The following is a 57,671-nucleotide window of genomic DNA, read 5'->3' as shown; positions in this document are numbered from 1 at the left end:
GCCGGCCGATCTCCTCGATGTCACCGGCGGTGAGGTGACCGATCGGGTTGTCGGCCTTCTTCTGCAGAACAGTCATATTCTCTTCCTCAACAGTCGATGTCGCAGGCACCGGCCGCGGCCGAGATGCAGGTCTGGATGAGTACGCCGTCGCCAGGCGCGGCGGTGGTGACGTCGCCGGAGCGCAGGTCGCGCACCGACCCGGAGCGCAGGGGCAGCACGCACGAGAAGCAGATCCCCATCCGGCAACCGGAGGGCATCAGCACCCCGTTCTGCTCGCCCGCGTCGAGAATCGGGGTCTTGCCGTCAAGCTCGAGCACGGTTCCCGTCCCGGTGAAGCGGACGGTCCCGCCATCGCCAGGCTCGGCGAGAGCGGTCCGGAACCGCTCGGTATGCAGCTCGCCGACCAGCTCCAGCGCGGCCCACTGCTCTTCAAGCGCGTCAAGCAGACCAGCCGGCCCACAGGCCCAGGTCTCCCGCTCGGCCAGATCCGGTACGACGTCCGCCAGCGCCGCGACGTCGAGCCGGCCCTGGGTGTCGGTGTGCTGCTCGACCAGCCGGAGCCGGCCGTCACGAGCGAACTCACGCAGCTCGGCACCGAAGATCACGTCATCGGCCGAGGCCTCGGAGTGCACGAGAACCACGTCGCCGAGCCGGTCGAGACCGGACCGCAGCATGCCCATCACCGGGGTGATGCCGCTGCCGCCGGTGATGAAGAGGACCTTCCTGGGTGCCGAGGCCGGGAGCACGAAGTCCCCGACCGCCTGGTCGAGGTGCGCCAACTGGCCCGGTCGCAGCTCCTGCGCGAGGTGGGCGCTGACCACGCCGTCGGGAACTGCCTTCGCCGTGATGGTGAGGAGTTCGCTCCCGGGAGCAGAGGTCAACGAGTAGGAACGCCACAACCGAACGCCGTCGACCTCGAGGCCGATGCGGACGTACTGGCCCGGCTGGTGCCCGCGCCAGGCCGCGCCGGGGCGCAGTACGACGGTCACTGCGTCAGCGGTCTCGGGACGGACCTCGACGACGCGGGCCCGCAGGTCGGCGCCAGGCCGCAGCGGCCGGAACATGTCGAGGTAGTCGGCCGGGTCGAGCGGATGCGTCGCGGCGGCGGCGACTCGCCAGAGCCGGTCACGCAACCGTCCGCGCAGGCTCGCCGGAGCTTCGGCATCGGACGCAAACGTGGTCATGTCTTCAGCATCCTTCACCCGAGGTGTAGTTTCATGACCACCAGCGGTGAATCTGTCCAGAGAATTTGTTCGGAGGGAACAAGAGGTGGTTGACGCCGATCCCGCCCGGCACGCCAGCAGGACCGCCCGCGGCGCTGCCGAGCTCAAGCTGGGTGACCCGGCAATCGATCTCCTCCGCTCCCGGCTGCCGGACATCGCCGCGCTGACCGTGACGGCGATCATCGTCGAGGTGCCCGCCTACACCAATGCGCTGGCGGGACCGATGGGCGCCAAGATCGAAGGCGCCGTGCGGCTCGCCCTCGGCGGATTCCTCAGCCTGGCCAGCAGCGGCGACCCCGGTACGCCGCTCGCTCCCGCTCTCGAAGGCGCCTATGTCCTGGGCCGCGGCGAGGCGCGCAGCGGCCGGACCATGGACGCGCTGCTCGCCGCCTACCGGGTCGGCGCCCGGGTGTCGTGGCGCGAACTGTCCCGCACGGCTGTCGAGGCTGGTCTCCCGGCCGACACGCTGGCCAAGTTCGCCGAACTGGTCTTCGCCTACATCGACGAACTGTCTGCGGCCAGCGTCTCCGGTCACACCGACGAACTGGCGACCACCGGCCGGGTGAGAGAGCGCTATCTGCGGGATCTGGGCCGAGGCCTCTTGCAGGGTGAGTCCGCGGAGCAGCTGACCGGCCGGGCCGAACTCGCCGACTGGGAGCCACCGCGCACCCTGACGGCGGTGATCCTGCCGAGCGCCCACGTCCGCGGAATCCTCGGCGCTCTCGACCCGCGGACCATCCGGCCCGAAGCCGACCTCGGCGATCTCGGTGATGACGATGCCGATGCGCCGGAGGTCGCCGTGTTGCTGGTTCCCGATGCCGACGGCTCGGCGCGCATGGCTCTGCTGCGAAACCTTCGCAGCTATCAAGGGTGGGTCGGCCCGACCCAACCTTGGACGACCGTGCGTACGTCGTACCTGCGCGCGTTGCGGGCGCGGCAACTGAAGCTGACCGCGGAGCCGGACGCACCGGTCGACACCGAGCGCCATCTGACCACCTTCGTGGTGACCTCCGACGCTGCCGCGCTCGACGATCTGCGCCGGCAGGTCCTCGCACCCTTCGACACACTCCGCCCAGGCACGGCCGAGCGGCTGACCGAAACCCTGCGCGAATGGCTGCTCCACCTGGGCCGCCGCGACGAGGTCGCCGCGGCCCTGCACGTCCATCCCCAAACGGTGCGCTACCGGATGGGTCAGATCCGCGAGCTTTTCGGCCAGCGCCTGGATGATCCCCAGACAGTCCTGGACCTCACCATCGCCCTAGCCGTCAAGCCGTCCGCGGGAGAGGCCGGATTCCAGGGCGGCGATTAGTTGGGGGCGGAGTTCTTCGGGGCGGATGACGGCGTCTACTGAGCCGACGGCGACGGCTCGGTGGATGCTGTGGACCCGGTCGAATTCGGCCGCGACCTCGCCGAGCTTCTCCGCGCGGACCGCCGACCGGACCTCGGCCAGTTCGTTGGTCAGTGCGGCGCGCTCGGCGCCCTCGGCCTCGGCCAGCCGGGCCGACATCTCGGTCACCCGCGGATCGGCCGACGTGCGGTTGTTCACCTCGCCCGAGAACACCACCGCGGCCGCCGGAGCGCCACCGATCACCGAGGCGAACGAGCCCTCCACCGCGAGCACCGTCATGCCCGGGTTCAGCGCCTTGGAGAACACCACGAACGCACCACCGTGGTACCGCGAGACGACGCAGAACACGATCGGGCCGACGAAGTTCACGATCGCCCGGCCGATCTCGGCGCCGTACTCGAGTTGCAGGTTGCGCATCGAGTCCGGTGAGCCGTCGAAGCCGGACAGGTTCGCCAGCACCACGAGCGGACGGTTGCCGCTGGCAACGTTGATTGCGCGGGCCGCCTTCTTCGACGACCGCGGGAACAGCGTCCCGGCGGTGTAGGTGTCCGGTCCGTCGGTGGGCGGGAAGCCGCGCCGCGGTACCGGCTTGGACTCGATCCCGAGCAGGCAGACCGACAAGCCGCCGAGCCGGGTGTCCGCGACGACCGCGGTCTCCGCGTCGGCCATCCCGGCCCAGCGCTCCAGCATCGGGTGGTCCTGGTCGGCGACCGCGCGCATCAGCGTGCGGATGTCGAACGCCTTCTTGCGATCCGGGTTCGTCGCGGCCGCGAAGATCTCGCCGACCGTGGTGAACCCGCCGTCGACCGGGTCGTGCGGGTAAGTCGTGACATCGCGGTCATGCGGGTCGGCGCTCGGTGCACGCCGCGGCCCGCTCTCCCCCGGTACGACGTACGTGTGGTCGTAATGCGCCATCAGGATGTCCCGCGCGCCGGCCAGATCGGGCGCCCAGTACTGCGCCTGCCCGTTCGGACCCATCACCCGGTCGTAGCCGCCGATGCCGTAGTTGTCCTCGGCCGAGACACCACCGGAGAAGTCCAGCGACTGCTTGCCGGTCAGCACCATCGCGGAGTCCGGCGTCATCACCAGGATGCCCTTGGTGTGCATCAGCATCGTCGCCTCGGCGTTCCAGTACGGCTGGGCGCCGACGTTGATGCCCGCGACCACGACGTTGATCTCGCCGCCGGACTGGGTGAACTCGACGATCCGCTTCAGCGCCTTCGCGACCCAGTCCATGTTCTCGGTCCCGGAGTCCATCGAGATCCGGGCCCCGGCCGACACCGCGAACCACTCGACCGGTGCACCCAGCTTCTCGGCCAGGTCGAGGGCCCCGATGATCCGTGCGCACTCCGCCTCGGCGACCGCACCGAGCGCCTTCGTCGGGTCGCCGCTCAGCACGACCCGGGTGACGCCTTCGGGGTGCCGGCGGGTCGGCGTACTGATCACGCCGGCGATCAGGCCGGCCTTGTTCAGCCCGCGGGGTCGCTGGACCGGGACCAGGTCGCCGGCATCGTTCAGGTCGTGCTCGACGAAGCTGCCGCCCGCGCCAACGACCATGCCCGCGACTTCATACGGATAGACGGTGTTGCGGCGACGGGCCCGCAGTACCTTCTGGGCGTAGTCGTCGAGCGGCTTGAGCGGCTCGGTCGCAGGCCTCTCGACCGCCACCACGACACCGGCGCCGGGCTGGTAGTAGAACCGGCCGACCACCGGGAAGGGCAGACCGTTCCCGGAGCCGATCACGCGGCCGGTGACGACGACCTCCTCGATGCCCGCACCGGCCGTCAGCGGCGCGATGTTGCGCTGCAGCGCCGTGAGCTCAGGGACCTGGCCGTCGATGACCGGCCAGACCGTCACCCAGACGTGGTTCATCTCCAGCCGCGCCCCGGCCGCGCCGCGCGCAGTACGGGCTCGGCGGATGCCTTCGAGACAGTTCGCGATCGCCCGCTCGACGTGCGGCAGCGACGTGACCTTGCCGGCCTCGTCCCGTACTACGGCGAACTGGCGAACCTGGGCCAGCGCCACCAGACGCTCGTCGGCCTCGTTGTCGCGCGCGACGCAGTGGTAGAGCAGCACGTCTTCAGGCGCATCGAGCCGGGTGATCCGGAAGTCGCGGAGTCGCCAGAGGTTGAGCCGCCGGCCGACCATCGGGTGCACGCCGCGGACGTTGTCGTCCTCGACGATGCCCCCGGAGGACGGGCGGTAGGTGAAGTACCAGACCTCGCGGCCACCCCCGGGAACCACCGCGACCGCGACTCGGCGTACCTGGTCGGTGAACGGCAGCGCGGCGACGATCTCGCACAGCCGGTCGGAGGCTTCCTGCTGGGTTTCCGGCGTATCGGGCCAGGACAGGTAAAGGTCGGTGACCGCTTCGTGCCCGGCCGGGCGCGCCTCGATCTCGGCCGTCAGGTCGCGGACCAGCGCGCTGCCGGGATCGGCCAGCTCGTCGACGGTGCCGATCGTGCTGACCAGGTGCGTGGGTCGCTCGTCCAGCGTGTAGTCGGCTGTGGTCATGGCGCGATCGTTGACGCTGGCGTTGCGCAGGTCGTGCAGCTCGTACTCGAGGTAGTGCCGGCGTACCAGCACCTCCAGCATCGGCTCGTTGCCGTTGACCCCGCGCTCGAGCCGCTCGGCGAGGAACCGGACGATCTGCTCGGGGATCGTCGCCAGCGCCTCCACGCGCTCGGCGTGCCCGGGCGCATCCGGGTCCAGCGCGAGTGCCTCCAGCTCGTCGCCGACGACCGACAGCACCTCAGCGCGAGCCTGGTCGACCAGCGGCTGGTCGAACCAGCGGAACCGCACGCTGCGAGCCAGGTCGCCGATCACCGGGAAACGCAGCTGGGTTGCGAGCACCAAGTGGTCGAGCATCGCGTTCGCCTCGGCGTCCAGCGGCGACTCGGGCAGTGGCTCGGCCAGCCACTGCTGCAGCAGAGCCGTCACCAGCAGTACGTCGGGAGACGTGCGCTGCTGAGCCAGGAAGATCCGGAAGACCGCGTCGGCCAATTCGTCGCTGCGGTCCAGATCGGTGACGCCGTAGTGGCCGAGCACTCGCGCCAGCCGCTCGCAGAACTCGGCCGACAGCCCAGCCCGCTCGGTGTCGAGCGTCTGCAGATACGTGTGGAAGTGCTCCTTCGGGCTGTGCACCCGGAGCTCGGTGTTCAGGTCCTCGCCCACGGGCCGGTTGCGGCTCAGCTCGGCGAAGTCGGCGAACAGCCGCAGTACCTCGATCTCCTCGGCGACCGGCGGCTCGGCGAGCTCCGCGCGGGCCTCCAGATAGCCGGACAGAGTCCGGCCCTCGTCGCGTGGATCGATGTCGAACCCGAGCAGCATGCTGCGCAGGTCGTCGAGGCCGCGGGCAGTGCGCACGGCCGCGGTCGGCTGGGTCTGCGGCTCGGGCAGCTCCAGATCGGCGCCCTCGGCAACTTCCACCTTGGCTTCGGCGCCGCCGACCAACTCCAGCCGGACCAGTGGCGCACCAGTCTCGACCTGGCTGCCGGTCGACACCGGCAGTTCGCGCACGATCGCCTTGAACGGCGCGTAGAGCACCGTCTCCATCTTCATGCTCTCCAGCACCAGCACCGGTGCGCCCGCCTCGACCTCGGCGCCGACCGCGACCGGAGTCGCGACCACGAGCGCCGGAGCGGGTGCGCGCATGACGCCACCCTCGTCGCGGCTGACCCGGTGCGTCACCCCGTCGACCTCGACGAGATGCACGGGACCGTGGGTCGCGGTGATCAGCCGGAACCGCCGGCCCGCGACCACGATGCGAGCGTCGTACGCGTCCAGCCGCTCTAGCTCGACATCGAGGTACTGCAGCTCGTCGCCGGCCCCAACGCCCACGCGGTACCGGTGCGGACCGATCCGCGCGACCGAAACCTTGTACGCCGCTCCGCGCAGCTTCAACGCGATGGCCCGGCCCACCTCGTGCTGGACCTGTGGCCGGCCGCCCCGAGCGGTTTCGAGCAGCCGCTGCCGCTCAACCCGCTCGGCCTCCTCGTACGCCTCGATCGCGGCGACGATCAGGGCTACGCCGGAGTGCCGGCTCGAAATCAGGCGGCCTTCACCGCGGACCCGGTCGATCCAGCCGGTGTCGGCACTGCCGTCGATCACCTCGGGCTGGTCGAGCAGCTCGAGAACGAAGCTCTTGTTGGTCGCGCCGCCTTCCAGCACCACGGTGGTGTCGGCGACCGCACGGCGCAGGCGACCGAGCGCCTCGTCGCGGGTCCGGCCGAAAGCGATGATCTTGGCGATCATCGAGTCGAAGTCGGCCGGGATCGCGTCGCCCTCACTCACGCCGGTGTCGACGCGGATGCCGGGGCCGGACGGAAGCCGCAGCCGGGCGATCCGGCCGGGCGACGGTGCGAAGTCGCGATCCGGATCCTCAGCGTTCAACCGCGCCTCGACGGCGTGGCCGTGCTCGACGGGTTGCGGTCCCTCCAGCCGGCCGCCTGCCGCGACGTGCAACTGCGCCTTGACCAAGTCGACCTCGGTGGTCAGCTCCGTGATCGGGTGCTCGACCTGCAGGCGGGTGTTCACCTCGAGGAAGGCGAACAGCTTGTCCCCTGGGTGATACAGGAACTCGACCGTGCCGGCCCCGCGGTAGCCGACAGCCAGCGCCAGCCGCTCAGCGGATTCCTTCAGCTCAGCATTCTGATCCGGCGATAGCACCGGCGATGCCGACTCCTCGATCACCTTCTGGTTGCGCCGCTGCACCGAGCAGTCCCGCACACCCAGCGCCCACGCCGTACCCTGACCATCCGCGATGACCTGTACTTCGACGTGCCGCGCGCCGGTGACCAGACGCTCCAGGAACACCACACCGCTACCGAACGCACGAGCAGCCTCGTCGCTGGTTCGCTGGTAGGCCTCGCGCAGCTCGTTCTCGTCGCGGATCACCCGGATGCCGCGGCCACCGCCACCGGCCGTTGCCTTCAGCATCAACGGGTAGCCGACCTCGGCCGCTGACGCGATCGCCGCGTCGAGCGACTCGACCGCACCCCGGCTCCACGGCGCGACCGGGACGCCGACCTCCTCGGCGATCAGCTTCGAGCCGATCTTGTCACCGAGCTTGCGCATCGCCTCCGCGCTCGGGCCGATGAAGGTGACGCCGATCCGGTCGCAGAGTTCGGCGAACGCCGGGTCCTCGGCGACGAAGCCCCAGCCGACCCAGGCGGCATCCGCCCCGGTCTCGGTCAGCGCCCGCTCGAGCTTGGCGTGGTCCAGGTACGGCCGGTCGGCGGCCGGGCCGAGCGGATAGGTCAGATCGGCCTCGCGGACGAACGTCGCCGTCCGCTCGGCGTCGGTGAACAACGCCACTGTCTCGATCCGGCTTCCGGTCTCGGCGTTGAGCTCGCGGACCGCGTTGATCAGCCGCATGGCGGCTTCTCCCCGGTTGACGATGGCGATACGGCTGAACACCGGGGCGTACTCCTGTCGTCGGAAAACCTGTCACGCACACATTCCCAGGCGGAAACCCCTACCGTCGAGTCGGGGTGCCAACTCAGACGAACAGCCCGGACCACGTGGGCCCGGGCTGTCCTGTGACACTGAATCAGCTGATGTCGAAGCGGTCCAGGTTCATCACCTTGTCGAAGGCGGCGACGAAGTCACGGACGAACTTCTCCTGAGCGTCGTCGCTGGCGTAGACCTCCGCGAGCGCCCGCAGCTCGGAATTCGAGCCGAACAGCAGGTCGACCCGGCTACCGGTCCACTTGACCTCGCCGTCGGCGCCGCGACCCTCGTAGGTCCCGTCGTCCGCCGACGCCGGCTTCCACGTCGTGCTCAGGTCGAGCAGGTTCGCGAAGAAGTCGTTGGTCAGCATCTCCGGCCGCTCCGTGAACACACCGAGCGAGGACTGCTGGAAGTTCGCCCCCAGGACCCGCAGGCCACCGACCAGGACGGTCAGCTCCGGCGCGCTCAGGGTCAGCAGGTTGGCCCGGTCGATGAGCAGGTACTCCGCCGGCAGGCGGTTGCCCTTGCCCAGGTAGTTGCGGAAACCGTCCGCGGTCGGCTCCATCGCGGCGAAGGAGTCAGCGTCCGTCTGCTCCTGCGACGCGTCGGTGCGGCCCGGCGTGAAGGGCACCTGGACGTCGTACCCGGCGGTCTTGGCGGCCTGCTCGACCGCGGCGACACCACCGAGCACGATCAGGTCGGCCAGCGAGACCTTCTTGCCGCCCGCGTTGAAGGACTGCTGGATGCCTTCCAGCGTGCGCAGTACCTGCGCGAGCGCGTCGGGCTCGTTGACCTCCCAGCCACGCTGCGGCTCCAGCCGGATGCGGGCACCGTTCGCGCCGCCACGCTTGTCGCTACCCCGGTACGACGAAGCCGACGCCCAGGCGGTGGAGACGAGCTGCGAGACCGAGGGCCCCGACGCGAGGATCTGCGCCTTGAGCGCGGCGATGTCCTCGTCGCCGACCAGCTCGTGGTCGACAGCCGGGACGCGGTCCTGCCAGATCAGCTCTTCCTGCGGCACCAGCGGTCCGAGGTAGCGCTGGATCGGGCCCATGTCGCGGTGCGTCAGCTTGAACCAGGCCCGCGCGAAGGCATCCGCGAACTGGTCCGGGTTCTCGTGGAAGCGGCGCGAGATCGGCTCGTAGATCGGGTCGAAGCGCAGCGCCAGGTCGGTCGTCAGCATGGTCGGCGTGCGGTTCAGCGTGCCGTCCTCGGGGTCCGGGATGGTGTTCGCCCCGGCGCCGTCCTTCGGCTTCCACTGGTTGGCGCCGGCCGGGCTCTTGGTCAGCTCCCACTCGTACCCGAAGAGGTTGTCGAAGAAGCCGTTGCCCCAGCGGGTCGGGGTCGCGGTCCAGGTGACCTCGAGGCCGCTGGTGATCGCGTCCCGGCCCTTGCCGGTACCGAAGCTGTTCTTCCAGCCCAGGCCCTGCTCCTCCAGCGGCGCACCCTCGGGCTCCGCTCCGACGTACTTCTCCGGGTCGGCCGCGCCGTGGGTCTTGCCGAAGGTGTGACCACCGGCGATCAGCGCGACGGTCTCCTCGTCGTTCATCGCCATCCGGCCGAACGTCTCGCGGATGTCGCGCGCCGAGGCGAGCGGGTCCGGGTTGCCGTTCGGGCCTTCCGGGTTGACGTAGATCAGGCCCATCTGTACCGCGGCCAGCGGCCTCTCGAGCTCCCGGTCGCCGGTGTAGCGCTCGTCGCCGAGCCAGGTGGCCTCCGGACCCCAGTAGACGTCCTCGTCCGGCTCCCACACGTCCGCGCGGCCACCGGCGAAGCCGAAGGTCTTGAACCCCATCGTCTCCAGGGCGCGGTTGCCCGTGAAGATCATCAGGTCGGCCCAGGAGACCTTGGCGCCCCACTTCTTCTTCACCGGCCAGAGCAGCCGGCGGGCCTTGTCCAGGTTGCCGTTGTCGGGCCAGCTGTTCAGCGGCGCGAACCGCTGCATGCCGGCGCCCGCGCCACCGCGGCCGTCCTGGATCCGGTAGGTGCCGGCGCTGTGCCAGGCCATCCGGATCATGAAACCGCCGTAGTGACCGAAGTCGGCCGGCCACCAGTCCTGCGAGGTCGTCAGTACTTCGTCGACGTCGCGGGCCAGCTCGTCGAGGTCCACTCCCGCGAAGGCCGCGGCGTAGTCGAACTCCTCGCCCATCGGATTGGCGACCGCGGGGTGCTTGCGGAGGATCTTCAGGTTGAGCTGGTTCGGCCACCACTCACGGTTGGTGCCACCCTCGGTCGGGTGCTTGAGCTGGCCGTGCGCGACCGGGCACTTCGCTTCGCTCGGTTCATTCATCTCGCCGACTTCGGCGTTCGGACCTTCAGACACGGCAAACCTTCCGGGGTCAAGGAGTTCTGGACGTGATGGAACAGTCGGGGCAAAGGCCCCAATAGACGACCTCGGCCTCGTCGATCACATAACCGTGATCGTCCGAAGCCGTCAGACATGGGGCGGAGCCGTGCGCGCAGTCGACGTCGGCGATGGCTCCGCAGGACCGGCAGACGACGTGGTGGTGGTTGTCACCGACCCGCGACTCGTAGCGGGCGACCGACCCGGACGGCTGGATCCGCCGGAGCAGACCGGCGGTGGTCAGCGCGCGCAGTACGTCGTACACGGCCTGGTGGGAGACGTCGAGATCCGCCCGCACGGACTGGATGATCGAGTCCGTGTCGGCGTGCGGCTGCTCGTGCACCGCGGCGAGCACCGCCACCCGGGGCCGCGTCACACGCAGTGCCGCCCCGCGCAACCTGCGCTCGAAATCCGTCTCCACGTCTCGGAGTCTGCCGCCTTTTCTGGAATGAGTCAAGATTAGCGGCGGCGATTCCCTCGTTGGGGGCGGTTCGGGGTCTTCGGGGCGGACTTCTTCGGTGGTTTGGCCTTGGCCTTGGGCGCGGCCTTGGGCGCGGCGGCCGGCTGGCGCGAGCTGTTCACTGTCCTGCCCCGAACGATGCCGATGAACTGTTCCATCAGGTCCGTAGGGTCGCCCTCCGGCCAGCTCAGCACGACCCGCGACTCGGGGGCGTCCGTGATCGGCCGGTAGGTGAGGTCCTTGCGGTGATGCAGCCGCGCGAGCGACTGCGGTACGACGAGCAGCCCGACCCCCGCCGCGACCAGCTCGATCGCCAGCGCCGTGGTCGCCGGCCGCTCGGCGAAAGGGTGACCCGGCAACTGTTCCCACTCGAGCGTGTCGTCCAGCGGACGCAGTACGACATCGTCGGCGAGATCGGCCGCGGTCACCTCCTCGGCCGCCGTCACGAGATGGTCCTTCGGTACTACGACCACCGTCGTCTCGGTATAAAGCGGGATCGCGTTCAGCCCCGTCCGGTCGATCGGCAGGCGCAGCAGCGCGGCATCGGCACCACCGGCCCGTACGACATCCGCCGCCTCCGCCGCGGCCACTGGGATCAGCTCGAGCGCGACCCTCGGCAGCCGCTCGTTCCAGATCCGCACCCACTTGGTCGGTGTGACGCCGGGGACGTACGCGAGCCGGAACGAGGGTGCAGTCACCGGCCCAGGCTATCCGGCGTGGTCGGGGAGCGGCCGCATCCTCGATACCCTAGGCGGTATGAGTTCGCAGAAAACCACCCAGACGATGAAGCCCGCGACGGCGGCCAAGAAGCTGGGCGTGTACCTGGAAGCCACCCCCGCGGAGTTCCAGGAGGGTGTCGTTTCCCGCGACGAGCTCAACTCGCTGCAGAGCGACCCGCCCGAGTGGCTGCGTGAGCTTCGGCGTACCGGCCCGCACCCGCGCCCGGTCGTCGCGGCCCGGCTGGCCATCTCCATCTCCGGTCTCGCCCGGGGCGGCATCACCGAGCCGCTGACCACCGAGCAGATCGAAGAACTGCGCGAGGAGAACCCGGAGTGGCTGCAGCGCGAGCGCGCCACCCAGGCCGAGGTCCAGGCCGAGGCCGAGCGCGTGAAGGCCGCGAAGTCCAAGCAACGCGACTGAGCTCCGCCGGCCGGCACCTATCCGCCAGTTGAGTCCTCAACTACTATCGGGTCATGGCGATCTTCCGGCTGAACCATGCGGTTCTGTACGTGCGCGACGTGACCGCGAGCGTCGCCTTCTACCGCGACGTTCTCGGGTTCGGCTACACCGAGGGCGGGGATGCCTACCAGGGCGCCGCGTTCCTGCGCGCGCCCGGGTCGACCAACGACCACGACCTCGGCCTGTTCCAGCTCGGTGACGCGGCCAGGCCGTCCGGTGCGGGCAAGACCACGGTCGGCCTCTACCACCTGGCCTGGGAGGTCGACTCCCTCGGCGACCTCGAGGACCTGGCGAAGGCGCTCACCGACGCCGGCGCCCTCATCGGCGCCTCCGATCACGGCACCACCAAGTCCCTTTACGGCCAGGACCCCGACGGCCTGGAGTTCGAGATCGTCTGGATCATCCCGGCCGCCCTACTCACCGACGAGGACCGCGCGAAGTCCGGCCGCCTGGACCTCGCCGCCGAGCTCGCGAAGTACGGCCGGGACGCTCGCAGTGGCCTAGGGATCTCCCGCCCCAACGACTGAAGTCTCCTACTCGACCAGTTTGCCGGTGCTGGAGACTTCTCTCATCAGGCTGGCGAGCTCGGCGGGAATCGCTGGGATCTCCTCCTGCTCGACCTGCCCCGGCCCGGACCAGACCAGGTTCACCCGCAGCGATTCGTCCAGCTCGGGATAGTCGGACCGGTTGTGGCAGCCGCGCGTCTCCCGGCGTACCAGGGCCGCGTCGAGCGTCGCGCGGGCGGCCAGCGCCGAAGACTTCAGGTCGAACGCGTGGGCCAGATCCTGGAACCCCGCGATATCCGGATGAACGCCGACGCGCCCCATCCGCTCTTCGAGTTCGGCCAGCTCCGACAACCCTTTGAGTAGGCCTTCCTCGTCGCGGACGACACCGGCGTGCGTCGTCATCGTGTCGCGCAGAACCCGTTGCAGGGCACGCACATTCTCCGGCCCGTCGCTGGCGAGCAACCCGTCGACCTCGGCCCGCGCCTCACCCAGTACGTCGGCCGAGCGCACCTGCGACTGCCGTTCCTTCGAGTACTTCGCGGCCTCCTCCCCCACGATCCGCCCGAACACCAGCAACTCGATCAGCGAGTTCCCGCCGAGCCGGTTAGCGCCGTGCAGACCACTGGCCGCTTCGCCGATCGCGTACAGCCCGTCGACACCGGTCCCGTGATCGTCAGGCCGCACCCACACGCCGCCCATCGAGTAGTGCGCGGTCGGTGCGATCTCGATCGGCTGCTGGGTGATGTCGAGCATTTGGAGTTCGAGCAGCGTCTGGTAGACGCGCGGGAGCCGGCGCATGATCGTCTCGCGCGGCAGGTGCGAGACGTCGAGCCAGACGCCGCCTTTCGGCGTACCGCGGCCTTCCTTGATCTCCGTGTACGCCGCCAGCGCGACCCGGTCCCGCGTCGACAACTCCATCCGCTCCGGGTCGTAGCGGGCCATGAACCGCTCACCCAGGTTGTTGCGCAGCTGTCCGCCCTCGCCACGCGCCGCCTCCGACACCAGCGTGCCGGCCGCATTCTCCGGCTCGATCAGCCCGGACGGGTGGAACTGGACGAGTTCGGGATCGCGGATCCGCCCGCCGGCCTCGACCGCGAGCCGGAAGGAGTCGCCGGTGTTCTCGTCCCGCCGCGACGACGTACGGCGCCAGATCCGGGTGTGGCCGCCGGCCGCCAGAACGACGGCGTCCGCGTGGATCACGTACCGCGTGCCGTCGTTCAGGTCGAAGCCGTAGGCACCGAACACGGTGTTGTCCTGGACCAGGATGTGGCTGATGTACACCGTGTCGAGGACCGGCACCTTCAGCTGCAGCGCCCGGTTGATCAGCGTGCGCTGGATCTCCAGCCCGGTGTAGTCACCGGCGAAGGCCGTCCGCCGGTAGGTGTGCGCGCCGAAGAACCGCTGCGAGATGCGCCCGTCGGTTTCCCGCGCGAACGGCATCCCGTACCGCTCCAGGTCGTCGATGCCACGCCTGGCGCCCTCGGCCACGATCTGCACCGTGACCGGGTTCGCCAGCAGGTAGCTCTCCTTCAGGGTGTCGGCCGCATGCTGCTGCCAACTGTCCTCCGGATCCATCGTGGCCAGCGCGGCGTTGATCCCACCGGCCGCCAGCGAGGTGTGCGCGTCGGCCCGCGGACGCTTGCCCACGGCAAGCACTTCCACCCCTTGCTCGGCCAGCTCGATCGAGGCACGCAACCCCGCTCCCCCGGTACCTATCACCAGAACCGAGGTAGCAAGCTGATGCTCAGCGGGACCACTGCCGATAGCCATCCAGATCTCCTTTGACCGGTTGGGTGTCAGGTGTTCCTTGTCATCATGGTCGCGGCCGGCCTTGGTTGTCCGTCATCGAGATCACTTCGGCTCTGTGACCTGCGACGCCAGCCCTCCAGAGATGACAGAACAGCCGGCCGGGCTGTGACAGAATCCGGTCGGTGACCTACGACGACCTTGACCCCTTCGAGCAGTTGAACGCTTCGAGTCTTCCGGTGCGGCAGCAGAAGATTCTGGTGGCGATCCGGGAATGGGTGGGCCGGCACGGGTACTCGCCGAGTACACGGCAACTCGGGGACGCGGTGGGGCTGCGGTCGTCTTCGACGGTGTCGAAGCACCTGGCCGCGCTCGAGGAGAAGGGCTTCCTCAGCAGGAGTCAGTCGATGTCGCGGCCGATCGACGTCCGGATGTTCCTGCAGGACGGCCGGCCGCAGGCGCCCGCCGACGACTCGGTCTCCGTCCCGGTGGTCGGCGACATCGCGGCCGGTACGCCGATCTCGGCGATCGAGCACCTCGACGACACCCTCAAGCTGCCCCGCGAACTGACCGGCCGAGGCACCATCTTCGCCCTGCGGGTGCGCGGTGACTCGATGATCGACGCCGCGATCTGCGACGGCGACATGGTCGTGATCCGGCAGCAGACCGAGGCGCACTCCGGCCAGATCGTCGCCGCGATGATCGACGAGGAAGCGACCGTCAAGGTCTACCGCCGCCGCAACGGCCACGTGTACCTCGAGCCGCGCAACGAGGCGTACGAGGTCATCGACGGCGACAACGCGGTCATCCTCGGCATCGTCGTCTCGGTCCTGCGCAGCGTCTGACAAACAACCTCCCACCCCTTCGGCGCCGCTCGGCACCTCAACCGAGACAGGTAATCCCAAAAGCCGGTTGGCTAGGTGGAGCATCACTTCGTCAAGGCCCCCTGGGCAAACCACCCTCCCCGAACCGCTTAACCACCTGGCGTTGGGGTTAACCCCCTCAAGGACGGTTCGCCCATTGGCCTACCAAGGGGCGAACCCCGCGAAGCGGAGTTAACCCCACGCTGCGTACCGACGGGGCGACTACCCGGTGCTCAAGGTGGTGGCTTGGGTCGATGAGCGTACGACCGTGGGCACCGGGTAGGCGGATATCCGGGCTTGGGCTGACTGGCCCGTGCTCAAGGTCGCAGCTCGGGGCGATCGCGCGATGCGCTGCCCACCCGTGCGGTCAGGCCAGCACTGGCAGCAGTGAAGGCCGGTAGACCGTTTCGCCGTTCTCGTCGTCCACGATCGCTACCCGGATCTCATCCGGCTCATAGCGCAGTCGCGGTACTGCGAAGACGGCCGTCGCCGGGCGGTCGTCGTACGTGGCCGTGTAGCTGACGAACCGCCACTCCCCTTCATCCCAGTGGTCGCGGATGTCGGATCGCAGCAGGCTGTTCACCGCCCGATAGGCACCACTACGCAACAACTGGTGTTGCGTCGTGGCCAGCGGTACGTCGTACGCGGCAGTGGCTGCCAATGGGTGCGTGAGCCTGACCTTGAGCCGTCGCAAGGGCAGTAGCCAGTGTCTGTCGAGTTCGGACGACAAGGCAACGAACAGCATCACCTCCACCAGCACCACCGCAATGGCGGCCCCACCCGGCGCCGACCACCACCCGACGTCAGCCGTCGACGCCAGTACTGCGGCAGCCAGCAACAGCCCGGCCCGACCGAACGTCCGCCACGTCACTGGCGCAGTCGCCGAACCTGCACAACCGCAGGACGAGTCCGGCGACGCGACTCGCGAATAGGTCAGGTAGCCGAGAAAGCCTACTGACAAAGCGATTGCGGCCAAACTCTCCATCATCCAGAGTGGAGGCAGCAGGAGCGCGGCGCCGATCAGCAGCTCGACACCACCCACCGCACGGAACGCCGGCTCGGCCCGCTTTTCGCCGACGAACTTCTTGAGGGCAGTCCGCCGGGCCCTGGCACCAACCAGAGGCCCCACGAGCTTGCCGTACGAGGACCAGACCAGCAGCGCGCCGATCACCAGCGCCTGCAGGGCCGCTACTTGTCCCATCATCGGCGGACCTCCTAGGCCGCCGCGTAGATGGTGGCGACGTCGATCTCGTTGGTGTCCGGCCGCCAGGCGCCGATCACCTGCGCATGCTTGCCGACCTTGACCATCGACAGGTCGGACACGGCCGGCTTCCCGTTGTAGACCGCCGCGCTGGTGCCGGGAACGACATGGCCGACGATCCTCGAACCGCTGTGGTCGAGGTACAGGACGTTCTTCCCGATCGCGGTGACGTGCACCTTCAGGTTCACGATGTTCACCCAGATCGACTCGGCGGCGAGCGTGCCGTCGGGCATCAGCACGCCGCGCGCGTACAGGCCGTCGCCGACCTTGACCTGGTCGAGTGTGGTCGGCCGGAGCTTCCAGACGCTGGTACCGCCGGTCAGCCGGATCCGGTGGAACCGGCCGTCCGAGCCGGAGACCAGAATCATGCTGCCGTCCCGGGCGGTTACCCGGCCCTCGGCGAAGTTCGGGTCGGGCGCGCCGGGCTCGGGGCTCTGCGAGCGGGCGGCGAAAGCCGTTTCGGGAGCCAATGAACCCATCGCGGTCGCGCCCACGAGGGTCGCGGTGGTGCCGAGGACGGCGCTGGTGAGCAGGGTGCGGCGGTCGAGTGTGTTCGTCATCAGTCAGTCCCCCTCAGCCGGCTTCTACGTTGCACGGGATGAGTCCGGCGTTCAGACTCCCGATCGCACTGAACGCCGCCGGGGTCAGATCGATCACCCGGTTGGAGGCGCAAGTGCCGCCGCAGCAGGCTCGCTCGCCGCAGAACAGATCGGTCTGCGGTCCGCAGTCCGCGATCGTGGTGACCACTCGTGCGCCGTTGCACAGGTTGGTGGTGGCGTGCCTGAAGCCGCAGGTACGCCGGGAGACGCCGGTGATCCCACACCGGTCCGGACGGGTGATCGCGTAGCAGGCGTCGGACGTGTTGGTCCAAGCGTGCTGCCAACTCCCCGAGTTGCAGGTACCGCAGGCGCCGTGCCCGGCGGTTCCACAGGGTCCCCATGCGTTGCCGCAACAGAACCATGAGACTTCTCCACGCAGTCCAGCCATAACTCCTCCTAGGTCAAGGGGCGGTTCGACCCATTCGTCACCCTTATACCTCGCAGAGAGTGGGATATATACAACTCACGGTGATAGTTGGTAACTTTTCACCGAGAGTAAGGAGCCAGGGAGCGAAGGTTAACCCCTGTGTATTTGCTGTCCTGGTGCGGAAAACCCAGGCCGGTGCCAGCATCCTTTTCAGTTGCGAACAGTGAGGCACTGATCGCTTTCCGCCACCGCCCAGGGAGTGAGGCTCCGCATGTCCCGAGTTCTGCCTGCCCTCGCAGGAATCGCCGCAGCAGTTGCACTGGCCGTCCCCGCAGCATCCGCCGGCACGGCGGCCGCAGTACCGGCTCCCGCCACCGAGTCCGGTACTTCGTTCGTCTCCACCTACACCGGCTCGCCGCAAGACGAGGCCGCGACCAAGGCCTTCTACCAAGCCGTGATGAAGTCCGCCGAGGCCAAGCGGGCCAAGGCCGGCAACCCGTTGGCCGCCGTCACGGTCGTCTACAGCGCCAGCCGGGCGCCGAGTTTCGCGACCCAGATCTCCCGCAGTACGCAGATCTGGAACAACGCGACCAACAACGTGACGCTGGTCCAGGGCAGCAACTACGACTTCTACTACCGCGAAGGCAACAGCTCGCGCGGGTCGTACGCCTCCACGGACGGCCACGGGCGCGGCTACATCTTCATCGACTACCGCCAGGCCCAGGTGTACGACTCCACCCGGATCACCGCCCACGAAACCGGCCACGTGCTCGGACTCCCCGACCACTACTCCGGTCCGTGCAGCGAACTGATGTCGGGCGGCGGCCCCGGCCCGTCCTGCACCAACCCGTACCCGAACTCCACCGAATCCAGCCGCGTCGACCGCCTCTGGGCGAACGGCTGACGGGTCGCTCGAACCTCCCGGAGGTAGCCGTTGCGTTTGGCAACCTCCGGGAGGGGCACATGGCCCGGGTACGGAGCGTCAGCGGAACGCCGCCGCCCTGCGGAGGGGGCGCTGGCCGCGAGACGCTCGACTCCGATGAAAGGACGACGGCGACATGGGTGTCTTCGACAGTTTCAAGGACAAGGCGACCGACGCGGTCGACGACCACGGCGACAAGGTCAGCGAGGGCCTCGACAAGGCCGGCGGCATGATCGACGAGAAGACCGGCGGCGAGCACTCCGAGAAGATCGACCAGGGCATGGACCAGGCAAAAGACCGCCTCGACTCCCTAGACGGCCAGGACGACGACATCAACAGCTGAATTCCTGCTGGAACGGGCCGCGAGCACTCCGCTCGCGGCCCGTTCGTCGTTCCAGTCAGGCTGGTACGACGTACTGCATGGCCTCGGTGATTGTGGCTGCTACTGGGGTGCCGGTGGCTTCGAGGGAATGGCGGGTCATGGCGCCGGTCGCTACGAGGATGCAGGGGGCGCCGATGGCGGTGGCGGCGAGAGCGTCGTCTACTACGTCTCCGATGATGACGACGTCGGACGGGTTGAGGTGTTGGGCCTCTAGGTGGCGGATGAGGTGGTCGGTTTTGGAGTCGCCGCCCAGGTCGCCGGGGAGGCCGTCGATGCGCTGGAAGAGGTCGGTGAGGTCGTGGCCGGCCACGGTCGGGACTAGGCGGGAGTGGAACCACATCGACAGCAGGGACTGGGTCCGGCCGCCGTCGCGCCACGCCACCAGCTCATCCGGTACGCCGGGCGCCAGGCCGCTCGTGTGCAGCAGCAGGTCGTACCGGTCGTGGTACAGCCGATCGACCCGAGCCCAGTCCTCGTCATTCAGCGGCTGGTCCAGCATCCGCTCGTAACAGGCGCGCACCGGTCGCGAGTAGAACTCCTGCCATTCCTCCCACCGCAACGGCGCCCGCCCGAAGGCTGCGCAGACCTCGTTGACCGCTGCGAGCACGACCGAGTTGTCGTGCAGCAGCGTGCCGTTCCAGTCCCAGACGATATGGGAAGCCCTCACTGTGTTCACGCCGGCAACCCTAACCAGGCGCGACCCTCAGAGCCGGATCGACTTCTTGTTCATGAACTCCTCGATGCCGGCCGGGCCGAGTTCGCGCCCCATGCCGGAGCGCTTGATGCCACCGAACGGCAGGTCGGCCTGAGACCCGCCGGCGCTGTTCATGTAGACCATCCCCGACTCGATCTGGTCCGCGACCTGGCGATTGCGGATCGGGTCGGTACCGAAGACGCTCGCGCCGAGGCCGAACGGCGAGTCGTTCGCGATCGCGATCGCCTCCTCGTCGGTCTCGGCCTTGAAGACGATGACGACCGGCCCGAAGATCTCCTCGTAGTACGCATCCATCTCCGGCGTGACGTCGGTCAGCACGGTCGCTTCGAGGTACGCGCCGGGCTCGATCCGCTGACCCCCGGTGCGCAGCGTCGCACCCTGCCGTACTGCGCGTTCGACCTGCTCGGCTACCTCGTCAGCGGCGGCGATCGACGCCAGCGGGGGCAGCTTGGTCGCCGGGTCGGCCGGGTCGCCGGGGAGGTAGAAGTCGGCGACGCGCTTGGTGAGCTTGTCGACGAACTCGTCGTACAGGTCGGCGAGCACGATCATCCGCTTCGGCGCGTTGCAGGACTGGCCGCAGTTCCGCATCCGGGCGGTCGCGGTGGCCTTGACCGTCTCATCCATGTCGTCGGTGTCGAGCACGATCAGCGGGTCGGACCCGCCGAGCTCCAGCACCGTCTTCTTCAGGTTCTTGCCCGCCTCGGCGGCGACCGAGATGCCGGCCTGCTCGCTGCCGGTCAGCGAGACGCCCTGGATCCGGGGGTCGGCCAGGATCGCCGGGATCTGCCGCGACGACGCGAAGGTGTTGACATAGACGTCGTCCGGTACGCCGGCGTCGCGCAGTACGGACTCGATCGCCGCGGCCGAGCGCGGGCAGATCGAGGCGTGCTTGAGCAGGATCGTGTTGCCCAGGACCAGGTTCGGCGCGACGAAGCGGGCGACCTGGTAGCAGGGAAAGTTCCACGGCATGATGCCGAGCAGCGGGCCGATCGGCCCCTTGGTGATGACCGCCTGGCCGCCCTTGATCGCGACCGGCTCGTCGGCCAGCAGCGCCGGGCCGTTGTCGGCGTAGTAGTTGAAGATGTCGACCACGATGCCGACCTCGCCGCGGCCCTCGTTGATCCGCTTGCCCATCTCCAGGGTCATGATCGCGGCGAGCTCGTCGGCACGCTCGGCGAACAGGACCGCCGCCCGCTTGACGATCGCGGCCCGCTCGGCGACGCTCCGGCGCCGCCAGGCCCGGTACCCACCGTGCACCCGCTCGATCGCCGCCTGCACCTCCTCGGCCGTCGCGTTCGGGACTTCTTCGATCAGTTCGCCCGTCGCCGGGTTCGTGACTGCGTACATGGGGAACGAGCCCTCCGTCCTCTTGGCACTGCGTCTCCGCCAGGCTATCCGCTCGACCACATACTGTATACACTCATCTCATGGTGATCGAGGCCGGGGTACTGGGTCAGCGGAACAGCACCGTCTCGGCCAACGCGCCTGTTGCGCCGCGACGGGGTCCGGCCTGCCGAACCGCCACGCATACACGGCCTCGCACCACCACCCCGACACGCCGGGGTAAGCGCTTGCCGCGGTGAGCGAGGTATGCACAGCGGTCCGTTGCCCTCGGCAACCACTCTGCGGAGGCCACTTCCGCCGCCCCGTGCCGTCTTTTCGGCGAAATCAAGGGAAATCCGGCTGGGCGCACGGGCACCGGATGAGGCATGCTGAAGCACCCGTAGGTTTCCTTCGTCGAATCGGACCCCGCCTGTGTCTGAGCAACGAAAGTTCCGTCTTGCCCTGCGTGCGACCGCACTGCTGGCCGCCGTCTCGATTCCAAGCCTCGCCTTCGCCGCACCCGGCAACGAGACCCGCCCCGCCGCGGCCGCAGTACCGGCGGCCGCGCAGGCCGATCCCGTCCACCCCTGGCAGTTCGACCACTGGCCGCAGCAGCAGCCGTGGCAGGAGCAGGGGTTCGCCGGAAAGCGAGTCGCGCAGCCTGGCTTCGGCACGCCCGTCGACCCTCAGAACTGGGTCAATCCGGACCACATGACGTGGGCCGATTACAAGAAGCCGCCCGGTACCGACTGGGCCGACCCGAGCAAGAAGGGTTCGGTCCGGACGTTCAAGGGCGCGCTCGTGCTCGTCGACTACCCGAACCAGCCGTTCGTCGTCACCCAGCCGAAGGGCTCCACGGTGTTCGGCAACCCGAGTGCCGAGGCGAGCGGCGTACCGCGTGCGCAGGTCGCCGACTTCTACCGCGACTTCCTGAACACGCCCAACGCGCTGAATCGCGGGCACACCATCCACGAGTACTGGATGGAGGACTCTGGCGGCCGGTACGGCGTGGAGCTGACCTCCTTCGGCGCCTATCAGATGCCGGGCAAGTCGCATGAGTATGCGATGGAGTTCCAGGGCGGCACCGCCTGCCCTGCGGGCGACGCCTGCAACAAGAACCTGCGGACCGACGCCCGCGCCGCCTGGGTCGCCGACGTCGGCGCCGAAGTACCGGCAGGGTTCGACTTCATCTTCTACATGAGCGCCGGCCAGGACGAGTCGTCCACCTGGCAGGAGTTCGGGCCGATGAAGTTCCCGACCAAGGAGGACGTCACCGACGCCTTCGGCCCGCCCGACCCGGCGCTGCCGAACTGGTCGCTCACCCGCTACGTCCCTTGGACCTCCTGGGCCTCCGGCTCGACGCTGTGGCCCAACGCGGGCGGCGGCTCGACCACCCAGGCCGAGAGCTCCGGCATGTCGGTCTTCGCGCACGAACTGAGCCACGTGCTCGGCATCGGCGACAACTACAACAACCCGTTCGGCGTACCGCCGCGGCGCGCGTACAGCGGCATCTGGGAAATGCTCAGCCGCGGCACCTTCAACGGCCCCGGCGGTCCACACAGCAGGTGGATGATCCCGGCGACCGGTGGCGCGTCGATGGGTGCGCAACACATGCTGCGCAACAAGATCAAGCTGCAGATGGTCGACGAGCAGAACGTACTGCGCCTGTCGCGTGAGGCGCTCGCCCAGTCGGGTCTGGTCGTCGCCGACGTCACCGCCCGGGCGATCCAGCCGGGCGCCACCGGGTTGTCGGGCGTCAACATCCAGCTCGGCACCGGGGACCTCTCCCCCACCTGCAACGTCACGACGAACCCGATGTGCGATGGCGGTGGGTACAACAACTACACGGTCGAGGTCGTCGACCGGGTCGGCACCGACTCGTTCACCCCCGACGCCGGCGTACTGCTGGCGAAGACCAAGAACCAGGACGCGGCGCCGTTCGAGTGGGTCATCGACGCGAACCCGCAGGACATCGGGATGACCGACTACGTTCTCCCCGACGGTACGAAGGTCCCGATCACGATCGGCGACTACCGCCAGCTCTCCGACGCGCTCTTCCATGCGGGCACCAACTCGGGCAGCGAGTACGAGTATGTCGACCAGGCGAACCGGTTGCACTTCTACGTCACCAACATGCGCCGCAACAGCGAGGGCGAACTCTCCTACACGGTGGCGATCCGCTCGCTCGACGGCGCCGGGCCGCAGAAGCGCGGCGTACGGGTGCTGCCGACCGTCGGCCTCGCGGGTCGTGACGGCGTCAGCACCTGCGACTTCCCGCTGACCAACACCGGCAAGACCGCTCCGCCGCAAGGCACCCACCCGGAGGATGTCGCGAAGTACCTGGACAACGACGTCTACCGCCTGTCCACCAAGATCGTCGGCACGGGCTGGACAGTCAGCCTCCCCAACGCCCTGGCCACCGCCAAGGCCGGCTCGACGATCAAGATCCCTGTCCAGGCCAAGGCCGCCACCAAGGCCGCCCCGGTCGCCAAGGTCACCCTCACCGCAACCTCCGAGAGCGACCCCACCAAGAAGGCCACCACCACCTGCGTGGCTATCGCGAGGTAGCTAAGTGCCGTCGGTCAGGCCTCGGCGAGAGTGCTCGTCGCGGTCTGACCGGCGGCCGTCGTGCGTTGGAGAAAGTCGACCAGGAGTTCCAGGTCGGCCCCGGTGTAGCCGGCCAGGAGCTCGTCCATCTTGGTGTTCATGCCACCGTAGAGCTGGAAGACCTCGGCACTGCGGTCACGGAGCGCGCGAACCGTGACCGCGCGGCGATCGGTGGCGTCGGGATCGCGTTCGCGGGTGATCCAGCCGCCGCGCTGGAGACGGTCGAGGATGCCTGTCATCGTCGCCGGGTGCAACCCGGCCCGTCGAGCCACCGCACTCGGGCTCATCGGCCCGTGCCTGCTGATCAGATCCAGGCAGTCCAGATCGGCGTCCTTGAGCTCGAGACGCGCGCCGACCTGGTGATTGAGCAACGACAACTGATTGCTCAGCTCCCGCAACGAGTCCTTGATCTCGTTCGCCAGCCGCCGCCGGCACCGAGCATCATCAGAAGCTACCGGACTCATAAAATGCGCTCCTCGTGTTGTACGACCTCCGAACAACACCCTACTCAGCAGACCGGCCCCGTACGCCGACAAGCAAGCCGAACGCAACCATCGCCGCAACTGTCCTGCCGAGATGCGCGAGCTGCCACCGATCCCGAACGTCGGCCCAGTCGGCCGGCGGATTCGCCACCACCCAGTCGGCCTGGTCGGAGTTGATCGGGAGGTTGACGACGAGCGTCAGCACGAACACCCCGGCCAGGAGCACCAGCGCCACCATCGCCGGCCCGCGCCTGGCCCGGAGTACCAGCACTGCTGTCGTGATGATTGCCGGAAGCAACGTCACACTCGCGAGGCCGTCCAGCCGGACCAGTTCCACCTGGCGCACCTGGGTGTAGATCTGCGCATCGAAGCGCCGCAAGGACTGCTCGAAGACCAGCACCGTCAGCAGGAACCCGGCGAACAGCCCGGCGAACCAGACGTTGGCGAAGCGGACGAGCCTCATCAGTAAGCGATCCCAACCGGATGGCCGATCGTCGACGGGTCAGTGAGGGTGGAGAGCATGAGGTGGGCGGTGTCTTCGCGGGAGATCGACAGGCCGCGTGGGAGGTTGGCGTCGAGGGCGGTTCGGTAGGTGCCGGTGACCGGCTTGCTGACCAGTTTGGGTGGGCGGACGACGGTCCACTCGATGCCGGTGTTTGCCAGTTCTCGTTCCATCAAAGCGAGATCGGCGTAGGTCTCCTTCAGGAACCAGCTGAAGAACGGGTGGATGAGCCTGCGGTTGACCAGGCTGTCATCGGGTGGCACCGGGCCGACCGGTGCGGCGCTGACACCGACGTATCGGCGTACTCCGGTCTCCCACATCGCCTGCGTGATCGCCCGGGTCGCGGTCGACGTGACCGGTCCGTCCTTGCGCCCTCGCGGGCCGACGCCCGACAGCACGGCCTCTGCTCCATCAACTGCCCCAAGCAACTCTGCCGCGGCCGTCAGCCCAGACACCTTCACCACCTCGAGCGCCGGATGCGTCACCTCGTACTGCGCAGTGGCGCGCACCACCGCGACCACCTTGTGCCCCGCCTCGAGCGCCTGCTCAACCGCCGCCGCCCCGATCCGCCCGGTCGCTCCGAACACCGTGATCCGCATCGTCCCTCACCTTTCCTGAGTACCTCCGACTTGATATCTGAACCGTATCATATGAATTCCATACGACTTAGAACGACCAGCTCGTCGCGGCTCCAGGGTGCCGCTCGCGCCGGGCATGGCGCTCAGATAGTCGGCGATCTGTTCGCCGTCCCACCCATGCGCTTCGCGAAGACCCGCGGCGATCCAGCGCAGGTACGCCGCGCTCGGTGCTGACGGCTTGAGGGTGGCTGCTTCGCCGTTCGTCATGGTCAGCATCGGTACGCCGTCGCGCACCGCCACGCGGGTGATCGTCTCGTAGCGGCCGGGGCCCAGGACGTGGGCTGTCTCGACGGTGTCGACGACCGCGCTGACAGCTCGCGCGAAGTCCCCGCCGGGGATCTCGAGGCTGAGAACGCTCTCCGGGTCGCTCGGATCGCGGCAGCCGGCGTACTCGCGCATCCCGCCGGCAGGGCGGCCGCCGGCCACGTAGCAGCGGAAGCGGTCGATCGCGAGATTGGATCCATAGGCGACGTACCAAACGCTGTTCAAACGTTAACTCCGTCCGTTACGGTTTGAAACCGACAGTTACGCGCAGCTTTTGTCACGATGCTGCCATCTGTTGTTCTCTTTCCCGTTCCGCCCGACGAGGAGAATCCGCCCATGCCAGAACTCAACCGTCGCAGGTTTCTGCAGCTAGCCGGAGGTACCGCCGCCTTCGCAGCGATGTCGAGCAGTATCGAGCAGGCCGCCGCGATCCCGGCGAACCGGCGGCTCGGCAGCATCGAGGATGTCGAGCACATCGTCGTGCTGATGCAGGAGAACCGTTCCTTCGATCACTACTTCGGGTCGCTGAAGGGCGTCCGGGGCTTCGGTGATCCCCGGCCCGTCACGTTGCCGAGCGGCAAGTCCGTCTTCCATCAGTCGAACGGCACAAAGGACATCCTGCCGTTCCACCCGGAGGCCGACGACCTCGGCATGCAGTTCCTCCAAGGGCTGCCCCACAGCTGGCCGGACGGCCACGCGGCCTACAACAACGGCAAGTACGACCGCTGGGTGCCGGCCAAGTCCGCGCCCACGATGGCGTACCTGACCCGCGAGGACATCCCGTTCCACTACGCCCTCGCCGACAAGTTCACCGTCTGCGACGCCTACCACTGCTCCTTCATCGGCGCGACCGACCCGAATCGCTACTACATGTGGACGGGTTACACCGGCAACGACGGTACCGGCGGTGGCCCGGTGCTCGGCAACGACGAGCTCGGCTACGGCTGGACGACGTACCCCGAACGGCTGGAGCAGGCCGGTGTCTCCTGGAAGATCTACCAGGACATCGGCGACGGCCTCGACGGCCCGGGCCACTGGGGCTGGATCGAGGACGCGTACCGCGGCAACTACGGCGACAACTCGCTGTTGTACTTCAACCAGTACCGCAACGCCTCCCCCGGCAACCCGCTCTACGACAAGGCCCGCACCGGCACGAACGCGAAGGCCGGCGACGGCCTGTTCGACCACCTCCGCGCGGACGTCAAGAACGGCAACCTCCCGCAGGTCTCCTGGATCGCGGCACCCGAGGCATTCACCGAGCACTCGAACTTCCCGTCCAACTACGGCGCCTGGTACATCTCGCAGGTCCTCGACGCACTGACCTCGGACCCGGAGGTGTGGAGCAAGACGGCGTTCTTCATCACCTACGACGAGAACGACGGCTTCTTCGACCACATCGTCCCGCCACTCCCGCCGAAGTCGGCGGCCCAAGGCCTGTCCACCGTGGAGGTCGGCCCCGACCTGTACGCCGGCAGCTCGCGGTACACGGCCGGTCCGTACGGTCTCGGCCCGCGCGTGCCGATGATCGTCGTCTCTCCCTGGAGCACCGGCGGCTACAACTGCTCGGAGGTGCTCGACCACACCTCGATCATCCAGTTCATGGAGCGCAGGTTCGGCGTCCACGAGCCCAACATCTCGCCCTGGCGCCGCGCCATCTGCGGCGACCTGACCTCGGCGTTCGATTTCAGCTCCGACGCGAGGCAACCCGGCCAGCTGCCCGACACGTCGGCGTACGAGCCGCCGGACAACGACCGGCACCCGGACTACCGGCCGACTCCGCCCGCGGTCGGCGCCATGCCAGTTCAAGAGAGCGGTTCCCGGCGGACCAGGCCGTTGCCCTACGCACCGTACGTCGACGGCGCCACGCAGGCCGGCAAGTACCAGCTTACGTTTGCCTCTGGCAACGACGCCGGCGGGCAGTTCTGGATCACCTCGCCGATCCGCACCGACGGTCCGTGGACCTACACGACCGAGGCCGGCAAGTCGATCGCCGACACCTGGAACACCGTGTACTCAGGCGGCGTGACCGACCTGACCGTGCACGGCCCGAACGGTTTCCTGCGCACCTTCAAGGGCAAGCCCGACACCGGCCTGGAGGTGACCGCCCGGCACAACGGCAGCACCGGCGACCTCGACTTCACGTTGACGAACGGCAGCGCGAAGGACGTCATCTTCACCCTGACGAACTCGTACGACGGGCGCCCCAAGCGACTCAAGGTGCTCAAGGGCAAGAACGCGCAGTACCGGCTGAGCGTGCATCACAGCAAGCAGTGGTACGACGTGGCGGTGCTCGCCGACACCGACACCGTGTTCCTCCGGCGCTTCGCCGGGCACGTCGAAACGGGTGAGGCGGGCGTCAGCGACCCCGCCATCATCACCGCCTGACTCGCCACGCCCTGGCCTGGCCGTCGTCGGCTGGGTCAGGGCGTGAGCAGGGGTGCGAGGTCGCGCCGGGAACGCACCTCGAGCTTCCGCATCGCGTGCGACAAGTGGTCTTCGACGGTGCTGACCGACAAGGTCAGCTTCGCGGCGATCCGGCTGTTGCTCAGGCCATCGGCCGCCAGGCGGGCCACCTCGAGCTCGCGGGGAGAGAGCGCGTTCCCGTAGCCGCGCCGGCCGCGTTTGGGCCTGATGGCGATCCCGGCTTCCCGCAGTACGTCGCGGCAGCGCCGTGCGTCGCCGCGCGCGCCCATCGCCTCGTAGGCCAAAGCCGTGGCGACAAGCTCAGAAGGCTGTCCTTCCGCGAGTAGCCGCAACCCGCGCCCTTCCGATGCGATGCATTCGTCGTAGGGCCTGCCCAGGGCTCGATACTGCTCAGCGGCAACGCCGAACAGCTCCACCGAATCCTCGACCACAGCACGAACAAGTGAGACCGCAGCCGCAGCAGCGGGTGCCTCTCGCTCAGCCACCGCGGCGGCGAAGTCAGCCGCCAGGCGATGGGAGTCCTCGCCCCGCTCGACCGCACGGGCGATCAAGTCACCGGCCCACGCCCAACCATCCTTGCGGATCACCAGGGCAACGCACTCCCCCAGTGGCGCATCGGCGTACCGGTCCAGCGCGGCGGCCGCGGCGACTCGTACCGGCCATGGCCCGTCGACGGTTGCCTGAAGCACCGATTCGAGCAACTGTTTGCCACCAGCAACATCACCTTGCGCCAACCGTAGTCGTCCGTCGACCAGATCGAGCTCCGCGCGCAGCAACTGCAGACCGGATGCTTCGTCGCGTGCCAGTGCCAACCGGTCGGCCAGTCCCGACCAGTTGCCGGCGGCAAAGTCCAGTCGTGCCCTCGTGGCCGCGATTTCCATTCTGGTAAAAGGGTTCTCGGTCTCCGCCGCGCGATCCAGCAACGCCGTACTGCGTCGATCGTGCCCCAACCACGCCAGCCCGCTCGCGATCTCGACGCCGTCAGCCTCGTCCACCTCACCGAGTGCCAACCGGGTCCGCGCCTGATTACGCCGTACGGCGAGTTGCCCGTCGGCCTCCGGATCGTCGCTGATCAAGAGCAACGCGCGTTCCAGCCAAGCTCGTTGCTCGGCGATCGGCTCAGCCCCCGCGGTCGGCACGGCCAGTGCGGAAAGCGCCCAGGCCACCGACTCCTGATCCTCGCCCAGTTCGCTGATCGCTGCGGTCAACTCGTGACGGGCGGCGCGGAGCTGGCCCGCTTGCTCCTGCAGCAGGCCGAGCGCCAACCGCAGCCGGCCGCGAACCGGGCTGACGACAGCGGACTCGGCCAGCGCGGTCTTCACAGCCGCGATCGCGTCTTCCCACTGCCCTCCCGGTGCCGCCACCTTGGCGAGCTTGACGGCCAGCCGCGCGCGATCACCCCAGGTCAACGCCTCGACCTGCAACATCTCGGTCAACTGCCGAGCCGCGACGGCGTCATCACCGCGGGACTGTGCATGGTCCGCGGCCAGCTCCGCATGGATCATCCAGTCGCCGAGCGATCCGCCGAGCCGCGAGTGCACCGCGATCTGAGCATGGTCCGGAGGCTCGACCGCCGCCAGCGCAGTCGCCGCCCGGCGATGCAACCGCCGTACTTCGTCGGGCGGGATCGTCTCGTAGATCGCGCGACGGGCCAGGGTATGGCGAAGGTCGTAGATACCAGGCCGCGGTTCGCCGAGGAGGCCGCGGGCCAAGCCGGCATCCATCGCGGTGGTCAACTCGCACCCGGTGACGTCGGCGACGGCGCCGAGCAAGATTTCCCGAGCAGGGCTGTCCAGTACTGCGGCCGCGCGGATCACCTCGCGGCAGAAGTCGGGGACCTGCTGCAAGCGGATGGTGAGCGAGGCCCGCAGCGCCACCGGAGCTGGCTTGCCGGCCAGCGCGCGAATGATCGTGGTCGTGTCGATCGCTCCCCTGCCGATCGATTCGTCACGGAGAAGTTCCTCGACCACGAACGGGAGGCCGCCCGTCCGCTCGACCAGTTCGTCGATCAGGGCCGGTGGCAACGATTTCACTCCGAGCAGCTCAGCGGCAAGATCGTGGACCCCGTCCCGGTTGAGCGGCTGAAGCCGTACTTCGGTGGCTCGCACACCGGATGGCACGCAACCGGCGAGAGCGGTGATCTCGCCGGCGTTCTGCGTGCCTTCTTGCCGGTAGGTGCCGATCAGCACCAGCTCGCGCGGCAGCCGGCTGGCCACGAATCGCAAGAGCTGAAGGGTTCCGGAGTCAGCCCAGTGGAGATCCTCGACGACCAGGACGGTTGGACCGGTGCTTGACAGCTGGTCCAGAACGGAGGTGAAGACCGCGTGGCGCGTACCAGAACGCAGTACGGGCTTGCCTAGTGCCTCGATCACGGGCGCCAGCGGGACTTGATCCTCTATTGGGTGACACCGGCCAACCAGCCATCGCGCTGAGTGCGACGACCGAACCTCGTCCAGCAGGCGGCTCTTCCCGACGCCTGCTTCCCCGACTACCAGCACCAGCCCTGGAGCCGTTCGCACCGCTGTTCGCAGTACGCGCAGCTCCTGGTCCATCCCGACCAACTTCACCCGCGACCGGGTCATCGGCGCATCCGGCGTTGGGCGGACATGGCTGCGCCTCCGGCTAGGACTACCAGGAGAGTCGCCAGAGACCAGCGACGGAGGGCGCGGACTGTGTTGTCCATGGGTTCAGGGGTGTCTGCTGTTTGCGGAGCGATGGTAATGACGTCCGGAGAGGGTGGGATCGATCGGGGCGGTGGGGTTGGCGTGGGTGTTGGCGAGGTAGTCGGTGGTGGAGGCAGTGGGACCTCGGCAACGCTGGTGGGCGTGCGGGTGGGAGTTGGCGTAGGGGTGGGCGTCGGCGTTGGAGTCGGGCGCGCCGATGGACGGGGAGTCGGCGTGGGCCTGGGAGTGATGGTCGGCGTCGGCTTCGGAGGTTTGGGAGTGGGGGTGGATGAAGGAGGTGGCGGCGTCGGAGTCGGAGTCGGAGTCGGAGTTGGCGTCGGCGTCGGCGAAGGTGGGGGTGGTGGCGGAGGTGGTGGCGGAGGCGGTGGCGGAGGCGGTGGCGGTGGTGGTGGTGGTGGTGGTGCTTGGTGGAGACAGCCGGCGGCGTCCGAGGAGATGGCGCCGGGCAAGGAGGCGAGCTCGGTCGACGAGCCGTCCAGGGCGATTCGGTAGAGCCGGCTGCGAGACCCGTGACCCGTGCGTACGGCGTACAGGGTGCGGCCCGACATCACCACCGAGCTGAACGAGTCATGCCCGGACACCCCACGCACCGTTGCGACGACTTTCACCTTGCCCCGCAACGGATCGAGGCTGACCACCTTCGCCGAGAGACCGGTCGTGGAGATCCCGTAGAGCAACCCGCTGCCGGGATCCATCGCGAAGTCGTCCACCGACAACGCGGGCAGCAGCGGCGACAGGTGCACCACCTTCACCACGGTCCTGTACGCCGTACTGCGCGGGTCGATGTTCATCGTGTACAGCCGATGCCCGTCGCGCAGGTACAACCGCGACCCCGCCACCGCCCCGGCCGTCGGGTCGGCGACCCCACCGACACCGACCCGTACCGGACCCAGATCGGTGACGGCGCCGCGGCGATCGACAGCCACCAGGTGTGGGCGGCGATGGTACGAGCCGTGCTTGTCACGAGCGGCGATCCCGTAGACCTTGTCCTGCTCCTTCGAGTACCCGGCGGCGTTGATCTGGTAGTCGAGCCGCCCGAGCTCGGTGCTCTTCCCCGACGGCAACTCGATCCGCGCCAGGCGCGACAGCGAGTGGAACCCCGGCGACCGGAACTGCAGGATCGAGCACCCCGCGGCGGCCTCCGCCGAGCCCGCCCCGACCACTGTCGTGAGACAAGCGAGGCCGAAGGCGGCCGACGCACGCAGAATCACCGTCAACCGCCGTGACTCAGCCTGGCCAGTGCGGACACGAACGCGTCCGGGCCGACACTCGCGCCACCGCTGAACGGGTTCTGCAACTGGTAGATCGCGAACATCAGCAGCCCGATCGCCCCCGACAGCATCGACACGATGATCGCGTACGAGTAGAGCCCCGGTCCGCCGAACATGAACATCAGCGCCACCGACATCAGGCTGCCGACCAGGATCGCGAACCAGACGACCCCGCTCACCCCGCTACCGCTCGAGTTCAGCCGTACCTGCCTTGCCTCGTAGACGGTCCAGATCTGGCCGGTCGCGGCGACCCGGCTGTTCTCCTGCCGCTCGGTGGTCGTCTTCGCCCGCTCGACCGTGTCCTGCAAGGTGGACAGCAGCGTCCAGCCCTCGGCCCCGACCGTCCGGCCCGCCTGCATGTCCGGCCACTCCTGTTCGGACACCACCGTCGCGTACTCAGTGGTCAGCTTCTGCACCTTCGACCGGGCCGGCTCGGCCAGCGACTCGCTGGCCCACTGCACCGCGACGAGCGCGTTCGCTTCCTCGTACGTCGTGTCCTGCGCCTTGTCCATCGCGTCGAACAAGGAGATCAGCACGAAGGCCGCGATCACCACGTTCACGCCGCCGACAACGGTGAAGACCTGCCCGGCGACCTCGTTGTTCGCCTCCCGGCCCTCGCGCTGCCGGGCCCGGCGCAGGACTACGGCCAGCACCGCGGTCAACACCATCACCCCGACGATCCAGAACAGCCCGGTCAGAAAAAGATTCATCCGTCCCCCTGCTTGTCCGCCGGCCACTCGTGACTCATCGCCTCTTCGAGCAGCGCCTCGACGATCTGGCTCTCCGGTACGGTCCGGACGATCTCGCCCTTGACGAAGATCTGCCCCTTGCCGTTCCCCGAAGAGACGCCGAGGTCGGCCTCCCGGGCCTCCCCCGGACCGTTGACCACACACCCCATCACCGCCACCCGCAACGGCACCGGAAACCCTTCGAACGCGGCCGTCACCTGCTCGGCGAGCTTGTAGACATCCACCTGCGCGCGGCCGCAGGACGGACAGGAGACGATCTCCAGCCGGCGCGGCCGCAACCCGAGCGACTCGAGGATCCCGATCCCGACCTTGACCTCCTCGACCGGAGGCGCCGACAGCGACACCCGGATCGTGTCCCCGATCCCCTCCGCCAGCAGGACGCCGAACGCGACGGCCGACTTGATCGTCCCCTGGAACAGCGGCCCGGCTTCGGTCACGCCGAGGTGCAACGGATAGTCACACCGCCTCGCCAGTTCGCGATAGGCGGCCATCATCACCAACGGGTCATGGTGTTTCACCGACAACTTCAGATCGGTGAACCCGTGCTCCTCGAACAGCGAGCACTCCCACAGCGCCGACTCCACCAGCGCCGCCGGAGTGGCTTTCCCGTACTTCGCCAGCTGCCGCTGGTCCAGCGATCCCGCATTCACGCCGATCCGAATCGGTACCCCCGCAGCCGATGCCGCCCGCGCGATCTCCGCGATCTTGTCGTCGAACTTCTTGATGTTGCCCGGGTTCACCCGGACCGCCGCACACCCCGCATCGATCGCGGCGAACACATAGCGCGGCTGGAAATGGATGTCGGCAATCACCGGGATACTCGACTTCGAGGCGATCGCCGGCAACGCGTCGGCATCGTCCTGCGACGGCACCGCCACCCGCACGATCTGGCACCCGGCCGCAGTCAGCTCGGCGATCTGCCGCAAGGTGGCTTCGACGTCTGAGGTCGGAGTCGTCGTCATCGACTGCACGGACACCGGCGCCCCACCACCGACCGGCACGCTCCCGACCATCATGGCCCGGGACCTGCGCCGCGGTACCGGTACTTCGGGAAGGCCCAGCTGGATGGCCGTCATGCTCGCCTCACCGCCGACGGCAGGGTGAAGTGGATCGTCTCCCGGGTGATCTCTCGTTCGACCACGTCGACCGGACCGAACTCCCGCAGCCAGTCGATCACTCCGTCCACCAAACGCGGTGGCGCCGACGCGCCGGCCGTCAGCCCGATGACGCGCACCCCGGCAAGCCAGTCGACTTCGACTCCCGACGCGTCATCGATCAGGTACGCCGGGGTGCCGTGCTTGTGGGCGAGTTCTACCAGCCGGCGCGAGTTGGACGAGTTGGTCGAGCCGACCACCAGGACCAGGTCGGACTCCGCCGCGATTGCCGCGAGCGCTTCCTGCCGATTGGTCGTGGCGTAACAGATGTCGGCTTCGGAAGGCCCTCTGAGCCCACGGAACTTGTTGCGCAAGGCATCCAAGATGGCCGTCGTCTCGTCCACCGCCAGCGTGGTCTGGGTCAGGTACGAGACGCGGGTCGGATCCTCGACCTCCAGCCGCGCGACGTCCTCGACGGTCTCCACCAGCAGGGTCTGCTCCAGGGCCTCCCCCATCGTCCCCTCGACCTCTTCATGTCCCGCGTGCCCGATCAGGATCACGGTGTCCCCGCGAGCGGCGTACCGGCGTGCCTCGGCGTGCACCTTGGTGACGAGTGGGCAGGTCGCGTCGATCACGTCCAGACCCCGGCGATCCGCCTCATCACGGACCGCCGGGGATACTCCGTGCGCCGAGAAGACGACGGTGGCCCCGTCCGGTACGGCGTCCAGCTCGTCGACGAAGACGGCGCCGCGGTTCTCCAGATCGGCGACCACATGGGTGTTGTGCACGATCTGCTTGCGCACATAGATCGGATGGCTGCGCTGGGCGAGCAACTGCTCGACCACTTCGATGGCCCGCTCCACACCCGCGCAGAACGAGCGTGGCGAAGCCAGCAGGATGGTGCGTGTCGTCATCGTTCCCCCCTTCAGCGATCACGGCGAGTGGCCAGCCGGGCCAATTGCTCCAATTCGGCCGCGGCCGGTTCGAGCGCACGGGCTGACGCCAGTTCTCCCAGTGCGGAAGTCAGCAACGCGTCGGCCTGCAACTGGCTCTGCTCGCGCGCTCCGGTCGTCTCGATCAGGTCCGCCGCGTACGCCAGTTCGTCGTCGGACAGATCCTCCTTGCGCTGATACAGCGTCGCCAGCTCGCGACCGGCATCAGTGCCCGATGTAAGTGCCGACACCGCGGGCAGCGACTTCTTCCGCCGGCGCAGGTCCGAGTGGACCGGCTTCCCGGTGACCTTGGGGTCTCCCCAGATCCCCAGCAGATCGTCGACGTACTGGTAGGCGAGCCCTAGATCCTCGCCGTACAGCCGCAGGTGGTCGACCTGCTCGGACGTGCCGCCGCCGAAGAGTGCACCGAGTGCCGTCGAGCACCCCAGCAACGCGCCCGTCTTGAGCTGAGCCATCCGGACGCACTCGGACAACACGACATCGTTGCGAGTCTCGAAATGCGAGTCGGCCAGTTGCCCGTCGACCAGCTCCTGCACGGCGGCGCCGAGCATCCTGGACGCTTGGTCCGCCCGATGGTTGCCGCTGTCAACCAGTACTTCGAACGCCAGGCTGAGCAGCGCGTCACCGGCCAGGATCGCCGGGCCCAGACCGAAGACGGACCAGGCCGTGGCACGGTGCCGCCGGGTCAGGTCGCAGTCCATCACATCGTCGTGCAGGAGCGAGAAGTTGTGCACCAGCTCCACCGCTACCGCTGCGGGTACCCCGGCTTCCGCAGTACCGCCGGTGGCTTGAGCAGCTAGCAGAACCAGTGCCGGGCGGAGTGCCTTGCCGCCATCCGCGTGGACTGGAACTCCCTCCTCGTCCTCCCAACCGAAGTGGTAGTTGGTGATCCGTTGGGTTGCCAACGGCATGCTTCCGACGGCCGCCCGCAGAGCCGGTTCGACCTGGTCGCGGCTCCAGGCCAGGAGTTCCTGGGCGGAACGACCGGCACCCGCTGCTTGACTCGCCTCTTGGAGAGTGGACATGACATTGCTCCTCATCCACCGAGTTCGACGTTTTCCAGAACGCCGAGCGCGTCCGGGACGAGCACGGCCACCGAGTGATAGGTGCTGACCAGGTACGAGGTGACGGCCTTGTCGCTGATCCCCATGAAACGGGCGTTCAGGCCGGGCTCGACCTCGTCCGGCAGGCCGGTCTGCCGCAGCCCGACGACACCTTCGTCCTCGAGCCCCGTTCGCAGGACCAGCACCGAGGTGGTGTTGGTGTTCGAGATCGGAATCTTGTTGCAGGGCAGCAGCGGTACTCCGCGCCACGCCTGCACGCGCTTGCCCTCGACCTCGACCGTCTCGGGAAGGATGTGCCGGCGCGTGCACTCCCGGCCGAAGGCCGCGATGGCGCGCGGATGGGCGAGCAGCAACCGCGGCTTGCGGCGCCGGGTCAGCAACTCGTCGAAGTCGTCCGGGGTCGGCGGGCCGGTCCGGGTGTAGATGCACTGCTGGAAGTCCGCGTTGTGCAGCAGGCCGAAGTCCCGGTTGTTGATCAGCTCGGACTCCTGCCGCTCCCGCAGCGCCTCGATGGTCAGCCGGAGCTGCTGCTCGGTCTGATTCATCGGCTGGTTGTAGAGATCCGCGACCCTGGTCTGAACCCGCAGGATCGTCTGCGCCACGCTCAACTCGTACTCGCGGGGCGCCGGGTCGTAGTCCACGAAGGTGCCGGGCAGCTCGTCCTCGCCGGCATGCCCGGACGCGACCTCGATCGCCGCCTCGCCGTTCTTGTTCTGCGCCCGCTGTGGACGCTGCCGGAAGTCGTCCAGCTGCTGCCGCAACGTCTCGGACTGCTCCAGCAGATTGTTGAAGTCGTTGCGGTGAAGCTTCAGCACCGTGCACCGGGTCAGCGCCTTGGCGGTGAACTCCCACAGGTTCTCCGGCGGCTCGGTCAGCAGGCCTTCGCCGAGATAGTCGCCATCGGCAACGGTCCCGAGATCGGTGCCGTCGCCGTACTGGCCGATGCCGATCTTGCTGATCTTGCCGTGGGCAACCAGTACTACGTCGTCGACCCGGCTGCCGAACTCCGCGACGACCTCGCCCGGCTGGTACTCCTGCTGGTAGAACCGGTCCGCCAACGCGGTCAGCACCTCGTCGTCGGCGAAGTCGCGCAGCGGCGGCAGCTCGGTCAGCTCGGCCGGGATCACCCGGACCTCCGCACCCGTGGCCGAGAAGCTCAGCCGGCCGTCACCGACCGCGAAGCTGGTCCGGCGGTTGACCCGGTAGACACCGCCCTGGGTCTCCACCCAGGGCAGCATTTTGAGCAACCACCGTGGCGAGATGCCCTGCATCTGCGGTACGGACTTGGTGGTGCTCGCCAGCTGCCTGGCGGCCTCGGTTCCAAGACTCAGCTGAGGCTTGTCCTGATCGATCGCCGTCACAATGCACCGTCCAATCTCTGCGCACCAACGAGTTGCCTGGGTCTAGGGAGACGCGCGGCCGAGGTACCCAATCCGGAAGGACCACCCAAGACGGCCACCGGCCGGGTGACGGGCTGAGCAGCCCGTTCCAGCAGATCCGCTTCCCGGTAGCGATGGCAGCCGGCATGCCAGGCGAGGATGCCGGACATCCAGTTCTGCAGCTCCTCGGCGTAGCCGGTGAGCGTGCGCCGGACGTCGTCGTCGAGACCGAAGTCGGTGAACAGCGTCGGCAGGTCGACCGCCACCAACTGCTCGAACTGCTCCATCCGCGCCGTCATCAGGTCGTTCACCAGCCCGAGCGCCTGGTCCCGGTCGCAGCCGAGGAAGTTCTGCACGACCATCACCGCGTTGTGGAACTCGCCCTCGAACTGGATCTCCTTCTGGTACGAGAAGACGTCGTTCAGCAGGGCGGCATAGTCGGCGGCGGCATTCTCCATCGCCCGGATCGGCCGGGACCGGTAGATCTCCGGCGGCACCGTGCGACCGTGCCCGATCCGGCACAGGCTCATCGTGAGGTCCGACCCGAAGGTCCGCCGGCGCATCTCGATGTAGTCGACCGGATCGGGGATCCGGTTCTGGAACTGGTTGGCCAGCTCCCACAGCCAGCTCTGCGTCATCGTGTCGACGGCCGCCTTGAAGTCCCGGCGATGATCTAGGGACATCGGGCCGGCCGTCCTGATCCACAGATCGGCCAGACTCCGCTCCAGCGCCGTGACCGGAACCAGCGTCGCCGGCCCGTCGACGGGCATGAGCTCGGACAACCTCTTGGTGGTCGCCTTCGCCCCGGCCATGTCCCGGGTCCGGCCGAAGACGACCGGGTAGTAGTCGTCGGCGTACGTCCCCCAGGCCAGCCAGTCCGAAGACAGGTTCAGCGCTTCAAGAGTTGCGTCGGGATGGAGTCCCGACGCACACAAGGGGAGATCGTTTGCTTCCAGCGCGCGGGCATCCCAGACAGTGCCGTCGAGCATGCCCATCTGCGCGCACCACTCCCGCACGTGAGCCCGCGAGTCGTCGAGATGCGGGCTGCTCTTGGCGGAGTACGGCATGTAGATGTCCGGCAGCGGGGTCTCCCCCACTGGCTGGTGTGGCACGAAGCTGTGGCTCCTGATCCGCAGTGGCGCCGTTGCCACCAAGGACGAGAGGATGCGCGCGGCAGATGTACCGAGGCCGGTTGGTCCTCCGAGTGCTGCTTTGCCACCGTTGTTCATGTAGCGGCTGGACCGCAGGTGCCACTCATGACCGCCGGATTGCCAGTCCTGCAGGCCTTTCACGTAGTTCAGTACGTCGAGTTGGCCTTGCGGGTCGACCTGGTGTTCCGCCAGCAACGGCGGGATCTCGGTGACCGCGGTGTTCTCGAACTGGTGCAGACGCGAGGTGAGGATGTCGTTGACCCGCTCAGCGGCCTCCTGCGGGCTGCACCCGAGAAAGCGCTCTACGACGAGTACGCCGTTGTTGACCTCGCCCTCGGTCTCCACCTCGCGCTGGTAGGAGAACAGGTCGTTGCGCAGATGGACACTGTCGGAGAACGTGTCGCTGAGCACCTGCATCGGGCGCGTCCCGGCGATCGCGGTCGGCACCTCCGCGTTGACGGCGTACTCGACCAGGTTCGCCGACCACGGCGCACCGCCGACCTTGCGACGCATCTCGACGTACTCGATCGGATTGGCGATGCGGCCGGCGCTGATGTTGGTCAGCTCCCACAACGACTCGGCGAGCAGCGCCTCGGTGGTACCGATGAACCGCCGCCGCCAGCCAGGTGACATCGACGGCACGGTGCGGTTCCACAGATCCACGAGACCGCGTTCCACCGGGTTCTGCGGGATTTCCGTGATCGGGCCTTCGACCGGCATGAACAGGGGCAGCCGATCCAGGTACGCCTTCGCGCCGGCCATGTCCTGCGTCTTCTTGAACAGCTCGAGGAAGTGATCGTCGAAGTAGAAGACCCAGACATACCAGTCCGTCACCAGATCAAGCGCCGGACCGGTGGCGTCAGGATGCGTGTAGGAGCACAGCAGCGCGTAGTCGTGGGAGTCGAAGTCGTGCTCGTCCCAGATCTCCTTGCCCTGCTGGGGAACGCCGATCATGTCGAACTCATAGGCCCAGGCCTTGCTGTGCGCCCGGGCTCCCTCCAGGTTCGGGTTGATCCTGGCCGGGTAGGGCACATAGAAGTCGGGCAGCTGGTAGGGCTGCTGCGCCACGGGGCTAGCCTTCTCGCCCGATTTCGACGCCTTCGAGGATGCCGAGTGCGTCGGGGACCAGGACGGCGGTCGAGTAGTAGGCGCTGACCAGGTAGTTGATGATCGCCTTCTCGCTGATGTTCATGAACCGCACCGACAGCCCCGGCTCGTATTCGTCCGGCAGGCCGGTCTGGTGCAGGCCGATCACGCCCTGGCTGTCCTCACCGGTCCGCATCAACATGATCGAGCTGGTCCGGGTTTCGCTGATCCCGAGCTTGTTGCACGGGAAGATCGGTACGCCACGCCAGGCCGGCAGCCGGTGACCGCCGACATCGATGCTGTCGGGGTAGATGCCGGCCTTCGTGCACTCCCGCCCGAACGCCGCGATCGAGCGCGGGTGGGCCAGGAAGAACGCGGGCTCCTTCCACACCAGGCTGAGCAGCTCGTCCAGGTCGCCGGGGGTCGGCGGGCCGCTGCGGGTCGGGATCCGCATGCTCAGATCCGCGTTGTGCAGCAGGCCGAAGTCGCGGTTGTTGACCATCTCGTGCTCTTGCCGCTCGCGCAGCGCCTCGATGGTCAGCCGGAGCTGCTGCTCGGTCTGGTCCATCGGGTGGTTGTAGAGATCCGCGACGCGGCTGTGCACCCGCAGTACGGTCTGGGCGACGCTCAGCTCGTACTCGCGCGGCGTCGTCTCGTAGTCGACGTACGTTCCGGGCAGGTCGGACTCCCCCGCGTGGCCGGCCGCCATCTCGATGGCCGCCTCACCGAACTCGTTCTCGGAGCGCTCAGGGCTGTTGCGGAAGTGCTCGATGTGCTGGCGCAGGCTGTCGGCCTGACCGACGAGTTCCTCGAAGGACTCCTGCGAAAGGCTGAGCAACGTGCACGGCGTGATCGCCTTGACGGTGTACTCCCAGAAGTCGTCGGACTCCAGGATCGCCCGGTAGGTGAAGTGATCGCCGTCCGCGAGGGTTTCCAGCACCGCCTCGTCGCCGTACTTGCCGGCGCCGATCTTGTTCACCTTGCCGTGGGCGATCAGGCAGATCTGGTCCGCCGGCCGGCCGCGCTCCACGATCACGTCGCCGGGCTGGAACTCCTGCTGCACAAAGCGATCCGCGAGCGCGGACAGCACCTCGACGTCGTCATAGCTGCGCAGGAGCGCGAGCTCGCAAAGCTCCTGTGGAATCACCCGTACTTCGGATCCCGTGGTGGTGAAGGTGACCCGCCCGTCACCGACGGCGTAACTGAGCCGGCGGTTCACCCGGTAGGCCCCACCCTTGGCTTCCACCCACGGCAGCAGCTTCAGCAACCAGCGTGAAGTGATGCCCTGCATCTGCGGCTCGGACTTGGTCGTCGTCGCCAGATTGCGCGCTGCCGCGGTGCCCAGGCTCAGCTGCGGACGCTGCCCATTGGCGTCGACATTCGACGAGGCCGGCTCGGTCAAAGTCACACTACCCACCACCATTCGTTCGCGGTTCACTGTGTCGCGCCAACCCATTTCGGGCAGGCGAGTCCGGCCGGCGGGTGGGCCGGCGCGGGTTCGGGCACAGGTGCACGCGGCACCCGTTCGATGGATTGTTCGACCAGCTCAGCTGGATCGATCGGCCGACAGCCCCCCAGGGCTCGGGTCGGACCACAGACTGCCGGCGCCCAGTTCGCCCCTGTGTCCCACCGTCTCGACCGCTACTTCACAAACCGTAACCGAGCCCTCACCCCATGCGTCAAGATGAGCACACCTGCAAGTTTTTCCAAACCTTTCAAACCCCCGAAACAATCCGTGGACCACCCCGAGAAATCAGCACGTCGCCCCGCAGATTTGCTCCCGGCAACATCTCCCGATGCCCTCGGCAACCTCTGTTCCCGAACGGTTATGGGATCGATACCACATCTAAAACAATCGCTTCACAGAATCTCTCGCTCCCCGCGAGCCTTCTCAGGCGTCAACCCCAAAGCCAGTTGGTCAAGCGGTTCGGGGTACTCCGCCCAAGGCGACGAAGCCTGGTGCGGCCCCGCGGTAGGTCGAGGAGTCACCCGCAGGCAGTGGCACGGAATCACCTGGTCGGGCGCTCGACCATGCAGCCGCCGCGGCCTTGCCGCGGACGGCTGCGCACGCACGACCTCGTGCCGATGCCCCGACACACCGTGGGAAGCGTTTGCTGGCCGGAGATGGGTATGCACGGGCGTCCGGACCCTCCCGATCCATCCGCACCGCCTATGCCGTCCTGCCTGCCAGGACACCACCCATCCATGCCTGGTACGCCGGGTTGTGGGTGCCGATCGCGGGGTTTGTTGCCGATGGCGCCTTGTAGAGCCTGTTGGGATATGGGTCTGGGGTTCGCGTTGTGTCCCGACCGACAGGAAGTAGTGCCGGTTCTGCGGCCGGCCGCCGCCTGCGTGAGCGTGGCGCGCGGCCGAACGGTCGACTACTTCCTGTCGGTCGGTACACAATCGGCCGCTGCCGAGCCAATTCGCAAGAGGCTCTCTACCAGGCCAGTGGTCGGATAACGCTCCATCGAGCAGACCGCGACCGCTGCTGGTCCGGCCGGGCGGGCTCCAGCGGGCAATCGGTGTGCTCCGCTCCGCCCCGCGGGCATCACCCACTGGTACACCAATGGGCGAACCCCGCGGCGAGGGGCGAACCCTCCGGAGTACCGGTGAGCCCACTGGTAGGGCGATGGGCTGACCCCACGCGGATCTCTCCGGAGTGCGGGTGAGTCCACTCAGGCTAGGCGCCGAAGATGCGGGTCCACGGAAGGCGCTCGCGGATCGGTGGGTTGCCGCAGCGGATGTTGGTGGGGCGAGTCGGCGTCTCGGGGGGTAAGCAGCTAGATGATCGGGGTGGCTTCGGTGGCGGTGTCGGTGGGTGGGGTGGCGGCGGATTCGTTGACGGTGATGCGGGTGGTCCAGCGGGCATCGGGGTCGGGTTGCGGGATGGAGTCGAGCAGCAGGCGGGTGTAGGGGTGGCTCGGGGTGTGCATCACCTCGGCGACGGGGCCGCGTTCGACGATCTCGCCCTTGGTGATCACCATGACCTGGCCGCCGAGGTAGTAGACCGTGGACAGGTCGTGGGTGATGAAGAGCGTCGTCATGCCGTGCTCGCGCTGGAAGTCCAGCAGGATGTCGAGGAACAGCTTGCGGATCTGGGCGTCGAGCATGGAGACCGGCTCGTCCGCGATCACGAAGGCCGGCCGGAGCATGTGGATCCGGGCCAGCATGATCCGTTGCCGCTGGCCACCGGAGAGCTGGTGCGGGTACCTGCCCAGGACCCGGCCGGGATCGAGGCTCACTGCCTGGAGCGACTCCTCGATCAGGGCCTCGCCGGCCTCACGGGTCGAGGCCAGCGAGAACTTCTTCACCGCTTTCCAGAGCACCCGGTCGACCCGGTAGAACGGGTTGAAGATCGAGTACGGGTCCTGGAAGACGGGCTGCACGTTGCGGCGGTACTCGTCGTACTCGGTGCGGTTGAGCTTGAAGATGTCCTTGCCGCCGTAGGTGATCGTGCCGGCCGTCGGCTTCTGCAACCCGAGGACGTTGCGCGCGATCGTGCTCTTGCCGCTGCCGCTCTGGCCGACCAGGCTGACCACCTGCGGCGGCTCCGCGTCGAGCCGGAAGCTGGCGTCCGCGACTGCGGTCAGGTAGCCGTCCGGAGTACCGCGAGCGTGGAAGCGTTGCTGCACCTCGCGCAACTCGATCACCTTCTCGGTGCTCATGATGCTCTCCTTCCGAGTCGCGGGATCGAATCGATCAGCTGCCGGGTGTAGTCGTGCTGCGGATCCTTGAAGATCTGGTGGACGTCCCCGACCTCCACCAGCCGGCCCTCGTACATCACCGCGACCCGGTCGGCGAGCTGGGCGTGCACTCCCATGTCGTGCGAGATCACCATCAGCGTGACGCCGAAGTCGTGGCGGAGGTCGGCGAGGCTCTGCAGGATGACGCGCTGGATCGTCACGTCGAGCGCGGTGGTCGGTTCGTCGGCGATCACCAGGTCGGGTTCGAGGGCGACACAGATCGCCATCAGCACCCGCTGCTTCATCCCGCCGGACAGCTCGTGCGGGTACATCCGGGCCACCCGCGGCTCCAGGCCGACCTGGTCGAGCAACCGCGCGATCAGGTCAGCGAGCGTTTCCTTGCGTTCCGGGGCGTGCTCCAGGATGACGTCCTTGAACTGGTCCTCGACGCGCATCACCGGGTTGAGCGAGTTCATCGAGCCCTGCGGGAGATAGGAGAGCGCGCTCCAGCGCAGTACCCGGAGTTCCTCGCCGCGCACCTTGAGCAAGTCGACCGGCGATCCGCCCTTGCGATGGAAGATCGCCGACCCGGCCGTCACCTTGCCCGGCGGCTTGAGCAGCCGCAGCAGCGCCACCGCGAGGGTGGACTTGCCGCTGCCCGACTCCCCCGCGATGCCGAGGATCTCGCCGCGGCGGACGGACAGGTCCAGCTCCTCCACGGCCTTCACGTCGCCCTTGCTGGTCGAGTACACGACCTCCAGGCCGGACACCTCCAGCACGGTCTCCTCACTCACCGGCCACTCCTCTCAGCCGCGGGTTGTAGACCTCTTCGAGGCCGATGTTGATCATGTTCAGCGCCGCGAACAGCAGCGTCAGCAACACGATCGGTACGACGAACATCGGCCAGGCGCCGAGCGTCAGCGCGCCGGTGTTGATCGCGTTGAAGATGATCTGCCCGAGGTCGATCACGCCACCAGGACCGAGACCGATCACCTCCAGGCCGACCAGCCCGAAGATCGCGCCGAGTGCCGACGAGGCGAATCCGACGCCGATGAACGGCAGCAGGTTCGGCAGCAGCTCGGTCGTGATGATCTCCAGGTCCCGGGCCTTGCTGACCCGGGCCAGATCGACGTACGGGCGGGAACGCAGGCTGAGCACCTGGGAACGGATCGTCTTGGCCGCGAACGGCCAGGAGAAGATCGAGATCATCACGCCGACCTGGAAGAGACTCACGTTCTTGGCGTACGCCGAGAGCGCGATCAGCAACGGGAACGTCGGGATCACCAGCAGGATCCCGGTGAACGTCGAGAGCACGTTGTCGATCCAGCCGCCCTTGTAGCCGGCCACGAACGCGACGACCACACCGACGACGGTCGAGATCACACCGGCGATCGCACCGATCTGCAGCGACACCGAGAGCGCACTCAGCACCATCGCCAGCACATCCCGGCCGAACTGATCGGTGCCCAGCACATGATCCCCAGACGGCACCAGCCACTTCTCGTACGCCGCCACCTCGATCGGGTCCGTTCCACCGCCGATCCACTGAACGATCAACGGACTCAGCAACGCCAGCAACACCATGACGGCGAGGATCACCAGACCGGTTGCGAGACGACCACTGTTCCGGACGGTGCGAAGTACCGCATTGAGGATTCTCATCGCCACTACTTCCAGTACTTGACCCGAGGGTCAAGCAACGGGAGAAGGAGGTCCAGCAGAAGGACCGCGGTCAGTACGGAGAAGATCGCCACGTTCGTGACGCCGAGGATGGTGTTGAAGTCGAGCTGCTGGATCGCGGTCACCAGGGTCGTGCCGAGACCGGGATAGTTGAACAGCTGCTCCACCAGCACGTTGCCGTTGAAGATGAAGCCGAGCGAGATACCGAACGCGGTCACCTGGGGCAGGTAGCAGTTGCGCAACGCGTAGCGGGTCAGGATCCGCCACGGCTTGAGGCCCTTCGCCTCGGCGTACACCAGGTAGTCCTCGCCGAGGACCGGGACCATCAGCATCCGCGTCGACAGGATCCAGCCCATCGCACCGATCCCGACGATCGACAACCCGGGCAACAGACCGTACTTCAGCACACTGCCGATGAAGTCGGCCGACAGTCCCGGACTGATGCTGGAGTCGTAGGCCGATCGGGCCGGCAACCACCCGAGGGTGTAGGCGAAGACGTAGACCAGGATCAGCGCGACGAAGAAGAAGGGCACGTGGGCCAGCGCGATCGACAGGTTGGTGATGATCGCCGAGCCGGCCTTGCCGCGCCGCCAGCCGGCGATCGCACCGACGACGATACCGATCACCCAGGACAGCACCGCCGAGATGCCGAGCAGCCCGATCGTCCACGGCAACGCCCGCAGGATCACGTCCTGCGCCGGCGTCGGGTAGTTGATCAGCGACGGCCCGAGATCGCCGTGCAGAACGAGTCTGTCCATGTACCTCAGGTACTGCGAGAGTAGGTTGCCCTCGAGCCCGAACTCGTGCTGGTACCGGGCGATGATCTCGGCGCTGGCCTGCTGGTTGTAGATGTAGTTCTGCTGCAGACTCTGGATCAGCGTGTTGATCGGGTCGCCGGGCATCAGCCGGAAGAAGAAGAACGCGATGGTGAGGGCTCCCCACAGCTCCACCACGTACAGCCCGAGCCGGCGGATCGCGTACGCCGCGAGCGGATGTCGGGACAGCCAGGCCCGTACCCTGGGCCGGGGTGCGGAGACCTGCTCCTCCTTGTCCACGGCAACCACCGGCGGCGCTTCAGCGGTCACGCCGGCCCTTTCTGCCCGGTGGCCTTGAGCTTGGCGAGCACGAAGATGAAGTGCGGCCACCAGTTCAGCGGCACCTCGTAGAGGTCGTCATCGGTCGGCCAGCCGGTCCAGAACGCGGTGTTGAAGAACTGCGGGTACCCGGTCTGGATCACCGGGAGCAGCGGAAGCTTCTGGAAGTAGATCTCCAGCGACTGGTCGAGCAGCGGCTTGGCCTCCTCGCTGTTCGGGTCCATCCCGGCCAGCTGCTGGGAGATCTCGTCGAACTTCGGGTCCCGGAAGCGCATCTTGTTCTTGCGGGCGGCGTTCTTGCCGATCGGTTGCGCCTTGCTGCTCTCCCAGTCGGTGTACAGCTGCTGCGGGTCGATCGCGAACCCGGCCCAGCTGGAGTCGATGTCGTACTCACCGCGCTGAAACTTCTCGTCGTGCACGCTGCCGGACAGACTCCGCAAGGTGGCCGGTACGCCGACCTTGGCCAGGTCGGTCTTCAGCACGTCGGCGATGGCGTACTCGTCCTTGTCCTTCTGCGCCGGAGTGATGATCTCGAGATTGACCTCCTTGCCCTTGTACATCCGCTTGCCGGCCGGGTTCTTCGGGCAGATCTCGTCCAGCAGCGCGGTCGCCTTCTCCAGGCTGTACTCGAACTTGTACTTGTTCGCGAGGTCTTCGTTCTTCCACTTGTCATTGGTCGGGTAGTCGGCCCACGGATAGATCGCGGGCGGTACCTCGACCTGCCACACCGACTTGCCGATCTTCTCCCGATCCAGGCAGTAGTTGATCGCCCAGCGCATCTTCGGCTCCGCCGCCACGCCCCGGGCCGGGTCGCAGTTCAGCCACAGAACGCGCGGGTTCGGGTCGTGGAACTGCGTCGTCTGCAGGTTCGGGTAGCCGGCGTTACTCAGCTGCTTGGCGTGCTGCGCATCGATCGAGCCGACGTCGAACTCGGCTCGCTCGAACGCCAGCGACGCCTGGTCGCCCTGCTTCGACATGCTCTGGAAGATCACGTACTGCGCCTTGACGTCGAGCTTGTCCTTATTCCAGTAGTTCGGGTCCTTCTCCCAGACGAACATCTTCTGGTTCCGGATCGCCTGCTTCAGCTTGTACGGGCCCGACCGGACCGGCGGGTTGTCCTTGTACTTCGTCGGATCCTGCGACTTCCAGATGTGCTCGGGCATCAGGTTGACCGATGCGCCGGAGACCGCCGCGATGAAGTTGTAGTGCAGCCGCGGCGTCGGCTTGAGCAGCTTGACCACTGCGGTGTGCTCGTCGGGGACCTCGACGCTCTTCACGAAGTCCTTCAGCTCGCCACCACCGCCGAACAGGTCGGGGCGGTCCTTCAGCATCATGACGGTGAACCTGAAGTCCTTGGCACCCAGCGGCTTGCCGTCGTTCCAGTGAGCCTTCGGATCGAACTTCAGCGTCAGCTCGGTGTGGTCGCTGTTGTAGCTGTACTCCGTCGCCAGCCACGGCGTGAGCTTGCCGGTGGCGAAGCTCAGGAAGAACAACGGCTCGGTGGCCAGCTCCACCCCGGCACCGCCGGGCGAGCCGTTCGGGATCATCCCGTTAAAGCTGTCGAACACCGTGTACTCGACCTGGCCGACGGTCACCGTCTGGTCGCGGGGCGTCGGGATGTTCGCCTTGCCGATCTGGATCGTCTTGGTGGCGGCGGGCTTGTTGTCGGCGGGCTTGTCGGAGTACGACCCGCCGTTGCCGGAGCAGGCGGCCAGGAAGCCGGCCAGCGCGGCCGCGCCTCCCCCGACCACACTTCGGCGGCTCAACTGGTGACGGACGATGTCGGAGACGTTCTCGAACTGCGGGCGCGGCGCGTCGTTCACGATGATTCCCTTCGGTGGTCACCGTCTGAAACGTTTCTCGGACTATAAGTAGCTATGACAACGTTGGCAAGAGTGTGGCTCCAACGTTGCACTGACGACGCTTAAACCGCAGCTCGGTCGATATACCAACCTCTGACAACGATGGCGCTTGGCCGATGGACCGCCTTGTCTGGTCCGTGTCACACGGTCTGTCACACGGTGATCCGCTCTGATCGGGAGAACATCGCGGAGGGCGCGATGGCGTGGCTGGGGGGCGCATTCGGCTTCAAGGGGGATGCATGAGTACGGATGTGACGGGCACGGCGATCGACTTCGAGGCGATCAAGGCCAAGCAGCGGGCCGGCTGGGAGACCGGGGACTATCCGCGGGTCGGCAACACGCTGCAGATCATCGCCGAGCTTCTCGTCGAGGCGGCCGATGTCCGGGCCGGCCAGGCGGTTCTGGACGTCGCCTGTGGGCAGGGCAACGTCGCGATGGCGGCTGCACGACGCTTCGCCGACGCGACCGGGGTCGACTACGCGGTCAACCTGCTGGCGCAGGGCCGGGAGCGGGCAGCGGCCGAACACCTGCCGGTGACCTTCCTGGAAGGCGATGCAGAGCAACTGCCGGTACCGGACGCGGCGTTCGACCTGGTGGCCAGCACCGTCGGCGTGATGTTCGCGCCGAATCACCAGCGGGCCGCGGATGAGCTTGTCCGTGCTACGAAGCCCGGCGGCAAGATCGCGCTGGCCAGCTGGACACCGACGGGCATGATCGGCGACCTGTTCCGGACGGTCGGCAAGTGGGCGCCACCGCCGGCCGGTGTGCAGCCGGCGACGCTTTGGGGCACCGAGGAACACCTGACCAGCCTGTTCGGCGACCGGGTCGAGTGGATCGGCCTGACCAAGCGCGAGTACGTGTTCCGGTACCACTCCGCAGAGCACTTCTCCGAGTGGTTCCGCCAGTACTACGGTCCGATCACGCGCCTCGCCGGGACGCTGTCCGATCAGGACCTCGTCGCCTTCGCGGCCGATCTCGCCGAAGTACCGCGCGGCTACAACCGGGCTGACGACGGCACGGTCGCGGCGCGTGCGGAGTACCTGGAAGCAGTCGGCGTCAGGCGCTGACGCAGTGTGGCGCACTCGCCGGGGGGAGGCGAGTGCGCCACACTGAGGTTCGGGGAGGGGGCTGACATGGGGAAGATCCGGCTGCTGGGACCGCCGTCGATCGAACACGCTGGGGCGCGACCGCCGCGCGGGCGCAAGGCCTGGGCTTTGCTCGCCTACCTCCTCCTGGCAGAACGTCCTCCGACCCGTAGACGGCTGGCGGAGCTGCTGTTCGCCGACGCCGACGACCCGCTCGGGGCCTTGCGCTGGTCGCTGGCCGAGCTACGGCGAGCACTGGGCGGCGGGGAGGTCATCACCGGCGATCCCCTGGTCATCACGCTCGGCCGGGATACGTCGGTGGACGTCCTCGTGGTCACGGAGGACTCCGCTGATCCTCAACCACTGCTGGGTTTCAACGGCGAGTTGCTCGAAGGCGTCGAGCTCGCGTCGTGCCCTGAGTTCGAGTCCTGGTTGCTGGTGGAACGGCATCGGCTCTCCGCCGCCATCGAAGGGCGTTTGCGGCAGACAGCCGTTGCGCTGATCGCCGGAGGACGAGCGAACGACGCCGTGCCCTTTGCGTCGAAGGCTGTCTCGCTGAACCCACTCGAACAAGGCAACCACGAACTACTGGTCCGCAGCCTCGCGATCTCTGGGAATCGCTCGGCCGCGCTCCGCCAGATCGCCGTCTGTGAAGACCTGTTGCGTCGTGAGCTGGGTCTTGAGGCGTCTGCTGCCTTGCGGGAAGCGTCGAAGGTCGGGCCGGGCTCGACAGCTGGCCCGCCTCTGGGCGGTCGAGCCGCGGCCGCGAGCCAACTGGAAGCCGGCCGGGCCGCGATCGCCGCAGGTGCTGTCGATGCGGGTATCCAGTGTCTCCGGAGAGCGGTCTCTGAGGCCGACCACTGCCACGACCCTGTACTGCGTGGTCGCGCGCTCGCCGCTCTCGGCGGTGCACTCGTCCATGCCGTGCGCGGGCATGACGAGGAGGGCGCGATCGTCCTGCACGAAGCAATCCTGGTGGCAGAGCAGGCGAGCGACCGGGCGACGTCGGTGCTCGCTCATCGTCAGCTCGGCTTCGTGGAGGTCCAGGCCGGACGTCGCCGTACTGCGGCGAGCTGGCTGGCGAAGGCCGCTGCGTTGGCCGAGACCGACGACGAGCACGCGGCGATTCTCGGAGTACGGGGAATGAACTCATCGGATCAGGCCGACTATCCGGCGGCGTTCGAGCAACTCGGCGAGTCGGTCGAGTTGGCCGCGCGGTGTGGAGATCACCGGCAGCAAGCGTGGTCGCTGTCGCTCGTGGGACGCGCGCACTTGCTTCGGGCCGAGCACAGTCAGGCGACGGCGATCGTTCGCGAGACGCTCGACCTGGTACGGCGTGAGCGGTGGATCGCGTTTCTGCCCTGGCCGCAGGCGTTGATGGCTGAGCTCGACCTGTTCGCCGGCGATCTCGAAGCGGCAAGCGATGGCTTCGAGCAGGCGTGGGTGCTCGGTTGCCAGCTCAATGACCCTTGCTGGGAAGGGATGGCGGGCCGCGGGCTCGGGCTGCTCAGCGCGGGTCGCGGTGACCACGCTGGCGCCGCGGAGTGGCTCGCCCAGGCAGCGAGCCGCTCGAGTCGCGAACCAGACCGCTACCAATGGGTGCACGCCCACGTCCTCGACGCAGCCAGTACTGCGGCGCTGGCCCGCGACGACGAGGAACGCGCGCGACCACTCGTGACCCAACTGGCCGCCCTCGCCGCACGCTGCGACATGCGAGAACTGATGGTCCGCGCCAAGCTGCACCAAGCCCGGCTCGGCGACTCGTCAGCCGCGGCATCAGCCCGGCTCCTCGGTGCCGAGATCGACAATCCGGCGTTGACCGACCTGCTGCTTTAGGGCTGGTCGAAGGTGGCGTCGATGCGGAGTTCGGTGGCTCGGTCGGGTTCGCTGAGGACGGCGCGGATGACGTGGCGTTGATCCCAGCGGCCAGCGGACCAGGCGAGTGCCTTCGCGAGGCCGTCGAAGGTGGCCGCGTGTGGTCGGCGGTCCTCGTCCACCCACCAGGAGACCTCGACGCCGTCGACTATCAGCTCCTCGTGTTCCCACCACGTGTCCGGCGCCTCCGGCACCAGCTCACGCACCAGCTCCGGTACGTCGGCCGCGGTCCCGTCGCCGTCAATCTTGCCCCCGGCAACTTCTTCCGCCATCGGCACGTCGAGCAGATCGCTCAAGCCATCGGCGGCAGCACCTGATGCGACCACGAAGCCGCCGAGATCGCCACGCTGCAACCACATCGGCGCATCGGCGACCACCGCGTCGCCTGCACTCGTCACCTTGGTCAGACCGCTGCCGTCCAGCACCCGAACGTCGTCCGGGGTCTGGCCCGGATAGGCCGAGTGCGTCCCCAGCTGACTCCAGAGTCGCAAGAGCGCGCTCTCTTCGACCTCCCGGTCCGGGTCCGCGAGCCGGTCCAGCAACAACTCCACGCCGGCAGCGTCCAGATCGCTGACCACTCGCACGAGACCGACCGCGGTCCGCACCTCGGGGTCCAGCTGAGCGGTCCATGCCGGTGCACTGTCGAGGAAGCTGGCCAGGATCGGATCCGCGGCCGGATCGGCCCGTCCGGCCAGCGGCTCGCCGTCTTCGAGGAGAACGCGCTCTCTGATCCACCACGCCGTGTACGACGCCGCGCCGTGCGGGCGATCATCCGGCCCGACCACGCGCACCGGTTCGACCAGCGCGCGACGCAGCTCGGGTGACGCTCCGAAGAGCTCGAGCACCCGCGGCCAGGCGTCGTCCACGATCCAGTCGAGATCCCGGACCGCGATCAGCTCGCCGACCGTCGCCCCGAAGCGCGAGCCGTCCGGCGCCACGTCGTACGCCCAATCCTCGATCCCGTCGATATCCGCCAACGCCTCGGGCAACTCGTCGAGTGCCACGTCTGAGGCGGAGACTGTGCCGAGCGAGCTGAGTACGCCGATCGCTTCGACGGCGGGGAGTCCGTGGCGCTCGACGATCGCGTGGTCGATCGTCGCGACCTCTTCCTCGTCGAGCACGGCGGCCGCGTCCGAGCCGGCGACCACGAGCGCGTTCGCCGGGACGAGTTCGCCGTCGGCGTCTCGCAGTACGAGGTCGGACAGCCACCACAGACCTTCCGCCTGCGAGACATCCGCGGCGACCACGGTCAGCACGGCATCGGCGATGACGTCGGGGTCATCGGCTTCGGCGGAGTGCTCCACCGCCGAACGCACGGCGCTGTCCTCCAGCAACGCGCGCGGGGACATGGGTAGCGCTCCCAGGCGTTCTAGCGAAGGATGCACGGCCTCCGGATGCACCACCCGTACGCCGTACTCGCCGAAGATCGCCAGTACGCCGGCCGGCAACTCATCTCCCGGCAGGAGCAGGCCGCGCACGCCACGAACCAGCCTGCCGTCGGCCAGCGGGACAGGAAGGGTGCCGAGGGATTCGCGGAGCAGCGGTTCGGTGACCATCGCGGAGAGCGCTCCATAGACGTCGCGCCACCAGCTCGGCGGTTCCGCTTCGGCAGCGGCTCCGAGCTGGTCGATCAGGTCCGCGAGCTCCAGACGACGGATGCCCAGGGCATCGAGTGCGGTCCGGTCCTGGCGAGGCGATCCGATCAGCCCGCGCACGATCGGCGCGAGCACGGTGTTGAACGCATCGTCCGAACCTTCGACGACCACGGCGTCACGTGGTCGAAGCAAGGTGCTGTCTTCGACCGAGCGAACGATCGGCGTACCGGGCAGCGCGGCGAGGATCGCGTCCCGGAGAGCGCGATCTAGTGCTCCTGCGGCGAGGCCGGTCGGCACCAGCGGCAGGACGTTCGCACCGTCCTCGGCGCGATTGCGAAGCAGCTCCGCGTAGGCCGTCGCCGCTTCCTGGACGAGCCGGTCCGTCAAGGGGCCGTTGGCAACGTGCCGCCTCGACGGGTCGAGCGGGAAAGTTGCCAACAGCAACGCTGGGAGCGAGAGCGGTTCATCCGTCGGCGTCGGCGCGTGCACCGTCCGCGGCGGCTCGGTGCCGGCGTCGCGGGGCAGAGCCCACAGGATCGACCAGTAAGGCCGCGACCGTTCCTCGGTGGGCCGATCCGCGAGCAACCGCTCTCTGTCGTCTTCCTCGAGTACGCCGGCCGCACGCTGCACGAACCAGCGCGCTTCGGCATCGGCGAGCACGCGCACCGATCCGTCGACGTCGATCTCGATCCGCTCCAGACCAGGCAACGCGAGCAGCAACCCATCGCCGGCCTCGTCGAGCAATCGGCGTACCAGCTCGGCCGCTGCCTCATCGCGAAGCGGGAGGATGACCGCGGTGTCGTAGCCCTCCGGCGGCTCACCCTCGGCCTCGAACGGCAGACGTAGTACGGGCACCTGGCCATCGCGGCGACGTACCTCGGTCTCCAGGCCCGGCGACTGCTGCCCGGCCTCCGCGACAACTGCTGCGGTGTCAGCGCGGGAGAACCGGACGCCACCGGTACGTGACAGGATCACCGGCTCGTCAGTCACCGCCAGGACGGCCGAGAAGCCGACGCCGAAACGTCCGACAGCGCTCTCCGAGTCGTCCCGCTTGGCCGACGCGCGCAGAGTTGCGAGCGACTCGACCCCCTCGGCAGTCAGCGGCGCACCGGTGTTGGAGACGACCAGCGTCCCGCTTCGCAGCGAGAACTGCACGCGCCCCGGCACGCCCGCCCGTGCCGCCGCATCCGCCGCGTTCTGGGCGAGCTCGACCACCACCCGATCCAGGTAGCCACCAAGCGCCAGATCCTCCTCGGCGTTGGCATCCTCCCTGAACCGAACCGGCCCGGCCGCCCAAGCAGCCACCACCCGCTCCCGAATCCCGCCAACCCCAAACACGTCGCTCACCCCGCGAGTATGCCGGTCAATCCCGTCGCCGCGGCCGGAGGGGCGGGACTGCTCAGCCCGAGTAGCCGGTCGTGAGTCCCGAAAGGGCAGGGATTGCCTGCCCTCTCGGGTCAGAAAGTCACTCGAAGTCGCAGCCTGGGTTGGGCGCGTCTTGGGACAGCGGGGCCCCGGCCGGGTTCACGTAGAGGACCTCAAGCACCAGCTGCTTCTTGCCGAGGTTGCGGCCGATGTGGACCTGGTTACTGGGCTCGGTGAAGGTTGCACCGGTCTTGTAGAGGCCGTCGAGCTCACAGGTGGCGTCCGAGTGGGTCAGGGTGCCTTGCTTCACGAAGGCGTAGAGCGTGCCGTCGTGGTAGTGCCAGCCGGTCTTACCGCCTGGAGCGATGGTGATCTCGCGCAGCACATAGTCCTTCCCGCCGACCGTCGTCTGGGCCAGGATCCTGGCGGTGACGCCGGCACCGGGGGTGGCGTCCGCGACCGCGGGCACCAGGCCCAGACCGGCCGCGGCGACGCCGGCCAGCGCGGCCCGGCGGATTCCCCGAATGGCTTCCCGCATAGTGGTTTCCTTTCTGTGCAAGGGGTTGTGCAAACAAGAGCCGAGACAGGACAGCCACGTGGGCTGTGACAAAACATCGTGCCAGGTATCGTCCGGTGCGTGATCACCCCTGGCAGTCGTTATGTCTCTTTGGGCAGCTCCTTTGCCGCCGGTCCCGGCCTCAAGGCCGGCCGCAACTATCCCCACCTGGTCGCCGATGCCCTCGGGCTGGAACTGACCGACGTGACGTCCTCCGGCGCCACGACAGCGAACATCCTGCGCGACCACCAGGAGAGCGCTCCCCCGCAGATCGATGCCGTCGGCCCCGATACGGCACTCGTCACGATCACTGCCGGAGGCAACGATCTCGACTACATCGGCACCTTCATCCGGGGCAGCATGATGAACACCCTGGCCAAACCGGCCACCCTGCTCGGCAAACGCGTCGCCAACCGGATCCGGGCCCGGGTCAGCTATCTCAAGGACCAGACCGAGTACGACGCGGTGGCCGCTTCCCTCGCCGAAATCGTCACCGAGGTCCGGGATCGCGCTCCCCGCAGCCGGATCCTGCTCGTCGACTACCTGACCGTGGCAGGCCCGGCCACCCGCCCGCGTCTCGACGTACCGCTGAACGAGGAACAACTGCCGAGCGTGGTGATGATGGCGGACGGACTCGCCAAGGCTTTCGCGACCGCCGCCGAGAAGACCGGCGCCGACCTGATCACCGCCTCGGCGGCCAGTCTGGACCACGCGGTCGGCTCAGCGACTCCTTGGACCACAGGCTTCCGCCTCGGCCGGGGTGTTCCCTACCACCCGACCGAGGCGGGTATGGCCGCTGTCGCCGACCTCGTCGTCGCAAAGCTGCGCTGACCTCCAAGTGCCCCTCGCTGGGTGAGCGACTACACCGGGGCGACGCCTTCGGGGTGGACCTCGACCGCCTGGTTGAGCGGGCGGCCGCCAGGGCCCGGCGTACGGGAGATGCGGAGAGCGAGTTCCAGCACGCGCTCCTCGGAGGCGACGTCGACGACCCAGTAGCCGGCCAGTACCTCCTTGGTCTCGGTGAACGGGCCGTCGGTGATGATCGGCTCCCCGTCCTCATTCGCCTGCACCGTCTTCATGTGGTCCGGACCCGTCAGACCGCGGGCCTCGACGAGTTCACCGGACTCCTTCAGTTCCTGGTTGAGCTCATGCATGCACTTGACCATCACCTCGAGGTCCTCCTGCGACCACACGTTCGGCATGTCGTCCCAGCCCTGCTTGTTCGAGTGCATCAGCAGCATGTACTTCATCGATCCCACTCCTTCTCGTTCGTCCCCCTACCGGGGTCGCTCAGCAGCAACGTCGGAGCCGATTTCCCATTCTCGACAGGTTCCGGTCTAGAGCAGCTTCTGTCGAGACGCCTGTACTCCGAGCTGGAACCGTGTCTGGGCACCCAGCGTCTCCTGCAACCGGCTGATCCGGCGCGCGATCGTCCGCTCGCTGACCCCGAACTCGCGGGCGATCGACTCATCCGTCAACCCGGCGCTCAGATAGGTCAGCAACCGTTTCGTCTCCAGCGACGGAGCTCCGACCGCGTCGCTCGTGTCGGTCCCGCTGGTGATCGGTACGGCCATCCGCCAGAACGCGTCGAAGACCCCGACCAGGCCGGTCAGGAACGGCGAGTGGTGCACCACCATGGCCGCAGTACTGGTGACTTCGCCGACGGTCGTTCGCGCCGAGAGCAGTGCCCAGCGGTCGTCGACGATGGTCAGGTTGAGCGGCACCTGCGGGAAGACCCGGGCCTGCTCACCGCCGTCGACGCACAGCTGAACCATCCGGAGCGCGGCCGGATCCTGCAGCACACGCGTCCCGTAGATCACCTCGTACGTTACGCCGCGGGCGAGCGCCTCGAACAACCCCTCGACGATCTGATGATCCGGAGAGGCCAGATTGCCCACCGTCATCGCCCGGACCTGCTGCTGCGCATCGACCTGCACGTGATTGAGGACCGCCCGCGCCGCCTCGGCGGACGGCAGCAACTCGACGTACGTCTGCTGACCGATGCCGGCAGTCCACAGCTCGGAGAGCAAGGCAGCGCTCTCTCGTGCGAGATCGGCTTCTCTGGTATGCCGCTGGGCGAGCGCCTCCATGGCCAGGTGCGGCGGCTGCGGCAGTACCTTGCCATCGGCACGCTCCACCAGGCCGATCGCGGCCAGTTCGCTCAGCGGCCCTTCCAGAGCAGCGATGTCACCACTCGCAGTGAGTTCTTCGACACCCAGCGCACCACGGGTCATCAGATCGAGGTAGATCGCCTCGGCCTCAGCGGAGATGCCCAGCGCGCGGAGTTGGTGCACTCCACCTGTGTATCAGTTGGCGGGCGTGTAGACGTACGGCGTAGTCGTGGTGACGGCCAGGAATCCGAGTCGCTGAAGGATCGGCGAGCTGTCGTCACTCGCGTCTACCTGGAGGTAGCGATAGCCGAGCTCGAGCGCCCGGGCAGCGCGGACCGCGACCAGTGCCTTGTAGATGCCCTTGCCCCGCCACTCAACCAGCGTCGAGCCACCCCACAGGCCAGTGAAGTCGGTGTCCTTCTTGTAGACCGCCCACGCGGCCGAGACGACTTCACCGTCCGCCTCCGCGACGAAGATGTCGGTCAGGCCGGTCGCGTGCCGGCTCATCAGGTCATCGGTCAGCCAGGACCAGTCCTGGTTCCAGACCGTCGACTCCATCGCGGCGATCCGCTCGAAGTCGGCCTTGTCCCCGGTACGGCGAATCGTCACGCCGTCGACCGAATCGCGACCGGCCAGCCGCTCCACGATGTCGGCGCTCTCGCCGATCACCACGGTCTCCCGCTCCTCGGGCACGAACCCGGCCGCGGTCAGCCGCTCGAGCAGATCGGCCGGCAGGTCGTGTCCACGGGTCTTCCACTCGACCGGATCGCCCTTGGCGGCGAAGTAGTCGCGCTGGCGAGCGATCAACGCGTCGAGCTCAGCGCCGTCGAGACCTTCGAGAGAGCGGTAGCTGACGAATCCGCGGTTCGGATACTCGACTCGGATCACCGGTCCGTCGGTGCTGGTCGGTACGTCGGCCGACTCGGCGCCGCCGCGCAGCTGCTCGTCGTACGCCGTCAGTAGCATCGCGGCCCGGTCAGTATTGGTTGCTTCAGTCACCGGAGGACTGTGTCACGGGGCGGGGCATTCCACGACCTCTTTACCAGTGGACGATCGCCGCTCGCGCAGTACCGTCACGCTCTGCCGGAGAGCGCTCCACAGACGCTTGGCCCTTGGCTTGCGCCGCTGAACTCGCTGCGCCTCGGCCGCAATACGCCGTACTTCGTCGTACCCGCCGACGGAGTGCCGCACCTCATCGGCAACGAGCTTGCTGTTCACGATCGCACTCAACGCTTCCATCGATCCACGCTCCTGCTCAGGGCACCTCCGCTGGGCACCTTCACAGCTACGTCGGAGTGGCTCGCCTCATCTGTACATCCGCCGCCGCTCATCGGTGTCGGCAGCCTAGGCATTGCTCGCGGAGCGTGAACCGCTGGGAGTTAGCGCTCACCTCTTCTTGGCTTAATTTCCTGAATCGCCTTGCCAGCAAGGCCATTGAGTGCCCTGCGCGATTTGCGACTTCCGCCTACTCAGCGTAGTATCGAACACATGTTCGACAAGGAGATCGCTGACATGGACGCGACCGAGACACTCACCTCGGTCGCATCCATGCACGACCTGCACACCCGTGCCGACCTCGAAATCCTCCGCCTCGGCCAGCACTTCGCCGACCTGTTCCCCGACCCCGCCACCCTCCCCGGCCACATCTCCCTGCCCGGCGGCGAACGCGCCCACGTCTACGGCGGCCCCGGCTGCCCCGCCGTCGCCGAGTTCGCCGCCGCGGAA

The 57,671-nt window shown here is 67.8% G+C and carries 47 protein-coding genes and 1 pseudogene (1 of these 48 running past the window's edge); 12 read left to right on the top strand and 36 right to left on the bottom strand.

Annotation, left to right across the window (positions count from 1 at the left end):
* Positions 1-76: the beginning of a fatty acid desaturase family protein gene (locus tag A3ES_RS0133840; protein ID WP_020391285.1), read on the bottom strand. 1,067 nt of this gene lie to the left of the window's left edge; 76 of the gene's 1,143 nt are visible here — the first part of the coding sequence; it begins with the start codon at positions 74-76; its stop codon lies beyond the left edge, outside the window.
* Positions 77-86: 10 nt separating this feature from the next.
* Positions 87-1,184 carry a ferredoxin reductase gene (locus A3ES_RS0133835; RefSeq protein ID WP_020391284.1) on the bottom strand — a complete coding sequence of 366 codons (1,098 nt, stop codon included), beginning with the start codon at positions 1,182-1,184 and terminating at the stop codon, positions 87-89.
* Between the two features lie 85 nt (positions 1,185-1,269).
* Between A3ES_RS0133835 and A3ES_RS0133830 the strand changes: the two genes are divergently transcribed.
* A complete protein-coding gene (locus A3ES_RS0133830; RefSeq protein WP_020391283.1) occupies positions 1,270-2,532 on the top strand; it encodes a PucR family transcriptional regulator in 1,263 nt (420 codons plus the stop codon).
* On the opposite strand, the gene A3ES_RS0133825 is transcribed toward A3ES_RS0133830, so the two are convergent.
* From A3ES_RS0133825 to A3ES_RS0133810, 4 genes are all read right to left on the bottom strand, one after another.
* On the bottom strand, positions 2,482-7,989 hold the full coding sequence (locus A3ES_RS0133825) for an ATP-binding protein (protein WP_020391282.1): 5,508 nt from the start codon (positions 7,987-7,989) through the stop codon (positions 2,482-2,484). The genes A3ES_RS0133830 and A3ES_RS0133825 overlap by 51 nt on opposite strands.
* Positions 7,990-8,122: 133 nt before the next feature.
* Positions 8,123-10,312: a catalase/peroxidase HPI gene (gene katG, locus A3ES_RS0133820; protein WP_169501825.1), complete on the bottom strand. Its 2,190-nt coding sequence runs from the start codon at positions 10,310-10,312 to the stop codon at positions 8,123-8,125.
* Between the two features lie 49 nt (positions 10,313-10,361).
* Positions 10,362-10,787 (bottom strand): Fur family transcriptional regulator, encoded by a 426-nt coding sequence (locus A3ES_RS0133815; RefSeq protein ID WP_026163458.1) that lies wholly within the window; start codon positions 10,785-10,787, stop codon positions 10,362-10,364.
* Positions 10,788-10,825: 38 nt separating this feature from the next.
* Positions 10,826-11,524 carry a LysR substrate-binding domain-containing protein gene (locus A3ES_RS0133810; RefSeq protein WP_020391279.1) on the bottom strand — a complete coding sequence of 233 codons (699 nt, stop codon included), beginning with the start codon at positions 11,522-11,524 and terminating at the stop codon, positions 10,826-10,828.
* 58 nt (positions 11,525-11,582) lie between these two features.
* On the opposite strand from A3ES_RS0133810, the gene A3ES_RS0133805 reads away from it, so the two are divergent.
* Together A3ES_RS0133805 and A3ES_RS0133800 are read left to right on the top strand one after the other, a co-directional pair.
* Positions 11,583-11,966, top strand: a complete 384-nt coding sequence (locus A3ES_RS0133805) for a DUF5997 family protein (protein WP_020391278.1) — start codon at positions 11,583-11,585, stop codon at positions 11,964-11,966.
* Between the two features lie 53 nt (positions 11,967-12,019).
* Positions 12,020-12,532, top strand: a complete 513-nt coding sequence (locus tag A3ES_RS0133800; protein ID WP_020391277.1) for a VOC family protein — start codon at positions 12,020-12,022, stop codon at positions 12,530-12,532.
* A 6-nt stretch (positions 12,533-12,538) separates the two neighbouring features.
* Here A3ES_RS0133800 and A3ES_RS0133795 read toward each other — a convergent pair whose 3' ends face one another.
* Positions 12,539-14,281: an L-aspartate oxidase gene (locus A3ES_RS0133795; RefSeq protein ID WP_020391276.1), complete on the bottom strand. Its 1,743-nt coding sequence runs from the start codon at positions 14,279-14,281 to the stop codon at positions 12,539-12,541.
* 161 nt (positions 14,282-14,442) lie between these two features.
* Between A3ES_RS0133795 and lexA the strand changes: the two genes are divergently transcribed.
* A complete protein-coding gene (gene lexA, locus A3ES_RS0133790) occupies positions 14,443-15,102 on the top strand; it encodes a transcriptional repressor LexA (RefSeq protein ID WP_020391275.1) in 660 nt (219 codons plus the stop codon).
* Positions 15,103-15,487: 385 nt separating this feature from the next.
* On the opposite strand, the gene A3ES_RS49375 is transcribed toward lexA, so the two are convergent.
* The 3 genes from A3ES_RS49375 to A3ES_RS0133775 are packed head-to-tail and all read right to left on the bottom strand — an operon-like array spanning position 15,488 to position 17,368.
* Complete coding sequence (locus tag A3ES_RS49375; RefSeq protein ID WP_020391274.1) at positions 15,488-16,324, bottom strand: MauE/DoxX family redox-associated membrane protein; 837 nt, start codon at positions 16,322-16,324, stop codon at positions 15,488-15,490.
* A gap of 11 nt (positions 16,325-16,335) precedes the next feature.
* The gene (locus A3ES_RS0133780) at positions 16,336-16,941 is read right to left on the bottom strand and encodes a hypothetical protein (protein WP_020391273.1); all 606 of its coding nucleotides are present in this window, start codon (positions 16,939-16,941) and stop codon (positions 16,336-16,338) included.
* A gap of 13 nt (positions 16,942-16,954) precedes the next feature.
* Complete coding sequence (locus A3ES_RS0133775; protein WP_020391272.1) at positions 16,955-17,368, bottom strand: RlpA-like double-psi beta-barrel domain-containing protein; 414 nt, start codon at positions 17,366-17,368, stop codon at positions 16,955-16,957.
* A 250-nt stretch (positions 17,369-17,618) separates the two neighbouring features.
* On the opposite strand from A3ES_RS0133775, the gene snpA reads away from it, so the two are divergent.
* Positions 17,619-18,251 (top strand): snapalysin, encoded by a 633-nt coding sequence (gene snpA / locus A3ES_RS0133770; RefSeq protein ID WP_020391271.1) that lies wholly within the window; start codon positions 17,619-17,621, stop codon positions 18,249-18,251.
* A 154-nt stretch (positions 18,252-18,405) separates the two neighbouring features.
* Positions 18,406-18,612: an antitoxin gene (locus A3ES_RS0133765; protein WP_020391270.1), complete on the top strand. Its 207-nt coding sequence runs from the start codon at positions 18,406-18,408 to the stop codon at positions 18,610-18,612.
* 55 nt (positions 18,613-18,667) lie between these two features.
* On the opposite strand, the gene A3ES_RS0133760 is transcribed toward A3ES_RS0133765, so the two are convergent.
* Together A3ES_RS0133760 and A3ES_RS0133755 are read right to left on the bottom strand one after the other, a co-directional pair.
* The gene (locus A3ES_RS0133760; protein WP_020391269.1) at positions 18,668-19,327 is read right to left on the bottom strand and encodes an HAD family hydrolase; all 660 of its coding nucleotides are present in this window, start codon (positions 19,325-19,327) and stop codon (positions 18,668-18,670) included.
* Positions 19,328-19,354: 27 nt separating this feature from the next.
* Positions 19,355-20,713: an NAD-dependent succinate-semialdehyde dehydrogenase gene (locus A3ES_RS0133755; RefSeq protein WP_020391268.1), complete on the bottom strand. Its 1,359-nt coding sequence runs from the start codon at positions 20,711-20,713 to the stop codon at positions 19,355-19,357.
* A gap of 408 nt (positions 20,714-21,121) precedes the next feature.
* Here A3ES_RS0133755 and A3ES_RS0133750 point away from each other — a divergent pair, with 408 nt between their 5' ends.
* Positions 21,122-23,257: a M6 family metalloprotease domain-containing protein gene (locus A3ES_RS0133750; protein ID WP_020391267.1), complete on the top strand. Its 2,136-nt coding sequence runs from the start codon at positions 21,122-21,124 to the stop codon at positions 23,255-23,257.
* Between the two features lie 14 nt (positions 23,258-23,271).
* Here A3ES_RS0133750 and A3ES_RS0133745 read toward each other — a convergent pair whose 3' ends face one another.
* Genes A3ES_RS0133745 through A3ES_RS49365 form a run of 4 tightly spaced genes read right to left on the bottom strand, consistent with a single transcriptional unit; the run spans position 23,272 to position 25,407 of the window.
* Positions 23,272-23,760 carry a MarR family winged helix-turn-helix transcriptional regulator gene (locus tag A3ES_RS0133745; protein ID WP_020391266.1) on the bottom strand — a complete coding sequence of 163 codons (489 nt, stop codon included), beginning with the start codon at positions 23,758-23,760 and terminating at the stop codon, positions 23,272-23,274.
* Between the two features lie 40 nt (positions 23,761-23,800).
* Entirely contained in the window at positions 23,801-24,241 is a 441-nt protein-coding gene (locus A3ES_RS49370; RefSeq protein ID WP_020391265.1) for an anthrone oxygenase family protein, read from the bottom strand.
* On the bottom strand, positions 24,241-24,879 hold the full coding sequence (locus A3ES_RS0133735; protein WP_020391264.1) for an NAD(P)-dependent oxidoreductase: 639 nt from the start codon (positions 24,877-24,879) through the stop codon (positions 24,241-24,243). The genes A3ES_RS49370 and A3ES_RS0133735 overlap by 1 nt, the downstream gene beginning before the upstream one ends.
* A 6-nt stretch (positions 24,880-24,885) precedes the next feature.
* A complete protein-coding gene (locus A3ES_RS49365) occupies positions 24,886-25,407 on the bottom strand; it encodes a hypothetical protein (RefSeq protein WP_020391263.1) in 522 nt (173 codons plus the stop codon).
* A gap of 111 nt (positions 25,408-25,518) precedes the next feature.
* On the opposite strand from A3ES_RS49365, the gene A3ES_RS0133725 reads away from it, so the two are divergent.
* Positions 25,519-27,567, top strand: coding sequence for a phosphocholine-specific phospholipase C (locus A3ES_RS0133725; RefSeq protein ID WP_020391262.1), 2,049 nt, complete (start codon positions 25,519-25,521; stop codon positions 27,565-27,567).
* A gap of 35 nt (positions 27,568-27,602) precedes the next feature.
* Here the strand turns inward: A3ES_RS0133725 and A3ES_RS0133720 are convergent, their stop codons facing one another.
* The 14 genes from A3ES_RS0133720 to A3ES_RS0133655 form a co-directional block, all read right to left on the bottom strand.
* Complete coding sequence (locus tag A3ES_RS0133720) at positions 27,603-30,188, bottom strand: ATP-binding protein (protein WP_020391261.1); 2,586 nt, start codon at positions 30,186-30,188, stop codon at positions 27,603-27,605.
* Positions 30,185-31,501: a DUF6923 family protein gene (locus tag A3ES_RS0133715; RefSeq protein ID WP_157630889.1), complete on the bottom strand. Its 1,317-nt coding sequence runs from the start codon at positions 31,499-31,501 to the stop codon at positions 30,185-30,187. Before A3ES_RS0133715 ends, A3ES_RS0133720 begins: the two co-directional genes overlap by 4 nt.
* 2 nt (positions 31,502-31,503) lie before the next feature.
* The gene (locus tag A3ES_RS0133710; protein WP_020391259.1) at positions 31,504-32,271 is read right to left on the bottom strand and encodes a bestrophin-like domain; all 768 of its coding nucleotides are present in this window, start codon (positions 32,269-32,271) and stop codon (positions 31,504-31,506) included.
* Positions 32,268-33,386: a flavodoxin-dependent (E)-4-hydroxy-3-methylbut-2-enyl-diphosphate synthase gene (gene ispG / locus A3ES_RS0133705; RefSeq protein WP_020391258.1), complete on the bottom strand. Its 1,119-nt coding sequence runs from the start codon at positions 33,384-33,386 to the stop codon at positions 32,268-32,270. Before ispG ends, A3ES_RS0133710 begins: the two co-directional genes overlap by 4 nt.
* Positions 33,383-34,318 carry a 4-hydroxy-3-methylbut-2-enyl diphosphate reductase gene (ispH, locus tag A3ES_RS0133700; protein WP_020391257.1) on the bottom strand — a complete coding sequence of 312 codons (936 nt, stop codon included), beginning with the start codon at positions 34,316-34,318 and terminating at the stop codon, positions 33,383-33,385. Before ispH ends, ispG begins: the two co-directional genes overlap by 4 nt.
* Positions 34,319-34,329: 11 nt before the next feature.
* Positions 34,330-35,382, bottom strand: a complete 1,053-nt coding sequence (locus A3ES_RS0133695) for a family 2 encapsulin nanocompartment cargo protein polyprenyl transferase (protein ID WP_020391256.1) — start codon at positions 35,380-35,382, stop codon at positions 34,330-34,332.
* Between the two features lie 11 nt (positions 35,383-35,393).
* Complete coding sequence (locus A3ES_RS0133690; RefSeq protein WP_020391255.1) at positions 35,394-36,782, bottom strand: family 2B encapsulin nanocompartment shell protein; 1,389 nt, start codon at positions 36,780-36,782, stop codon at positions 35,394-35,396.
* Positions 36,779-39,019 (bottom strand): terpene synthase family protein, encoded by a 2,241-nt coding sequence (locus A3ES_RS49360; RefSeq protein ID WP_020391254.1) that lies wholly within the window; start codon positions 39,017-39,019, stop codon positions 36,779-36,781. Before A3ES_RS49360 ends, A3ES_RS0133690 begins: the two co-directional genes overlap by 4 nt.
* 4 nt (positions 39,020-39,023) lie before the next feature.
* Positions 39,024-40,445: a family 2B encapsulin nanocompartment shell protein gene (locus A3ES_RS0133680; protein ID WP_237745139.1), complete on the bottom strand. Its 1,422-nt coding sequence runs from the start codon at positions 40,443-40,445 to the stop codon at positions 39,024-39,026.
* A gap of 1,375 nt (positions 40,446-41,820) precedes the next feature.
* Entirely contained in the window at positions 41,821-42,705 is an 885-nt protein-coding gene (locus A3ES_RS49355; protein WP_020391252.1) for an ABC transporter ATP-binding protein, read from the bottom strand.
* Positions 42,702-43,517, bottom strand: coding sequence for an ABC transporter ATP-binding protein (locus A3ES_RS0133670; RefSeq protein ID WP_020391251.1), 816 nt, complete (start codon positions 43,515-43,517; stop codon positions 42,702-42,704). Before A3ES_RS0133670 ends, A3ES_RS49355 begins: the two co-directional genes overlap by 4 nt.
* The gene (locus tag A3ES_RS0133665) at positions 43,510-44,385 is read right to left on the bottom strand and encodes an ABC transporter permease (protein ID WP_040456221.1); all 876 of its coding nucleotides are present in this window, start codon (positions 44,383-44,385) and stop codon (positions 43,510-43,512) included. The genes A3ES_RS0133670 and A3ES_RS0133665 overlap by 8 nt, the downstream gene beginning before the upstream one ends.
* A 5-nt stretch (positions 44,386-44,390) precedes the next feature.
* Positions 44,391-45,488 (bottom strand): ABC transporter permease, encoded by a 1,098-nt coding sequence (locus A3ES_RS0133660; protein ID WP_020391249.1) that lies wholly within the window; start codon positions 45,486-45,488, stop codon positions 44,391-44,393.
* A complete protein-coding gene (locus A3ES_RS0133655; RefSeq protein WP_020391248.1) occupies positions 45,485-47,320 on the bottom strand; it encodes an ABC transporter substrate-binding protein in 1,836 nt (611 codons plus the stop codon). The genes A3ES_RS0133660 and A3ES_RS0133655 overlap by 4 nt, the downstream gene beginning before the upstream one ends.
* Before the next feature lie 278 nt (positions 47,321-47,598).
* Between A3ES_RS0133655 and A3ES_RS0133650 the strand changes: the two genes are divergently transcribed.
* A complete protein-coding gene (locus A3ES_RS0133650; RefSeq protein WP_026163456.1) occupies positions 47,599-48,426 on the top strand; it encodes a class I SAM-dependent methyltransferase in 828 nt (275 codons plus the stop codon).
* 66 nt (positions 48,427-48,492) lie between these two features.
* Positions 48,493-50,280: an AfsR/SARP family transcriptional regulator gene (locus A3ES_RS0133645; protein WP_020391246.1), complete on the top strand. Its 1,788-nt coding sequence runs from the start codon at positions 48,493-48,495 to the stop codon at positions 50,278-50,280.
* On the opposite strand, the gene A3ES_RS0133640 is transcribed toward A3ES_RS0133645, so the two are convergent.
* Positions 50,277-53,261 (bottom strand): sacsin N-terminal ATP-binding-like domain-containing protein, encoded by a 2,985-nt coding sequence (locus tag A3ES_RS0133640; RefSeq protein WP_202806654.1) that lies wholly within the window; start codon positions 53,259-53,261, stop codon positions 50,277-50,279. The genes A3ES_RS0133645 and A3ES_RS0133640 overlap by 4 nt on opposite strands.
* A 118-nt stretch (positions 53,262-53,379) precedes the next feature.
* Positions 53,380-53,817 carry a cupin domain-containing protein gene (locus A3ES_RS0133635; RefSeq protein ID WP_020391244.1) on the bottom strand — a complete coding sequence of 146 codons (438 nt, stop codon included), beginning with the start codon at positions 53,815-53,817 and terminating at the stop codon, positions 53,380-53,382.
* 99 nt (positions 53,818-53,916) lie between these two features.
* Between A3ES_RS0133635 and A3ES_RS0133630 the strand changes: the two genes are divergently transcribed.
* Positions 53,917-54,666, top strand: coding sequence for an SGNH/GDSL hydrolase family protein (locus tag A3ES_RS0133630; protein WP_026163454.1), 750 nt, complete (start codon positions 53,917-53,919; stop codon positions 54,664-54,666).
* Positions 54,667-54,695: 29 nt separating this feature from the next.
* Here A3ES_RS0133630 and A3ES_RS0133625 read toward each other — a convergent pair whose 3' ends face one another.
* The 4 genes from A3ES_RS0133625 to A3ES_RS0133610 form a co-directional block, all read right to left on the bottom strand.
* Positions 54,696-55,085: a YciI family protein gene (locus A3ES_RS0133625; RefSeq protein WP_020391242.1), complete on the bottom strand. Its 390-nt coding sequence runs from the start codon at positions 55,083-55,085 to the stop codon at positions 54,696-54,698.
* 87 nt (positions 55,086-55,172) lie between these two features.
* Positions 55,173-56,129, bottom strand: coding sequence for a helix-turn-helix domain-containing protein (locus A3ES_RS49350; RefSeq protein ID WP_020391241.1), 957 nt, complete (start codon positions 56,127-56,129; stop codon positions 55,173-55,175).
* A gap of 12 nt (positions 56,130-56,141) precedes the next feature.
* Complete coding sequence (locus A3ES_RS0133615) at positions 56,142-56,945, bottom strand: GNAT family N-acetyltransferase (RefSeq protein ID WP_202806653.1); 804 nt, start codon at positions 56,943-56,945, stop codon at positions 56,142-56,144.
* A gap of 12 nt (positions 56,946-56,957) precedes the next feature.
* Complete coding sequence (locus A3ES_RS0133610; RefSeq protein WP_020391239.1) at positions 56,958-57,185, bottom strand: hypothetical protein; 228 nt, start codon at positions 57,183-57,185, stop codon at positions 56,958-56,960.
* A 249-nt stretch (positions 57,186-57,434) separates the two neighbouring features.
* Here A3ES_RS0133610 and A3ES_RS49345 point away from each other — a divergent pair.
* Positions 57,435-57,671: pseudogene (locus A3ES_RS49345) on the top strand (hypothetical protein); the annotation flags it as partial.

Source organism: Kribbella catacumbae DSM 19601 (assembly GCF_000372465.1).
GTDB classification, from domain to species: domain Bacteria; phylum Actinomycetota; class Actinomycetes; order Propionibacteriales; family Kribbellaceae; genus Kribbella; species Kribbella catacumbae.
Note: the sequence above shows the minus strand (reverse complement) of the source record. Positions and strands in the feature narration are given on the sequence as shown.

What these genes read in the sequence shown, in the direction of transcription:
- katG (WP_169501825.1), bottom strand. Translation starts at nt 10,312, where the DNA reads ATGAATGAACCGAGCGAAGCGAAGTGCCCGGTCGCGCACGGCCAGCTC.
- A3ES_RS0133650 (WP_026163456.1), top strand. Translation starts at nt 47,599, where the DNA reads ATGAGTACGGATGTGACGGGCACGGCGATCGACTTCGAGGCGATCAAG.
- A3ES_RS0133720 (WP_020391261.1), bottom strand. Translation starts at nt 30,188, where the DNA reads ATGACCCGGTCGCGGGTGAAGTTGGTCGGGATGGACCAGGAGCTGCGC.
- A3ES_RS49355 (WP_020391252.1), bottom strand. Translation starts at nt 42,705, where the DNA reads ATGAGCACCGAGAAGGTGATCGAGTTGCGCGAGGTGCAGCAACGCTTC.
- A3ES_RS0133725 (WP_020391262.1), top strand. Translation starts at nt 25,519, where the DNA reads ATGCCAGAACTCAACCGTCGCAGGTTTCTGCAGCTAGCCGGAGGTACC.
- A3ES_RS49375 (WP_020391274.1), bottom strand. Translation starts at nt 16,324, where the DNA reads ATGATGGGACAAGTAGCGGCCCTGCAGGCGCTGGTGATCGGCGCGCTG.
- A3ES_RS0133800 (WP_020391277.1), top strand. Translation starts at nt 12,020, where the DNA reads ATGGCGATCTTCCGGCTGAACCATGCGGTTCTGTACGTGCGCGACGTG.
- A3ES_RS0133625 (WP_020391242.1), bottom strand. Translation starts at nt 55,085, where the DNA reads ATGAAGTACATGCTGCTGATGCACTCGAACAAGCAGGGCTGGGACGAC.
- A3ES_RS0133610 (WP_020391239.1), bottom strand. Translation starts at nt 57,185, where the DNA reads ATGGAAGCGTTGAGTGCGATCGTGAACAGCAAGCTCGTTGCCGATGAG.
- A3ES_RS0133835 (WP_020391284.1), bottom strand. Translation starts at nt 1,184, where the DNA reads ATGACCACGTTTGCGTCCGATGCCGAAGCTCCGGCGAGCCTGCGCGGA.
- A3ES_RS0133635 (WP_020391244.1), bottom strand. Translation starts at nt 53,817, where the DNA reads ATGCGGGAAGCCATTCGGGGAATCCGCCGGGCCGCGCTGGCCGGCGTC.
- A3ES_RS0133780 (WP_020391273.1), bottom strand. Translation starts at nt 16,941, where the DNA reads ATGACGAACACACTCGACCGCCGCACCCTGCTCACCAGCGCCGTCCTC.
- ispG (WP_020391258.1), bottom strand. Translation starts at nt 33,386, where the DNA reads ATGACGGCCATCCAGCTGGGCCTTCCCGAAGTACCGGTACCGCGGCGC.
- A3ES_RS0133645 (WP_020391246.1), top strand. Translation starts at nt 48,493, where the DNA reads ATGGGGAAGATCCGGCTGCTGGGACCGCCGTCGATCGAACACGCTGGG.
- ispH (WP_020391257.1), bottom strand. Translation starts at nt 34,318, where the DNA reads ATGACGACACGCACCATCCTGCTGGCTTCGCCACGCTCGTTCTGCGCG.
- A3ES_RS0133710 (WP_020391259.1), bottom strand. Translation starts at nt 32,271, where the DNA reads ATGAATCTTTTTCTGACCGGGCTGTTCTGGATCGTCGGGGTGATGGTG.
- A3ES_RS0133765 (WP_020391270.1), top strand. Translation starts at nt 18,406, where the DNA reads ATGGGTGTCTTCGACAGTTTCAAGGACAAGGCGACCGACGCGGTCGAC.
- A3ES_RS0133805 (WP_020391278.1), top strand. Translation starts at nt 11,583, where the DNA reads ATGAGTTCGCAGAAAACCACCCAGACGATGAAGCCCGCGACGGCGGCC.
- A3ES_RS0133745 (WP_020391266.1), bottom strand. Translation starts at nt 23,760, where the DNA reads ATGAGTCCGGTAGCTTCTGATGATGCTCGGTGCCGGCGGCGGCTGGCG.
- A3ES_RS0133755 (WP_020391268.1), bottom strand. Translation starts at nt 20,713, where the DNA reads ATGTACGCAGTCACGAACCCGGCGACGGGCGAACTGATCGAAGAAGTC.
- snpA (WP_020391271.1), top strand. Translation starts at nt 17,619, where the DNA reads ATGTCCCGAGTTCTGCCTGCCCTCGCAGGAATCGCCGCAGCAGTTGCA.
- A3ES_RS0133795 (WP_020391276.1), bottom strand. Translation starts at nt 14,281, where the DNA reads ATGGCTATCGGCAGTGGTCCCGCTGAGCATCAGCTTGCTACCTCGGTT.
- A3ES_RS0133695 (WP_020391256.1), bottom strand. Translation starts at nt 35,382, where the DNA reads ATGTCCACTCTCCAAGAGGCGAGTCAAGCAGCGGGTGCCGGTCGTTCC.
- A3ES_RS0133775 (WP_020391272.1), bottom strand. Translation starts at nt 17,368, where the DNA reads ATGGCTGGACTGCGTGGAGAAGTCTCATGGTTCTGTTGCGGCAACGCA.
- A3ES_RS49370 (WP_020391265.1), bottom strand. Translation starts at nt 24,241, where the DNA reads ATGAGGCTCGTCCGCTTCGCCAACGTCTGGTTCGCCGGGCTGTTCGCC.
- A3ES_RS0133665 (WP_040456221.1), bottom strand. Translation starts at nt 44,385, where the DNA reads ATGAGAATCCTCAATGCGGTACTTCGCACCGTCCGGAACAGTGGTCGT.
- A3ES_RS0133735 (WP_020391264.1), bottom strand. Translation starts at nt 24,879, where the DNA reads ATGCGGATCACGGTGTTCGGAGCGACCGGGCGGATCGGGGCGGCGGCG.